This is a genomic window from Stenotrophomonas sp. KH_036_B (assembly GCF_057839485.1).
In genome coordinates, this window is record NZ_CM174491.1 from 3715436 (window position 1) to 3771591 (window position 56156).

Annotated in this window: 50 protein-coding genes (2 of these 50 running past the window's edge); 12 read left to right on the forward strand and 38 right to left on the reverse strand. The window is 67.4% G+C overall.

Annotated elements, in window-relative coordinates:
* Both AC3ITN_RS16480 and AC3ITN_RS16485 read left to right on the forward strand, forming a co-directional pair.
* Positions 1 to 1062, forward strand: the 3' end of a protein-coding gene (locus AC3ITN_RS16480; protein WP_313347651.1) for a TonB-dependent receptor. The gene continues 1602 nt to the left of window position 1, outside the view; only the last 1062 of its 2664 coding nucleotides appear in the window; the start codon falls outside the window, past its left edge; it ends in the stop codon at positions 1060 to 1062.
* Between the two features lie 140 nt (positions 1063 to 1202).
* Entirely contained in the window at positions 1203 to 3539 is a 2337-nt protein-coding gene (locus AC3ITN_RS16485) for a family 20 glycosylhydrolase (protein ID WP_489391212.1), read from the forward strand.
* Between the two features lie 43 nt (positions 3540 to 3582).
* On the opposite strand, the gene AC3ITN_RS16490 is transcribed toward AC3ITN_RS16485, so the two are convergent.
* Both AC3ITN_RS16490 and AC3ITN_RS16495 read right to left on the reverse strand, forming a co-directional pair.
* On the reverse strand, positions 3583 to 3972 hold the full coding sequence (locus tag AC3ITN_RS16490) for a VanZ family protein (RefSeq protein ID WP_313347653.1): 390 nt from the start codon (positions 3970 to 3972) through the stop codon (positions 3583 to 3585).
* A gap of 1 nt (position 3973) precedes the next feature.
* Positions 3974 to 5158 (reverse strand): class I SAM-dependent methyltransferase, encoded by a 1185-nt coding sequence (locus AC3ITN_RS16495; RefSeq protein WP_489391213.1) that lies wholly within the window; start codon positions 5156 to 5158, stop codon positions 3974 to 3976.
* Between the two features lie 55 nt (positions 5159 to 5213).
* Between AC3ITN_RS16495 and AC3ITN_RS16500 the strand changes: the two genes are divergently transcribed.
* Complete coding sequence (locus AC3ITN_RS16500; RefSeq protein WP_489391214.1) at positions 5214 to 5951, forward strand: pteridine reductase; 738 nt, start codon at positions 5214 to 5216, stop codon at positions 5949 to 5951.
* A gap of 277 nt (positions 5952 to 6228) precedes the next feature.
* On the opposite strand, the gene folK is transcribed toward AC3ITN_RS16500, so the two are convergent.
* Positions 6229 to 6711, reverse strand: coding sequence for a 2-amino-4-hydroxy-6-hydroxymethyldihydropteridine diphosphokinase (gene folK / locus AC3ITN_RS16505; RefSeq protein ID WP_313347656.1), 483 nt, complete (start codon positions 6709 to 6711; stop codon positions 6229 to 6231).
* Positions 6712 to 6795: 84 nt separating this feature from the next.
* Here folK and AC3ITN_RS16510 point away from each other — a divergent pair, with 84 nt between their 5' ends.
* Positions 6796 to 7542: a proteasome-type protease gene (locus AC3ITN_RS16510; protein WP_489391215.1), complete on the forward strand. Its 747-nt coding sequence runs from the start codon at positions 6796 to 6798 to the stop codon at positions 7540 to 7542.
* 33 nt (positions 7543 to 7575) lie between these two features.
* Here AC3ITN_RS16510 and AC3ITN_RS16515 read toward each other — a convergent pair whose 3' ends face one another.
* The 4 genes from AC3ITN_RS16515 to AC3ITN_RS16530 form a co-directional block, all read right to left on the reverse strand.
* Positions 7576 to 9090: an ATP-binding response regulator gene (locus AC3ITN_RS16515; RefSeq protein WP_313347658.1), complete on the reverse strand. Its 1515-nt coding sequence runs from the start codon at positions 9088 to 9090 to the stop codon at positions 7576 to 7578.
* A 4-nt stretch (positions 9091 to 9094) separates the two neighbouring features.
* Positions 9095 to 9535, reverse strand: a complete 441-nt coding sequence (locus tag AC3ITN_RS16520; protein WP_313347659.1) for a response regulator — start codon at positions 9533 to 9535, stop codon at positions 9095 to 9097.
* Positions 9532 to 11349, reverse strand: coding sequence for a sensor histidine kinase (locus tag AC3ITN_RS16525; protein WP_489391216.1), 1818 nt, complete (start codon positions 11347 to 11349; stop codon positions 9532 to 9534). The genes AC3ITN_RS16520 and AC3ITN_RS16525 overlap by 4 nt, the downstream gene beginning before the upstream one ends.
* 191 nt (positions 11350 to 11540) lie before the next feature.
* Positions 11541 to 11918, reverse strand: a complete 378-nt coding sequence (locus AC3ITN_RS16530) for a BON domain-containing protein (RefSeq protein ID WP_313347661.1) — start codon at positions 11916 to 11918, stop codon at positions 11541 to 11543.
* A 172-nt stretch (positions 11919 to 12090) separates the two neighbouring features.
* On the opposite strand from AC3ITN_RS16530, the gene AC3ITN_RS16535 reads away from it, so the two are divergent.
* Positions 12091 to 13134, forward strand: a complete 1044-nt coding sequence (locus AC3ITN_RS16535) for an oxidoreductase (protein ID WP_489391217.1) — start codon at positions 12091 to 12093, stop codon at positions 13132 to 13134.
* A gap of 101 nt (positions 13135 to 13235) precedes the next feature.
* On the opposite strand, the gene gnd is transcribed toward AC3ITN_RS16535, so the two are convergent.
* From gnd to AC3ITN_RS16570, 7 genes are all read right to left on the reverse strand, one after another.
* On the reverse strand, positions 13236 to 14141 hold the full coding sequence (gene gnd / locus AC3ITN_RS16540; protein ID WP_313347663.1) for a phosphogluconate dehydrogenase (NAD(+)-dependent, decarboxylating): 906 nt from the start codon (positions 14139 to 14141) through the stop codon (positions 13236 to 13238).
* Between the two features lie 3 nt (positions 14142 to 14144).
* Entirely contained in the window at positions 14145 to 15338 is a 1194-nt protein-coding gene (locus AC3ITN_RS16545) for a hypothetical protein (RefSeq protein ID WP_489392956.1), read from the reverse strand.
* A gap of 106 nt (positions 15339 to 15444) precedes the next feature.
* Positions 15445 to 16062 (reverse strand): DUF2242 domain-containing protein, encoded by a 618-nt coding sequence (locus tag AC3ITN_RS16550; protein WP_489391218.1) that lies wholly within the window; start codon positions 16060 to 16062, stop codon positions 15445 to 15447.
* A gap of 126 nt (positions 16063 to 16188) precedes the next feature.
* A complete protein-coding gene (locus tag AC3ITN_RS16555) occupies positions 16189 to 18366 on the reverse strand; it encodes a carboxy terminal-processing peptidase (RefSeq protein ID WP_489391219.1) in 2178 nt (725 codons plus the stop codon).
* A gap of 634 nt (positions 18367 to 19000) precedes the next feature.
* Positions 19001 to 20011, reverse strand: a complete 1011-nt coding sequence (gene lipA, locus AC3ITN_RS16560; protein ID WP_489391220.1) for a lipoyl synthase — start codon at positions 20009 to 20011, stop codon at positions 19001 to 19003.
* A 17-nt stretch (positions 20012 to 20028) separates the two neighbouring features.
* Positions 20029 to 20736, reverse strand: coding sequence for a lipoyl(octanoyl) transferase LipB (lipB, locus tag AC3ITN_RS16565; RefSeq protein WP_313348643.1), 708 nt, complete (start codon positions 20734 to 20736; stop codon positions 20029 to 20031).
* Positions 20724 to 21002: a DUF493 family protein gene (locus AC3ITN_RS16570; protein ID WP_313348641.1), complete on the reverse strand. Its 279-nt coding sequence runs from the start codon at positions 21000 to 21002 to the stop codon at positions 20724 to 20726. Before AC3ITN_RS16570 ends, lipB begins: the two co-directional genes overlap by 13 nt.
* 192 nt (positions 21003 to 21194) lie before the next feature.
* On the opposite strand from AC3ITN_RS16570, the gene AC3ITN_RS16575 reads away from it, so the two are divergent.
* Positions 21195 to 22256 carry a lipid A deacylase LpxR family protein gene (locus AC3ITN_RS16575; RefSeq protein WP_489391221.1) on the forward strand — a complete coding sequence of 354 codons (1062 nt, stop codon included), beginning with the start codon at positions 21195 to 21197 and terminating at the stop codon, positions 22254 to 22256.
* A gap of 251 nt (positions 22257 to 22507) precedes the next feature.
* Here the strand turns inward: AC3ITN_RS16575 and AC3ITN_RS16580 are convergent, their stop codons facing one another.
* The 8 genes from AC3ITN_RS16580 to AC3ITN_RS16615 all read right to left on the reverse strand — a co-directional run bounded on the left by AC3ITN_RS16580 (position 22508) and on the right by AC3ITN_RS16615 (position 32935).
* Entirely contained in the window at positions 22508 to 23725 is a 1218-nt protein-coding gene (locus tag AC3ITN_RS16580; protein WP_313348639.1) for a D-alanyl-D-alanine carboxypeptidase family protein, read from the reverse strand.
* A gap of 99 nt (positions 23726 to 23824) precedes the next feature.
* Positions 23825 to 25054, reverse strand: coding sequence for a septal ring lytic transglycosylase RlpA family protein (locus AC3ITN_RS16585; RefSeq protein WP_489391222.1), 1230 nt, complete (start codon positions 25052 to 25054; stop codon positions 23825 to 23827).
* A complete protein-coding gene (mltB, locus tag AC3ITN_RS16590) occupies positions 25051 to 26196 on the reverse strand; it encodes a lytic murein transglycosylase B (protein ID WP_489391223.1) in 1146 nt (381 codons plus the stop codon). The genes AC3ITN_RS16585 and mltB overlap by 4 nt, the downstream gene beginning before the upstream one ends.
* Before the next feature lie 725 nt (positions 26197 to 26921).
* Positions 26922 to 28034 (reverse strand): rod shape-determining protein RodA, encoded by a 1113-nt coding sequence (gene rodA, locus AC3ITN_RS16595; RefSeq protein ID WP_313348632.1) that lies wholly within the window; start codon positions 28032 to 28034, stop codon positions 26922 to 26924.
* A complete protein-coding gene (gene mrdA / locus AC3ITN_RS16600; protein WP_489391224.1) occupies positions 28031 to 30097 on the reverse strand; it encodes a penicillin-binding protein 2 in 2067 nt (688 codons plus the stop codon). Before mrdA ends, rodA begins: the two co-directional genes overlap by 4 nt.
* A gap of 1 nt (position 30098) precedes the next feature.
* Positions 30099 to 30584, reverse strand: a complete 486-nt coding sequence (gene mreD / locus AC3ITN_RS16605) for a rod shape-determining protein MreD (RefSeq protein WP_313348630.1) — start codon at positions 30582 to 30584, stop codon at positions 30099 to 30101.
* Entirely contained in the window at positions 30581 to 31741 is a 1161-nt protein-coding gene (gene mreC / locus AC3ITN_RS16610; protein WP_489391225.1) for a rod shape-determining protein MreC, read from the reverse strand. The genes mreD and mreC overlap by 4 nt, the downstream gene beginning before the upstream one ends.
* Before the next feature lie 147 nt (positions 31742 to 31888).
* Positions 31889 to 32935, reverse strand: coding sequence for a rod shape-determining protein (locus AC3ITN_RS16615; RefSeq protein ID WP_038686189.1), 1047 nt, complete (start codon positions 32933 to 32935; stop codon positions 31889 to 31891).
* A 275-nt stretch (positions 32936 to 33210) separates the two neighbouring features.
* Here AC3ITN_RS16615 and AC3ITN_RS16620 point away from each other — a divergent pair, with 275 nt between their 5' ends.
* On the forward strand, positions 33211 to 34149 hold the full coding sequence (locus AC3ITN_RS16620; protein ID WP_313348627.1) for a carbohydrate kinase family protein: 939 nt from the start codon (positions 33211 to 33213) through the stop codon (positions 34147 to 34149).
* Positions 34150 to 34351: 202 nt separating this feature from the next.
* On the opposite strand, the gene AC3ITN_RS16625 is transcribed toward AC3ITN_RS16620, so the two are convergent.
* The 5 genes from AC3ITN_RS16625 to ubiE all read right to left on the reverse strand — a co-directional run bounded on the left by AC3ITN_RS16625 (position 34352) and on the right by ubiE (position 40150).
* Positions 34352 to 35083 carry a hypothetical protein gene (locus AC3ITN_RS16625; protein WP_489391226.1) on the reverse strand — a complete coding sequence of 244 codons (732 nt, stop codon included), beginning with the start codon at positions 35081 to 35083 and terminating at the stop codon, positions 34352 to 34354.
* 377 nt (positions 35084 to 35460) lie between these two features.
* Entirely contained in the window at positions 35461 to 35979 is a 519-nt protein-coding gene (locus AC3ITN_RS16630; RefSeq protein WP_489391227.1) for a hypothetical protein, read from the reverse strand.
* Between the two features lie 458 nt (positions 35980 to 36437).
* The gene (locus AC3ITN_RS16635; protein ID WP_489391228.1) at positions 36438 to 38372 is read right to left on the reverse strand and encodes a M1 family metallopeptidase; all 1935 of its coding nucleotides are present in this window, start codon (positions 38370 to 38372) and stop codon (positions 36438 to 36440) included.
* An 81-nt stretch (positions 38373 to 38453) separates the two neighbouring features.
* A complete protein-coding gene (locus AC3ITN_RS16640) occupies positions 38454 to 39320 on the reverse strand; it encodes a GGDEF domain-containing protein (protein WP_489391229.1) in 867 nt (288 codons plus the stop codon).
* 68 nt (positions 39321 to 39388) lie between these two features.
* Positions 39389 to 40150, reverse strand: a complete 762-nt coding sequence (ubiE, locus tag AC3ITN_RS16645; RefSeq protein WP_313348616.1) for a bifunctional demethylmenaquinone methyltransferase/2-methoxy-6-polyprenyl-1,4-benzoquinol methylase UbiE — start codon at positions 40148 to 40150, stop codon at positions 39389 to 39391.
* Positions 40151 to 40283: 133 nt separating this feature from the next.
* On the opposite strand from ubiE, the gene AC3ITN_RS16650 reads away from it, so the two are divergent.
* The 4 genes from AC3ITN_RS16650 to AC3ITN_RS16665 all read left to right on the forward strand — a co-directional run bounded on the left by AC3ITN_RS16650 (position 40284) and on the right by AC3ITN_RS16665 (position 42097).
* On the forward strand, positions 40284 to 40736 hold the full coding sequence (locus tag AC3ITN_RS16650; protein WP_313348614.1) for a nucleoside deaminase: 453 nt from the start codon (positions 40284 to 40286) through the stop codon (positions 40734 to 40736).
* 223 nt (positions 40737 to 40959) lie between these two features.
* Positions 40960 to 41193, forward strand: coding sequence for a hypothetical protein (locus AC3ITN_RS16655; protein WP_489391230.1), 234 nt, complete (start codon positions 40960 to 40962; stop codon positions 41191 to 41193).
* A 103-nt stretch (positions 41194 to 41296) separates the two neighbouring features.
* A complete protein-coding gene (locus AC3ITN_RS16660) occupies positions 41297 to 41629 on the forward strand; it encodes a hypothetical protein (protein ID WP_313348613.1) in 333 nt (110 codons plus the stop codon).
* Between the two features lie 72 nt (positions 41630 to 41701).
* On the forward strand, positions 41702 to 42097 hold the full coding sequence (locus AC3ITN_RS16665; protein WP_489391231.1) for a low affinity iron permease family protein: 396 nt from the start codon (positions 41702 to 41704) through the stop codon (positions 42095 to 42097).
* A gap of 93 nt (positions 42098 to 42190) precedes the next feature.
* On the opposite strand, the gene AC3ITN_RS16670 is transcribed toward AC3ITN_RS16665, so the two are convergent.
* The 3 genes from AC3ITN_RS16670 to smeD form a co-directional block, all read right to left on the reverse strand.
* Positions 42191 to 43591 (reverse strand): efflux transporter outer membrane subunit, encoded by a 1401-nt coding sequence (locus AC3ITN_RS16670; RefSeq protein WP_489391232.1) that lies wholly within the window; start codon positions 43589 to 43591, stop codon positions 42191 to 42193.
* 179 nt (positions 43592 to 43770) lie between these two features.
* Complete coding sequence (gene smeE / locus AC3ITN_RS16675; RefSeq protein ID WP_313348609.1) at positions 43771 to 46893, reverse strand: multidrug efflux RND transporter permease subunit SmeE; 3123 nt, start codon at positions 46891 to 46893, stop codon at positions 43771 to 43773.
* A gap of 12 nt (positions 46894 to 46905) precedes the next feature.
* The gene (gene smeD, locus AC3ITN_RS16680) at positions 46906 to 48090 is read right to left on the reverse strand and encodes a multidrug efflux RND transporter periplasmic adaptor subunit SmeD (RefSeq protein ID WP_489391233.1); all 1185 of its coding nucleotides are present in this window, start codon (positions 48088 to 48090) and stop codon (positions 46906 to 46908) included.
* A gap of 231 nt (positions 48091 to 48321) precedes the next feature.
* On the opposite strand from smeD, the gene AC3ITN_RS16685 reads away from it, so the two are divergent.
* A complete protein-coding gene (locus AC3ITN_RS16685) occupies positions 48322 to 48990 on the forward strand; it encodes a TetR family transcriptional regulator (protein WP_313348606.1) in 669 nt (222 codons plus the stop codon).
* 590 nt (positions 48991 to 49580) lie between these two features.
* Here the strand turns inward: AC3ITN_RS16685 and hslU are convergent.
* From hslU to AC3ITN_RS16725, 8 genes are all read right to left on the reverse strand, one after another.
* A complete protein-coding gene (gene hslU / locus AC3ITN_RS16690) occupies positions 49581 to 50954 on the reverse strand; it encodes an ATP-dependent protease ATPase subunit HslU (RefSeq protein WP_489391234.1) in 1374 nt (457 codons plus the stop codon).
* A 191-nt stretch (positions 50955 to 51145) separates the two neighbouring features.
* Entirely contained in the window at positions 51146 to 51697 is a 552-nt protein-coding gene (gene hslV, locus AC3ITN_RS16695; RefSeq protein ID WP_017356659.1) for an ATP-dependent protease subunit HslV, read from the reverse strand.
* A 91-nt stretch (positions 51698 to 51788) separates the two neighbouring features.
* Positions 51789 to 52679 carry a tyrosine recombinase XerC gene (xerC, locus tag AC3ITN_RS16700; protein WP_489391235.1) on the reverse strand — a complete coding sequence of 297 codons (891 nt, stop codon included), beginning with the start codon at positions 52677 to 52679 and terminating at the stop codon, positions 51789 to 51791.
* Positions 52680 to 52701: 22 nt separating this feature from the next.
* The gene (locus AC3ITN_RS16705; RefSeq protein WP_313349041.1) at positions 52702 to 53379 is read right to left on the reverse strand and encodes a DUF484 family protein; all 678 of its coding nucleotides are present in this window, start codon (positions 53377 to 53379) and stop codon (positions 52702 to 52704) included.
* Entirely contained in the window at positions 53376 to 54227 is an 852-nt protein-coding gene (gene dapF / locus AC3ITN_RS16710) for a diaminopimelate epimerase (protein WP_313349040.1), read from the reverse strand. Before dapF ends, AC3ITN_RS16705 begins: the two co-directional genes overlap by 4 nt.
* Positions 54220 to 54465 (reverse strand): LPS translocon maturation chaperone LptM, encoded by a 246-nt coding sequence (gene lptM / locus AC3ITN_RS16715; RefSeq protein ID WP_313349038.1) that lies wholly within the window; start codon positions 54463 to 54465, stop codon positions 54220 to 54222. Before lptM ends, dapF begins: the two co-directional genes overlap by 8 nt.
* A 111-nt stretch (positions 54466 to 54576) precedes the next feature.
* Entirely contained in the window at positions 54577 to 54999 is a 423-nt protein-coding gene (locus AC3ITN_RS16720) for a YbaN family protein (RefSeq protein WP_489391236.1), read from the reverse strand.
* 57 nt (positions 55000 to 55056) lie between these two features.
* Positions 55057 to 56156, reverse strand: the 3' portion of a protein-coding gene (locus tag AC3ITN_RS16725) for a S9 family peptidase (RefSeq protein ID WP_489391237.1). The gene runs 1018 nt beyond the window's last position; the window shows 1100 of its 2118 coding nt (coding positions 1019-2118); its start codon lies beyond the right edge, outside the window; the stop codon is at positions 55057 to 55059.

Consider the following 56156-nt stretch of genomic DNA (forward strand, 5'->3'; position numbering starts at 1 on the left):
GCGATCCTCAACAACTCCACCTGGCTGTCCAACAACGACGGCCCCACCGGGCGCCACAACTACGGCGCCGAGTGGAAGGTGAAAGAGAAGAACTTCGCCGCGTACGTGCAGGCCAACTTCACCGGTGACTGGTGGAGCGGCAACATCGGCCTGCGTTACGTGGACATCAAGCAGGACATCGACACCTACCTGGCGGTGAGTGACGCGTCCCGCGCCGATGTGAGCAGCCTGTTCGGCATGTGGCAGCGCCAGGCCTTCCAGAACAAGTACGACCGCGTGCTGCCCAGCGCCAACATCAAGTTCGACCTGGACGACAACCTGGTGCTGCGCGTGGCTGCGTCGCAGACCCAGACCCTGCCGGACTACTCGGCACTGGGTGCGTCTGCATGGGGTTCGGACCTGAACAAGACCGGCGGTGGCGGCAACCCGGAACTGAAGCCGACCATCGGCAGCAACCTGGACGCCAACCTGGAGTGGTACTTCATGCCACGCGGCCTGCTGTCGGTCGGTGCGTACCATATCGACCTGAAGGACTACGTCGCCTTCGACGTGATCAACAAGCAGCTCTTCAGCGAACTGACCAACCAGCTTGAAACCTATGCCGTGTCCACCCCGATCAATGCCGACGGCAAGGTCACCGGCGTGGAAGTGGCGTACGAGCAGCCGATCGGCGAGAACTTCGGTTTCAACGCCAACTACACCTACGCCAACGGCAGCTCGGCGCACACCTGGGCCGACGGCAGTCACAACCTGCTGGGCACCTCGAAGAACACCTACAACGTGGGCGCCTTCTTCGAGAACGACACCTTCGGCGCACGCGTCAGCTACACCCGTCGCTCCTCGTTCCTGATCAGCCTGTCCGGTGCCAACCCGTACTACCAGGATGACTTCGGCACGCTGTCGGCCTCGCTCAGCTACGCGCCCACCAAGTGGATGAGCATCACCCTGGACGGCCTGAACCTCAACAACCCGACCTACAAGTACTACCAGAGCGCGTCCATTCCGACCTCGTTCTACTCCAACGGTCGCCAGTACTACCTGAACTTCCGCTTCAAGTATTAAGGTGGCATCGGTGTGCCGGCCAACGGCCGGCGCATCCCGTGGGCCGAACCGGCCCACTGAAAACGGGCCCGCCATCCGGGCCCGTTTTTCGTCGCCGGGCACGGCCCGGCGCTACAACACCGCACCAAAGGAATGACCCGATGCAGACCCGCACCCGTCGTACCTCGCTGTCGCTGCTGTCCTTCGCACTGGCATTGACCCTGGCCCCGCTGGCGCACGCCGCCGACGCGGCCCCCGCCGAAGGCCCCCGTGCCCTGCCCGGCTCGCTGCCCCTGATTCCCGTGCCGGCCCATCTCGAACGCGTCGATGGCGCCGGCTACACCGTGACCTCCACCACCGCGCTGCGCGCCCAGGGCGACACCGCCCGCCGGGTGGCCGGCCAGTTCGCCCACGTGCTGCGCCGCAGTGGCGGCCCGACGCTGCAGCTGTCCAGCGCGCGCGGTACCGACGGCGTGCGCTTCGTGCTCGACGGCACGCTCAAGACCGGTGCCGAGGGCTACCAGCTGCGCAGCGATGCGCGCGGCGTGACCGTGCAGGCCGCCACCGAGACCGGCCTGTTCTACGGTGCCGCCACGCTCTCGCAGCTGCTCACCGGTGGCAGCAACGGCGCCCTGCCCGCGCTGCGCATCGACGACGCACCGCGTTTCAGCTGGCGCGGCCTGATGCTCGACTCGGCACGCCATTTCCAGAGCCTGGACGAGATCAAGCAGGTGCTCGACGCCATGGCCGAGCAGAAGCTCAACACCTTCCACTGGCACCTCACCGACGACCAGGGCTGGCGCATGGAGATCAAGCGCTACCCGAAACTGACCGGCGTGGGCAGCTGCCGCATTCCGGCCGGCGACGGTGGCCGCGACCCGGCCACCGGTGCGCCGCGCCCGTACTGCGGCTTCTACACGCAGGACCAGATCCGCGAGGTCATCGCCTACGCGGCGGCGCGCCACATCCAGGTCATTCCCGAGATCGACGTACCCGGCCATGCCACGGCCGCGATCGCCGCCTATCCCGAACTGGGCACGATCGATACGCCGCTGCAGCCGCTGAGCGAATGGGGCGTGTTTCCCAACCTGTTCAATACCGAAGAAAGCACGTTCGCGTTCCTGGAAAACGTGCTGGCCGAAGTGGTCGAGCTGTTCCCGGCCAAGTACGTGCATGTGGGTGGCGACGAGGCGGTCAAGGACCAGTGGGAAGCCTCGGCCCGCGTGCAGGCGCGCATGCGCGAGGTGGGTGCCACCCATGAAATGGACATGCAGAGCCACCTGATCAAGCGCCTGGAGAAGTACCTGGAGCAGCACGACCGGCGCCTGATCGGCTGGGATGAGATCCTCGAAGGCGGCCTGCCTCCGGAGGCCACGGTGATGTCCTGGCGCGGTACCGAAGGCGGTCTCAAGGCGGCCAGCGAGGGCCATGATGTGGTGATGTCGCCGGTCACCGACATGTACATGGATTACCTGCAGACGAACTCACCCAACGAACCGCCGGGCCGTCCGCTGAGCACGCCGCTGGGCCGCGTGTATGGCTTCGAGCCGGTGCCCGCGACGCTCGCCCCCGACAAGCAGCAGCACATCCTCGGCCTGCAGGCCAACATGTTCACCGAGCACACGCGCAGCTACGCGCGCCTGCAGCACAACCTGTTCCCGCGCCTGGCGGCGGTGGCCGAAACCGGCTGGTCGCCGCGCGAGCGCCGCGACTTCGCCGACTTCCTGGCCCGCCTGCCGTCGCAGTTGCAGCGCTGGCAGGCGATGGGTATCGCCTACGCGCAGACCCCGTTCGAGGTGGAGGCCGACATCCGTGACGACCGCAAGGCCGGCACCGCCGCCGTGGCGCTGCGCACCCCGCTGGGCTACGACATCCACTACAGCGTGGACGGCAGCGCCGTGACCGCACAGTCGCCGCGTTACACCGTGCCCCTGCAGCAGCCGCTGCCGGTCGGCCTGCAGGCGGCGACGTTCTTCGACGGCCAGGCGCTGGCCAAGGCCGCCAGCCGCTTCGACGTGACGGCGGCGTCGCTGCTGCGCCGTACCGATGAACAGCTGGCCCTGTGCCCGGGTGAAGGCAAGCTGTTGCTGCGCCTGGAAGACGACGGCCCGGCCGATGGCGAGCGTGCGATCTTCAACGTCAACATCTTCAACCCCTGCTGGCGGTGGGAAGGCGCCGATGTGGACGGCATCGCGAAACTGCGCGTGCGCGCGGGACAGATTCCGTACTACTTCCAGCTGGCCCATGACGAACCGCAGCGTCGCTTCGTTGCCGCCCGCAGCAAGCACGGCGAGATGGACATCCTCAACGCGCAGTGCGACGGCGCGCCGTTGGCCAGCGTGCCGTTGCCGGCCACGCCCGGTGCCGATGGTTTCATCACGCTGGAGGCCGCGCTGCCGCGCTCGCTGAAGGGCGCGCAGGATCTGTGCGTGCGCTTCACCGGCGACACGCGCCCGACGATGTGGGTGCTGGACGCGTTGACCCTGGTTCCTCGTTGAACCGGGGTGTCCGGCATCGCTTGGAGCCGGCCAGCGGCCGGCATTACCCTCGCAGGCGAATCAACGTGTCGCGCAACGGCGTGAATGCCAGCGCCATTCCTGCGATCACGCCGATGCTGTTGGCCAACGCATCCATGGGATCGGCCATGCGGTTGTCGGTCAGCGCGCCCTGCAGGAATTCGATGCCGACGCCGAGCCCGACCAGCCCGACACCGGCCCAGATCAGCGCCGCGCGCGTGCGGTAGATCTGCACTGCCGAACCGGCCAGCACGAAGTACGCGAGGAAATGCTCCACCTTGTCGCTGTTCGGCGGCAGGTCCAGCGGCGGCGGCGGAATCAGGCACACGGTGATCGTCACGACGATCGCCAGCCACCACAGCCCCAGCCAGAAACGCGGGTAGCGCAGCGGTTTCAACATCCCTGTCGTGGCCATCTCAGAGCCGCCAGGTCAGGTCGCCGAGCAGGAACGCCGGTTCAACGTCCACGTCACGCTGGAACCCCATCACCTGGAAACGTTCGCCCATCTGGCTGGGCAGGGTGAGCTTCTTGACCTGGTCGCGCAGCCGCAGCTTGCCGACCTCGTCCGTACGCTCTTCGGCCAGCGCGAGCAACGCATCCAGGCCGTTGCCGAGCAGGAAGCTGGACTGGCTGGAATAGCCGGCCAACTCGAATCCGGCATGCGTGCCCGCCTCGGCCAGCGCAGTGAAATCCACCGACGCGGTCAGGTCCTGCAGGCCGGGCCACAGGAAAACGTCGTTGTGCACGTGGTGGCGATAGAAGGCGCGCACGGTGCCGTCGTCGCGGTCGTCCTGGTAGTACTCGTTGCGCGGGTAGCCGTAATCGACGAACAGCATCGCACCGCGCTTCAGGCCGCCGGCCACTGCCTGGATCCAATACGGCAGGTGCGGCAGCAGTTCGGAACGGTAGCCATCGGCGAAAGGCTTTTCACGGTAGCGCTCCAGGTGACGCACCGCCGAGGTGAGCAGCGCATCGGCCGGCTGCGCACCGCGCATGAAGCGGCCGTCGGCATCCAGCTCCACGGTCTCTTCATAGACCATGCCGTCGCGGGCGAGGAAGCGCGGGGTGGGCAGCGCGTCGATCACCTCGTTGGCGAACACCACGCCATCCCAGTCATCGTCGAACGGGCCGTCCAGCCACTCCACCAGCGCGAACAGCGGGGGGATCAACGCCTGCTCCAGCCGCTCGCGCTGGCGTTCGCGCAGGTCGGCGCTGGGCTCCAGGATCGCGTAGCGCTCGGGCAGCGCGTCCAGTTCGAGCATGCGCTTGAGCAGGATCTCGGCGAAGGCACCGCTGCCGCCGCCCAGCTCCAGGAAGCGGGCCCGCGGGCCAAGCTGCTGCATCACCGGTGCGATGGCATTGGCCACGGTGGCGGTGAACAGCGGCCCCATCTCGGGCGCCGTGGTGAAATCGCCACTTTCGCCGAACTTGCTGGCACCGGCGCTGTAGTAGCCCAGGCCGGGGGCGTACAGGCTCAGTTCCATGAACCGTGCGAACGGCATCGCGCCGCCGTTGGCGAGGATTTCCGCGCGCAGGGCGGCGGCCAGTTCGTCGCTGTGGGCCTGGGCGTCGGAATCGGGCGTGGGCAGTGAGGAATGCATGGTGCAGGCGATTGCGGTGACAATGCACAGCATAGCCGAGCAGGAAGGAGCCCCGATGACCGCCACCACACCCGTCGTGCTGATCACCGGCAGCGCGCGCCGGATCGGCGCGGCCATTGCCCGTCAGTTCCACGCCTGCGGCTGGTCGGTGGTGCTGCACGCCCACACCTCCACCGCCGAACTGCAGCAGATGGCCTTCGACCTGGACATGCTGCGCCCGGGCAGCGTACTGGCACTGCAGGCCGACCTGCGCGACGCCGACGCCCTGCCCGACCTGGTCGAACAGACAGTGGCCCAGTTCGGCCGGCTGGACGCGCTGGTCAACAACGCCTCCAACTTCTACCCCACCCTGCTGGGCCAGATCACCGCGGAGCAGTGGGACGACCTGTTCGCGGTCAATGCCCGTGCGCCGCTGCTGCTGGCCCAGGCCGCCGCGCCGCAGCTGCGCCGGCACCAGGGCTGCATCGTCAACCTGACCGATTTCCACGGCACCCAGCCGATGCGCGACCACCCGGTCTATGCGGCGGCCAAGGCGGCGCTGGAGATGATCACCCGTTCGCTGGCCCTGGAGCTGGCGCCGAAGGTGCGGGTCAACGCGGTGGCGCCCGGCGCGATCCTGTGGCCGGAACACGGCAAGGACGACTACGCCCAGCAGGCCCTGCTGGCACGCACGCCATTGGCCCGTACCGGGACGGTCGAGGAAATCGCCGAGGCGGTGTACTGGCTGGTCAGCGACGCCCCGTTCGTGACCGGGCATACGCTGCGGGTGGATGGTGGGCGGATGTTGACGTGATGACAAGGCCCGCATGATGCGCCTGGAAACCGGCAATGCCGGCCGCTGGCCGGCTCCATGCATCGCCTGACATCGGTAGTGCCGGCCCCTGGCCGGCTCTTCATGACATCGCCTGACATCGGTAGTGCCGGCCGCTGGCCGGCTCCATGCATCGCCTGACATCGGCAATGCCGGCCGCTGGCCGGCTCTTCATGACATCGCCTGACATCGGTAGTGCCGGCCGCTGGCCGGCTCTTCATGACATCGAGCAGCGCCTGGAGCCGGCCAGCGGCCGGCACTACAGCACGACAACCTCGAAGAGGTCGTCGTGCTGCCCATGCGCCCGCCACAACGCGGCCAGTGGCAGCCCGCTCACCGGGTCGATGAAGTCCGGCGCGATATCGGCCAGCGGCTTGAGCACGAACGCATGCTTGAGTTCGGGGCGTGGGATACGCAGGTGGCCCGGGCCCTCCACGATCAGGTCGCCATAGAACACCACGTCGATGTCCAGGGTGCGGTCGCTGAAACGCGGGCCGCTGCGGTCGCGCCCGTGCGCGTCTTCCAGCGCATGCAGCCAGGCATCCAGCGTCTCCAGCGGCAGAGCGGTTTCCAGCGCCACCGCATTGTTGAGGAAGGCCGGGCCATCGAAGCCCACGGCGGCCGTACGGTAGGCCGGCGACACCCGGAGCGCACCGAAACGCTCGCGCAGCGCGGCTACCGCGGCGTGAAGATGCTGTTGCGGCTGCAGGTTGCTGCCCAGGCTCAGGAGCACAGTGGTCATGGTATTCAGCGTACGTGGGGCGAATCCACACGGGGCCAACATGGCCAGCGCATAGAATCGGGGTGCACATCATAGGACACCCACATGACCTATTGCGTCGGCATCGAGGTGGATGAGGGCCTGGTCTTCGCCGCCGATACCCGTACCAACGCGTCGCTGGACGACGTACGCGTGCACCGCAAGCTGCACGAATTCGAGTTTCCCGGGCAGGCCGCGTTCGTCATCATGGCCGCCGGCAACCTGGCCACCACCCAGCTGTTGATCTCGCGCCTGCACCGCGACGTGGAAGAGCAGCGGCCCGAGAACCTGCGCAGCTTCCGCCACCTGTTCGAAGTGGCCGAGTACGTGGGCCGGGTGCTGGTGGACAGCCAGGTCAAATCCAGCAGTCCCGAACATGGCCACGACGGCATCAACACCCAGGCCACGCTGATCCTGGGCGGCCAGATCGGCGGCGAGCACCCCGGCATGTACATGATCTACCCGCTCGGCAACGCCATCTCGGCGTCGCCGGAGACGCCGTTCCTGCAGATCGGCGAGTCCAAGTACGGCAAACCGATCCTGGACCGCATCATCCGCCCGCAGACCCATCTGGACGATGCCGCGCGTACCGCCATCGTGTCACTGGATTCCACCATCCGCTCCAACCTGTCCGTCGGCCTGCCGGTGGACCTGGTGCTGCTGCGGGCCGGCGACCTGCGCATCAGCCAGCGCATGCGCCTGGCCGGCGACAGCCCGCTCTACGCCGAGATCCACGGCAACTGGTCGCGCCGATTGGAACAGGCCGTTGCCAGCCTCCCACGGTTCCCGTGGGAGGCTGGCAACGGTCGGTAGATACCGGCCGCTGGCCGGTATTCCTTGCGTGACCTACCCCTGCAACGCCTCGGCCACCGAGCGGAACACCTGCTGCATTTCCAGCGGCTTGCGCAGCACGTGCACGTTGATCGCGGCGGGGAAGCGCGCCAGCGGCACCGTGACGTCGGCATCCTCCAGCACCAGCACCGGGCCGCGATAGCCCAGCGCCGCCATTTCGCCCAGCAGATGGCTGGCCGACAGCAGCTTCGCCCCGGCGTCGGCAATCACCAGCGCCGGCATGGCTTCCTGCTGCATCCAGCGCAGCGCCGCGCCGCCGTCGGAGGCCAGCTGCAGGTGGTAGCCCTGGCTGGACAGCGCGTTGCCCAGCAGCGACAGGCGGGTGGCCTCGCCGTCCACCACCAGGATGGACTGCCCGGTACCGGCCGCCACCGGCTGCTCCAGCGGCGCCACGTCGGTGGGCAGTTCGCGCATCGGCAGCAGCAGGTCGAAGCGCGTCCCCTCGCCCGGCGTGCTGTCCACCTGGATGCTGCCCTGCACGCCTTCGATGATGCGCTTGCACGACATCAGCCCGAGCCCGGTGCCGTTGGGTTTGGTGGTAAAGAACGGATTGAACAGATGCGAGAGCACTTCCGCGTTCATGCCGATGCCCTCGTCGGACACCGAGATGCGCAGCCATTCCTGGCCCTGCGCGTCACGGTCGGCGAGTGCGCGCAGGGTCAGCCGTCCGCCGGACGGCATGGCCTGGATCGCGTTCAACGACAGGTTCAGCAGCACCTGCTGCAGTTCGGTGTAATTGCCCTCCATCGCCAGCATCGGATCGGCTACGTCCAGGTGCAGGCTGACCTTGGGCGGCAGGTTGCTGCGCAACAGCAGCTCCATCGCCTCGAACAGATGCGCGATCTGGATCCGCTCGCTGGGATTGCGCGAGCCGCGCACGAACGACAGCATCGATTCGGCCATGGCATGGCCGCGCCGGCCGCACTCGGCGATCACGTCGGCCAGGTGGTGCAGCTGGGGGTCGTCGGTGCGCGCCTTGAGCAGCTCGGGCATGATCAGCAGCGGCTGCAGGATGTTGCGCAGGTCATGGCTGAGCCCGGCGGCGAGCAGCGAGAGGCTTTCCAGCCGCTGCGCGCGCATCAGCTCGGATTCCACCCGCTGGCGGTCGATCGCGCCGCGCGCTTCGCGCACCGCACGTGCCACCGCCGACGGCAGCCGGGCCGGCTGGTGTTTGATGATGTAGTCGTTGGCGCCCTGGTGCAGGGCGGCCACGGCGTTTTCTTCGCCGATGGTGCCCGACACGAAGATGAAGGGCACGTCCGGGTGCCAGCCGCGCACGATCTCCAGCGCCAGGTTGCCCGAGAAGCCCGGCATGCTCAGGTCCGAAAGCACGATGTCCGGGGCGAAGCGCAGCAGCGCCTCGCGCAGCTCGGCCGACGTCTCCACCCGCTCGAAGCTGGCGTCCAGCCCGGCCTCGAGCATCTGCTCGCACATGAGTTCGGCATCTTCCGGTGAATCTTCCACCAGAAGGATGCGCAGATGTCCCAGCGATGGACCGGTCAGCGGCATGGCGTCACTCGACCTCGGGTGCCTGGTTGATCACCGCCCAGAACTTGCCCAGCGTCTGCACGGCGCCGAAGAACTGGTCCACGTCCACCGGCTTGACCACGTAGGCGTTCACGCCCAGATCCCAGCTGCGGGCCAGGTCGCTTTCCTCGCGCGACGAGGACAGGATCACCACCGGCAAGCGCTTGAGTTCCTCGGTGTTGCGGATCTCGCGCAGTACTTCCAGGCCGTCCATGCGCGGCATCTTGATGTCCAGCAGCAGCACCGCCGGCAGGCCTTCCTCGCGGTTGGCGAACGCCCCCCGGCGCAGCAGGTAGTCCATGGCTTCCACGCCATCTTCCACGTGCACGATCGGGTTGGCCAGGTGTGCCTCCTTCAACGCATCGACGGCCATTTCGGCATCGGCGGGGCTGTCCTCGGCAAGCAGGATGGTTCGAAGTGCGGTCATGCGACAGGGCCTTGGTTGAGTGCGTCGAGTGCGGAAGGAAGCAGGAAGTGGAAGGTGGCGCCCTTGTCCACCTCGGATTCGGCCCAGATGCGGCCGCCGTGGCGGGTCAGGACCCGGCGCACACTGGCCAGGCCGATGCCGGTGCCGGGGTAGTCACTGGCCTTGTGCAGGCGCTGGAACACGCCGAACAGCTTGCCGGCGTAGGCCATGTCGAACCCGGCGCCGTTGTCGCGCACGCTGAACAGATGGCTGCCGTCGGGCTGCCGCTGGTAATCGACCTCGATCCGCGCCGGGGACGCATTGGCCGAATACTTCAGCGCGTTGCCGAGCAGGTTCAACCACAGCTGGCGCATCATGTTGTCGTCGGACACCAGGATCGGCAGCGCCGCGATCTTCCATTCCACCCGCCGCGACACGCCGGTCTGCTCGGCCTCGCTCTGCAGGTTGGCGTCGAGCATCGCGCGGGTATCGGCCACCAGCGACTGCATGTCCACCGCCTGCAGGCGCATCGCCGCGCGACCCAGCCGCGAATACACCAGCAGGTCATCGATCAGCGCGGCCATGCGCCGTGCCGAGTTGGAGATCACGTCCAGGTAGTGCTTCGACTTCTCGTCGGCCTCCTCGCCCAGGTGGCGGCCGAGTTTCTCCGAGAATCCGGCGACATGGCGCAGCGGTGCGCGCAGGTCGTGCGAGACCGAATAGCTGAAGGCCTCCAGCTCGCGGTTGACCTCCGAGACCTGCTCGACCTTGCCTTCCAGCTGCCGGTTCAACTCCTCCACGCGCTGCTGCACGGCGCGCTGCACCGTGACGTCGCTGACCGTCATCAGCACCACTTCGTCATCCTTGTCCGGCAATGGCATGCGCCGGGCATTGATGAGCATGGTGCGGACCTGGTCGTCGTCGGTGCGCTGTTCGTGTTCGTAGTCCCACAGCTCGCGGCCACGCAGCAGCACGTCCATCAACCGCTGGCGCACCGCCGTGTCGCTCCATGCACCGGCGCCGAGCGTATCCAGCGCGCGGCCATCCGCGTCGGCATCGTCCAGCCCATACAGCTCGGCGAAGGCCGGGTTGTGCAGCTGCACCTTCAACTCGCGGTCGAGCAGCACGATCGGCTCACGCACGGTATGCAGCACCGAGGCCGCGCGTGCGGAGGCGCGCAGCGTGGCACGCTCGGCGCTGGCGCGGTGCGCGATCTGCCGGTGCAGCAGCCACAGCACCAGGCCCAGCAGCAACAGCTGCACCACCAGCGCCGTCCATGACACCAGTTCGCCCTGACGCTGCTGCTGCGCGAACACCGTCGAGCGCTGCTGCAGCAGCTGTTCCTCGCTGGCCTGGAGCTCCTCGATCAGGCCACGGATCGGATAGCGGGTGGTGAGATCCTGGACCAGCTCGCGCTGGTCGTCGCCCGGCGCGGCACGCGCCAACTGACGGGCCAGCGCCATGCGGCGCTCAAGCAGCGCCTGGATACGGCCGATCCGCACCAGCTGCGACGGATTGTCCCGGGTCAATTCGGCCAGCCGCTCCAACCGCTGCGGAATGTGCCGTGCCTGCCCCATCCGTTCGCGCAGCCCGGGCGCGTCGATGCCCTTGGACATCGTCAACGCCGCAGACTCGACATCGCGCACGTCGGCCTGCAGCTGGTACACCGCGACGCCGACATCCTGGGTATGGGTTACCCAGCGCATCGCATCGAGATTCTCTTCGGAGAGTTTGCGCAGCGTCAGCCACGGCACCACGATGATCGCCACAGCCGCCAGGCCCAAGGCCGGCAACCGCCAGCGGTCCCAGAGTTCGTCACTGAAAACCAGCGCCATAGACCCTCGTCAGCTCTCGCGTATCCCCCCTCCCTGTCGACGACACGCAGATACGGCGCGGCGCCTGCAGGGGCGAAGCCCTGAATATACTCCACACCAACGTGAATACGCGGCGGGACCGGCCAACACCGGCGCAACGAAAAAGGGCGCGCCTTTCGGCGCGCCCCGGTAATACGTGATGGCAGTGCCGATCAGCGCTTGGCAGCGGCCGCAGCAACCTTCAGGCCACTGGCATCGACGCTCTTGACGCCCTTGATGCCCTTTGCCGTGGTGACCGCCTTGTCATGCTCGGCCTTGGTGGCCACGGTGCCGGACAGCGAAACCACGCCGTTCACCGTTTCCACCTTCACTTCGGTGCCGGGAACGTTCTTGCTGGTCAGCAGGTCGCTCTTCACCTTGGTGGTGATCCAGGTATCGGTGACCGGCTCCGCCGAATCATGCGTGTCGGCATGGGTCATGGCGCTATGGTCGGTCGCCTTCGGCGGATCCTTGGCCATCGCCGAGGAGGTGCCCAGCACCATACCGAGGGCCAGCGAAGCAGCAAGCAGATTACGGGTAGTGTTGGTCATGTGCGGTGTCTCCCTTGTTGGTGGGGCCAGTCTCCACGGAAGGCCGTACACGGCACGTGCGGATGACATCACGCCGCCGTGAACCGGTCAGCTTCCTGCATGACGGTTCATGTTTCCGCACTGCATCATCTGCCGGTACGCTGTGCACCTGGCCCGCAACAGGAGCACCCCCATGACGGCGACTGCGCAGATTGGCCTCATCGGCTACGGACTGGCCGGCAGCGTATTCCATGCGCCACTGATCCAGCACACCCCGGGGTTGGCATTGCACAGCATCGTGAGTTCTCAGCGCGACCTGCTGCTGCGCAGCTTCACCGATGTGCACATCCATGACGAGGTGGCACCGCTGCTGGCCGACCCGGCGGTGGACGCGGTGGTGATCGCCACCCCGAATGAACAGCATGCGCCACTGGCCTTGGCTGCGTTGCACGCGGGCAAGCATGTACTGGTGGACAAGCCGTTTGCGCTGAGCAGCGCCGAGGCCACGGCGGTGATCGCCGCAGCGCGCGAGGCGGAGCGCGTGGTGACGGTGTTCCAGAACCGGCGCTTCGATGCCGATTTCCTCAGCCTGCGCGCGGTGCTGGAGCAAGGCACGTTGGGCCAGGTTGCCGAGTGCCACGCGCATTTCGACCGTTTCCGGCCGCAGGTACGCGACCGCTGGCGCGAGAGCGATGCCCCCGGCAGCGGGCTGTGGATGGACCTGGGCCCACACCTGCTGGACCAGATGCTGCAGCTGTTCGGCTGGCCCGAGGCGATCAGCGCCGACATTGCCGCGCAGCGCGAGCACGCACGCAGCGACGACTATTTCCATGCGGTGCTGCACTACCCGGGCCTGCGCGCGATCGTGCATGCCGGCTCGCTGGTGGCGGCCTCCGCGCCACGCTTCGCGGTGCACGGCCGCCAAGGCAGTTACCTGAAGGAAGGCCGCGACGTGCAGGAAGACCAGTTGCGCCAGGGCATCGCCCCGGGTGCGCCGGGTTGGGGCCTGGACCCGCTGCATGGCCAGGTCGTGCAGGTCGATGCGGAGGGACAGCTGCATCGCCACAGCGTGGACAACGCCGTGGGTGACTACCGGCGCTTCTATGCCGCCTTCCGCGATGCGATGCGCGGCGAAGGCGAACCGCCCGTGACGGCGGAGCAGGCGCTGCAGCTGATGCGTCTGCTCGAGGCCGGGCGCGAGAGCGCCGACAACGGCCGGCGCGTGATGCTGGGGTAGAGCCACGCCCTGCGTGGCTGCGCGGTGCCGGCGTCCGGCGCAGCCACCCATGGGGTGGCTCTACGGGTGGGTTGAACGTGCCGTTCGCGCGGCGGATTGAATCAATCGGTTTTCATCGCGTGCCCACCGAACTGATTGCGCAATGCAGACAGCATGCGGTCGCTGAAGGAATTCTTCTCGCGCGAGCGCAGACGCTCGAGCAGCGACAGGGTGATCACCGGCGCCGACACATCCAGATCGATCGCCTCGGCCACCGTCCAGCGGCCTTCGCCGGAGTCGGACACGTAGGGGGCAATGCCATCCAGCTGCGGATTGCCCTCCAGTGCATCCACGCTGAGGTCCAGCAGCCAGGAACGCACCACGCTGCCGTGCTGCCATGCCTTCGCCACCTGGCCCAGGTCCAGGTTGAAGTCGGTCTTGCGCTGCATCAGCGCGAAGCCCTCGGCATAGGCCTGCATCATGCCGTACTCGATGCCGTTGTGGACCATCTTGCAGAAGTGCCCCGCCCCGCTCGGACCGACGTGCGCCCAGCCACGGTCCTCGGCCGGTGCCAGCGTGCGGAAGATCGCGCCGACCCGTTCGGCCGCCGCCGTATCGCCGCCGATCATCAGGCTGTAGCCTTCCTGCAGGCCCCACACACCGCCGCTGGTGCCGCAGTCGAGGTACGTCACGTCTTCTTCGATCAGCTGCGCGGCGCGGCGCATCGAATCCTTGTAGTACGAGTTGCCGCCGTCGATCACCACGTCGCCCTCGGACAGATGCGGCGACAGCGCGGCCAGGGTCTGGTCCACCACTTCGCCGGCCGGCACCATCAGCCACACCACGCGCGGTACCGACATGGAGGAGAGCGCGTCGGCGGCCGAGGCGCTGACCTCGAAGCCACGCGCGGCGGCGCTTTCGCGTGCGGCGTCACCGGGGTCCACGCCGATGACACGGTGGCCGCCGCGGTGCAGCCGCTCGGCCATGTTGGCGCCCATGCGCCCCAGTCCAATCATTGCAATATCCATGACTCACCTTTGCTCGGGTTGCGAATGTGTTGATGCTGCCGCGCACAGTTGCAGTTGCGTATCGATCCAGCGGCGGTACAGCGTGGTATGCAGGTTGTGCAGGCCCAGCTCGAAGGCGAATGGCGTCCGCGGATTGCGGTCGAGCAGGCGTGCGATGTGATAGCCCACCGGACGTATACCGCGTGGATGCACATAAATCACGAACTGCCGGTAGAACGGATCGTCCAGCAGCGCGTCCAGTTCGGCCAGCATCGGCTGCTGTGCCGCCGGCAACGCCGCGCGCAGCGCCGGGTCGCGCTCGGCCAGCAGGCGCTCGAAGCGCCGCAGTCCCGGGCCCGGCATGCGGCTGGCCAGCGCCCAGATGCGCGCGTTGATGCGGTCATAGTGGGCAAAGCCACCGTGCTCGCGCAACGCCTGGGCCGCCGCATCGCTGACGTCGACAATGACGAAGTTCTCGGCCTGGTTGTTGATGTCGTCCAGGTAGACCGGATCAAAGACGTGCTCGATGAAGCCCGGCGCGCCGACGAAGGCCTGGCGGCCCCGCTGCGAGGTGCGCACGGCCTTGCCGTCGGCGAGGAACGCGCCCGCGTGATGGCCCAGCAGGATGCTGTCGGTGTCGTGCAGGGTGAGGAAGGTGCCGATGGAGAGCTCGCCCGCGGTGAACGCCGCATCGAACGCCGCGTCGCCGTACAGCTCGCGCTGCGTGGCCAGCTGCGCGACCTGGCGCCCCACCCCGCATTCGCTGCGCACCCGGCCGTCATAGAAGGCCTGCAGGGCCGCGCTGTTGGATCCCTGCGGCTGGTAGCCGCGGCCGAAGCTGCGGAAACCCTCCCAGCCCTGCGCACGTGCGCCGCCTGGGCCAAAGCCGATCCAGCCCAGCTGCAGGGCCGAGAAACGGTAGCCCGGGTTGTCCTGCAGTCGGGTCGCCGCGCGCCGGGTGGCCTCGCCCAGCACGAACGCATAGGCGCAGACCGTGGCGGGGTCCTCGACGAGCGTCTGCAGGACACGCTGGCGCTGCGGTGCGGCCCACGCGCGGGGCAGCTGCACGCGCAGGTCGCCGGCCGCCTGCGCCTGGCGCAGGTCGGCGCGCTCGCAGACCGGCCCGCCGTGCACGCGTGGCGCGTCGATGGGGGCGTCCTCGATCTGCCAGCCCAGGCGTTCCAGCAACGCCTGCAGGCAATTGTCCGGGGCCGCCATACCGTCGGCGGCCGGCAGCAGGCCCAGCAACAGCGCCAGCGCGACGCCCGCGGCGGGCGGGGTACGGCTGCAACGGGGACGCGCGCGGGTCACGCTGCGCGCCCGCTCAGGGTGTCGGGCTGGGTGTGTCGGGCGTCGGCGGCGCAGGTTCGGGGGTGGGCGGCGGCGGCGGGACGGGTGCAGGCGGCACCGGCTCCGGCGTGCCCGCCTTGGCGGCCGGCAGGTACTGCTGCAGGCGCGCGAAGAAGCGACGGTAGAAGTCGGCGTCCTGCACGGTGCTGCTGGCCACTTTCACCAGCGAGTCGTCATTGCTGCCGAACGGCAGCGACACCGAGCCCAGCGCACCCACACCGACGCTGGCCGATGTGGGGCTCTTCTTGAGCGCATAACGGTCCTGCACCGCGCTGATGAACACCAGCGCCTCGTCGCCCCGCGCCGCGCAGGAGATACGCAGCACCAGCTGCTCGTGCTCGTCGTCGCGCGGCTGGAAATTCTTGTTGCCTTCCACCGCATCGGCGTCCGCACGCGCGATGGCATAGCCCTGGCTCAGCAGCGTGCGTCGGCCGGCCTCGCAGGCCTGCGCGGGCGTACCGGGTACGGTGCGCGAGTAGGTGTCACCGGAATCGAAGGACTCGCGGAGCAGCGTGCTGTCGGCCGCACGTCCGCCGCAGGCGGTGAGGGCGACGGCCATCAGGCTGGCCGACAGTGCATGGGAAGGCCGCATGGGCGCTCCTGCTGGAAGGGAATCGTCGCAGCATAGGCGCGGCGGCGTATGCGCGGGGTCTAGAAAGCGAAGGGCCGGCGCAATGGCCGGCCCTCCGTTGTTGGATCGTTCACCCGGTCACGCCGATCAATCGGCCCAGCGGCCCACCGCCGTGGACTGCGGCAGCACCTGCGCCGACAGCGGACGATCCACTTCCAGCAGGTTGACCGCGTCGGCCAGGATCGCGGCCGACTCACGCAGCAGCGGGTCCGGGCGCTTCTCGGCGGCCTTCTCGCGTGCGGCGTCCTTGACGATGTCGCGCTCGTTGCCGGTCAGGCCGTCGTCATTGCTGTCGTCGGCCAGCGGGTCAAGGTCCAGGCCGAGTTCCTTGCGGGTGGCCTGGCGCTGCTTGCGCTGGGTTTCCTGGCGCTCACGCTCGGCGCGGCGCTCGCCCTCGTTGAGCGAAATGTACTTCTTGGCCGCTTCGGTACGGAACTGCTCCACGTCCTCGTTCCACCACTGGAATTCCTTGTCCGCGGCGATGCGCGAGGCATGCCGGGTCTCCAGCTTGGGCAGCAGCGGGCCAAAATTGCCGTACTGGGTGTGCGGCACGGCGGCGATGCGGGTCCACGGCAGGGCGTTGTCGTAGGTGCTTTCGCCGTACTCGCTGGCGTCCACGCTGGCCGGGAAGGCCAGGTCGGGCACCACGCCCTTGTGCTGGGTGCTGCTGCCGCTGACGCGGAAGAACTGCGCGATGGTCAGCTTGACCTGGCCGAAACGCTGGGTCTCGCCGCTCGGCCAGCGGTCCAGGTCGACGATGTTCTGCACCGTGCCCTTGCCGAAGGTGGTCTCACCGATCACCAGCCCGCGACCGTAGTCCTGGATGGCGCCGGCAAAAATTTCCGAGGCCGAGGCCGAGCCGCGGTTGATCAGCACGGCCAGCGGACCGTCCCAGGCCACCGCTTCGCTGCGATCATTGTTGACCGTGACGCGGCCGCCGGATTCGCGCACCTGTACCACCGGACCCTGTTCAATGAACAGACCGGTGAGCTCAATGGCCTCATCCAGCGAACCACCGCCGTTGTTGCGCAGGTCCAGCACCACGCCGTCCAGTTTGTCGGTCTTGAAGCCGGCCAGCAGCTTGGCCACGTCGCGGGTGGCCGAGGCGTAGTCGGTCGCGTTGCGGCGGCGGCCTTCGAAGTCCTGGTAGAAGGTCGGCAGTTTGATCACGCCCACCCGGCGTTCCGGCTCACCGTCCTTGGCCGGGATGGTCAGCGTTTCGCCCTTGGCGGCCTGTTCGGCCAGGCGTACCTTCTGGCGGGTCAGCACCAGCATGTGCGGCTTGCCGTCCACGCCTTCCTCGGCCGGGATGAATTCCAGCCGCACCTGGGTATCCTTCTTGCCGCGGATCTTGGCCACTACGTCGTCGATGCGCCAGCCGATGACATCCTCGACCGGACCCGACTTGCCCTGGCCGACGCCGACGATGCGGTCACCCGGCTTGAGCGTGCCATTGACTGCGGCCGGACCACCGGCGATGACTTCGCGGATCACCACCATGTCGTCCTGGCGCTGCAGCTGGGCGCCAATGCCTTCCAGCGACAGCGACATGGCCTGGTTGAAATTCTCCGCCGTGCGCGGCGTGAAATAATCGGTGTGCGGGTCCACGGCGCTGGTGTAGGCGTTGAGGAAGAACTGGAACACGTCCTCGCCCTTCAGCTCGTTGACCGACTTCTCCAGCTGCGCATAGCGCTTGTCCAGCGTCTTGCGGATATCGGCCGGCGGCTTGCCGGCCAGCTTCAGGCGCAGCCAGTCATTCTTCACCGACTTGCGCCACAGGTCGTCCAGTTCCGCGCTGCTCGCGGCCCACGGCACGTCCTTGCGGTCGTATTCGAAGCGCTCGTCGCTGCTGAAATCGAAGTCCTGCTTGAGCAGCTTGCGGGCATACCCCACCCGTTCGCCGACCCGCTGCTTGTACACCGCAAACACCTGGAACGCGGGCTCGAGCTCACCGCCGCGGATCGCCGAGGAGATATTGGCCTCGAACGGTGCGAACCTGGTGATGTCGGCCTGGGTGAAGAACTGCTTGCTGCCGTCGAGCGACTCCAGGTACCGCTTGAACACGTCCTTGGAGGTCGCCGCATCCAGCGCGCGCGGCCGGTAGGCGTAGCGGCTGTCGGACAGCAGTCCGTAGACCAGCTTGGAGGTCGTGACCTGGTCGGCGGTCGCCGCCGACGGCAGCGCCGGCGAATCGGCGTAGGCAGCCAGCGCCAGCGGCGCGGTCAGCGCCAGGGCCATCAGGAATGCGGGGACTTTGAATTTCATCGACTTGCTCATGGCACCTTGCCAACGGGGAGACTGCGTGCGGATCAGACCACACGACAGTGCCGAAAGTTGCGGGGTTTGTCATCCACCGCGTCAGAACGCGGATTTCCAGCCTAAACGCGGGGCTGTATCAAATTGTGAATGACGCGGAATTACCGCGGGGAATGGGGTTTACGGGCGAAACCGCGCGGCGGCCTGAACCATCCGGCGGTCGGAAGGCATTCAGGCCGGGAGGGTGGCCCGTAGAAGCCTGACGGTCTTCGATCGGGTTCGTCGCGAGCGTTGAGGGCCCCGCCGCGGCCGGCAGGCCCCTATGCAAATGTCCCCCGGCGTCGGCATGCGCCGCCGCCTCCTCCTTTACTTTGCCAGGGACCTACCGGCCGCGACGGGGCTCGGCTTGCGGTTCGCAGGGAAAAGCCGGAGCACGACGCAACGCCGGTGGGGCGAGCGCGGGGCCGCCATGCCCTTGCGGCGAAGTAAAGGAGGAGGGGGCGGCCGCAGGCCGACGCCGGGGGACATTCGCAGGCAAGGGTATGGCGGCCCCGCGCTCGCCCCACCGGCAGCCGCTGTTGAGGGACATTCGCCGGAAAAGGCAAGGCGGCCCGGCGCTCGCCCCACCGGCAGCCGGTCTGATTCAGCCTACGCCAGCGCCCTTCGCCTGCACGTCGGCGTGGTACGACGAGCGCACCATCGGGCCAGAGGCCACGTGGCTGAAGCCCAGCTCGTAGCCGTAGACCTCCAGTTCCTTGTATTCCTCGGGCGTCCAGTAACGCAGCACCGGGTGGTGGTGCGCGGTCGGCTGCAGGTACTGGCCGATGGTGATCATGTCCACGTCGTGCGCGCGCAGGTCACGCATCGTCGCCCGCACCTGGTCCATGTCCTCGCCCAGGCCCAGCATGATCCCGGACTTGGTGGCGATGGCGGGGTGCTGCGCCTTGAAGTTCTTCAGCAGCGTCAGCGACCACTGGTAATCCGCACCCGGCCGCACGTTGCGGTACAGGTCCGGCACCGTTTCGATGTTGTGGTTGAACACATCCGGCGGGTTCGTCGCCAGGATGTCCAGCGCCCGCTCCATGCGGCCCTTGCCGCGGAAGTCCGGCGTCAGCACCTCGATCCGCGTGTTCGGCGACGTGGCGCGGATCGCCCCGATGCAGTCGGCGAAGTGCTGGGCACCGCCGTCGCGCAGGTCGTCGCGGTCCACGCTGGTCACCACCACGTACTTCAGACCCATGTCTGCCACGGTCTGCGCCAGGCTGGCCGGCTCACCTGCATCCGGCGGCTTCGGTCGGCCATGGGCCACATCGCAGAACGAGCAGCGGCGGGTGCAGACTTCGCCGAGGATCATGAACGTCGCGGTGCCGTGGCTGAAGCACTCGTGGATGTTCGGGCAGCTGGCCTCTTCGCAGACCGTCACCAGGCGGTTCTCGCGCAGCTTGGCCTTCAGCGTCTGCACGGCGTTGCCCGACGGAATCCGGACCCGGATCCACGACGGCTTGCGCAGCACCGGCGCGTCGGCGAACTGCACCGGCGAGCGGCCGATCTTGTCACCGCCCAGCTGTTTGACTCCCGCCTGCAACGGCGCGGCGGACGGCGTGTCGCCCTGCACGACCTGCAGGGGAATGATGCGAGCGGTGGTTTCAGTCATGGCCTTGGTCGGCGGCACTAGGCCGCGTCAGTCAGATCGGGCAGGTCAGCGGCAGGCTGGAGGTCCAGGCCGAACTGGCGGGCCAGATGGCCCAGCAGCACCGGCTTGACGGCCGCCATGCCGGACGGTCCCCCCAAGTCTACCATCGAGGTCACCTGCAGCCCTTGGTAGCCGCAGGGATTGATGCGGTGGAACGGCTCCAGGTCCATGGCCACATTGAAGGCCAACCCGTGGAAGGTGCAGCCGCGGCGGACCCGGATGCCCAGTGCGGCCACCTTGGCCCCGCCCACGTACACCCCCGGCGCCCCGTCCAGGCGTTCAGCGCCGATATTCCATTCGTCGAGCGTGTCGATGATCGCCTGCTCGATCCGGCACACGTAATCGCGCACCCCGATCCCCAGCCGGCGCAGTTGCAGGAGCGGGTAGACCACGATCTGGCCCGGCCCGTGGTAGGTCACCTGGCCGCCGCGGTCCACGTGCAGCACCGGAATGTCGCCCGGCGCCAGCACGTGCTCGTCCTTGCCGGCCTGCCCCAGCGTGAACACCGGGTCGTGCTCGACCACCCACAGCTCGTCGGCGGTGGCGTCGGTGCGGGCATCGGTGAAACGCTGCATTGCATGCCAGACCGGCGCGTAGGGCTGGCGGCCCAGGTCGCGCACGATCGCCGGTTGCGCCGGGCGCTCGCCCGGGGCGGGCGTCAGGACATCGCTGGCTACAGCGTCCACTTCACTTCCGGGTGGTCGCGCAGTGCCGCATGTGCGGCGTCGAGCTGCGCGCGGTCCTCCGCCATGAAGACCAGTTTCACGGACACATACTTGCCGTTGGACGAGGTCTTCCAGTTGATGCGCTCTTTGAGCACCTGGATGCCGGCCGCCTGCAGCAGCAGCGGGAGTTCGTGCTCCAGACCGATGTTGGCCGAGCCCATGGCGCTCAGCTCGAACTGACCGGGGAACTGGAAGCCGTGTTCGGGATTGTCAGACTTGATTTCCATGAGGGCGATTATGGGGACGGTCGCGACCGAACCCAAGCACCGCGTGAACATGGCCACAGTTGCACCCAACGCCACGTGAAAATCCGGCTTCACCAGCGATACGCACCGATGTATGCGCGGACCTGTTCAAGACATCACGCTGTGAATACGCTCACCCAGCTTAAAAAAGACCAAATCCTGAGCGGGACTCCCATGCGTTTGAAGACTTGTGTGTTGCCGGCCGCGCTGGCCGGTGTACTTGCGATGGTCGCCCCTGCCGTGCAGGCCGCCGACCAATGTGGACCTGACGCGATGAGCGAGCACCCGCCCCAGGTCAATTTCCGCGTCGACAACGATCTGTTCGGCGGCGCGGACCAGGACCAGGGCTATACCAACGGTGCGCAGATCACCCTGGTCTCGCCGAACCTGGTCGACTACACCAATGACCCTTGCCTTCCCCGGCTGGCGCGCTGGGTCAACCGCCACCTCGAGCGCCTGGCCCCGGGCGAGTTCGAGCAGCAGAACATGCTGTTCAGCTTCGCCCAGCAGATCTACACGCCAAAGGACTTCACCCGCCGCGACGTGATCGAGGACGACCGTCCTTATGCGGGCGTGCTGGTGGGCAGCTTCGGCTACAACGCCCGGCGCGGTGATCGACTGCAGACGACCCAGCTGACGCTGGGTGTGGTCGGGCCGTGGGCATTGGGCAAGGAAGTGCAGGACGTCGTGCACGACGCGCTGGGCGACGAGAAATTCCAGGGCTGGGACAACCAGCTGCACAACGAACCGGTGGTGATGCTGACCCACGAGCGCATGCGTCGCTGGGGTAATGCCGAGGACAACCTGGGCGGATGGGGGTGGGATGCGATCAGTCACTACGGTGGCGCGGTAGGCAACCTGGCCACCCACCTCAACGCAGGTGGCGAAGTCCGCGTTGGCTGGAAGCTGCCGGACGATTTCGGCAGCACCCCGCTGCGCCCGGCCGGCGAAAACACCGCGCCCACCCGCGGCGGCAAGCCCACGGGGTGGTCGTTCCACCTCTTCGCCACCTCCGATGCGGCCTGGGTGATCCGGGACATCACGCTGGACGGCAACACCTTCCGCAACAGCCACAGCGTGGACAAGCGCAACTGGGTCGCCCAGGGCGGTTACGGCCTGGCGGTGATGTACAACCGCTGGAAGTTCGCCCTCGCCCGCTACCACAGCACCCGCGAGTTCGACCTGCAGGAGCAGTCGCCGATCTATGGCAGCTTCACGATCAGCAGGTCGCTATAGCGACCTGCTGTAGAGCCGACTGGGTAGAGCCGACTGTTAGTCGGCTTAAGCCCAGCGCGCGGCACAAGCATCCGGAGCCAAGTAGCACAACGTTGCAGGGTTGAGGCCGGGTTGAACAATCAAACGAAACCGCGCGTCAGGTGTTCATGACGTTGGAACGGAGGGCAGCCGACTAACAGTCGGCTCTACCCAGTCGGCTCTACCCCGCCGGGTTCGCCCAAAAAAAGGCCCGCGTTACGCGGGCCTCTCTTTTATTCCGATTCCCACCACATCCAGAAGCTGTCCCACAGCCGCTTGAAGAAGCCGGCTTCTTCCACGGCGGTCACGGCCACCAGCGGGGCCTGGGCCACCACCTTGCCGTCCAGCGTGACCTTCAGCGTGCCGACCTGCTGGCCCGCGGTGAACGGCGCTTCCAGGGTCTTGGGCACGTCGATGCTCGGCTTCAGGTCGTTGTAGCGACCGCGCGGCACGCTGACCAGCAGCGGCTGGGCCACGCCCAGCTGCAGCGTGGCGGCCGTGCCCTTCCACACCTTGTGCTCGGCCACGGCCTTGCCCGGCTCGTACATGCGGTGCGTTTCGAAGAAGCGGAAACCCCAGTTGAGCAGCGCCAGGCTGTCGTCGGCACGCTGCTTTTCCGAGCTGCCACCCAGCACCACCGCGACCAGACGCTGGTCACCGCGCTGGGCCGAGCTCATCAGGCAGTAACCCGCCTCGGAGGTGTGACCGGTCTTGATGCCGTCCACGCTCTGGTCGCGCCACAGCAGCAGGTTGCGGTTGGGCTGGGTGATGCTGCCCACGGTGAATTCCTTCACCTTGTTGTAAGCGTAGGTTTCCGGGTAGTCACGCACGAACGCACGGCCCAGCAGTGCCAGGTCGTAGGCGGTGGTGTGGTGGCCCGGCGCACTCAGGCCATGGGCGTTGACGAAGTGCGAATCCTTCATCCCGATCTTGGCCGCATAGCTGTTCATGAGCGATGCGAACGCTTCTTCGCTGCCGGCCACGTGTTCGGCCAGCGCGATCGCCGCGTCGTTGCCCGACTGGATCGCCATGCCCTTTTCCATGTCTTCCAGACGCGCGGTCTGGTTGACCGGGAAGCCGCTGTAGCTGCCGTCGGTGCCGGCGCCACCTTCGCGCCAGGCGCGCTCGCTCATCATCACCTGGTCGTCGGTACGGACCTTGCCGTTCTTGACCTCGGCGGCGACCACATAGGAGGTCATCACCTTGGTGATGCTGGCCGGGGCCAGCTGTTCATTGATGTTCTCGCCGGCCAGCACCTGGCCGGTGGCGTAATCCATCAGGATCCAGGCCTTGGACACGCTGGGCTTCGGCGCCGGGGGAGTGGCGATGGCGGCCGGGGCGGCAGCGGCAGGAGCGGGTGCCGGCGCCGGCGTCGGCAAGGGGGTCTGGGCGGAGACCATGCCCACGAACAGGGTCGTGGCCATGGCAGCAGCGGCAAAGCGGAATTTCATCGGACAGCAAGCTCCAGGAGGGCGCCAAGGGGATTACAGGGGACGGCCATTGTAGGCCCATGGGGTGGCCGGACGCAGGCGCGCCCGGGGGAACGGCGTTCAGTCTTTGACGATCTGCGGCGACCCGAATCCCAGACCGACAATGCGGCCGGCAAGTTCCGAGGCACTGGCATGGTCGGCTGCCGGCACGCGCAGCCGCCACAGGGTGCGGCCGCCACTGACGATGTCGCTGATGCTGGCGCCGACGATGCCGGCCGAGGACAGCTGGCCCAACGCACGGGTAGCGTTGTCGCGGCTGGCGAAGCTGGCCACCTGCAGCAGCACATTGCCCACCTGCTGCTGCAGCGTGGGGCTGGGTGCCGGCGTCGGGGCGGTGGCCGGGCGCGGTGCGGCCGCCACCGGCGTGGCGCTGGGCAGGGCGCTGACCGTGACCGCCGGGTTTTCGATGGCCGCCGCCTGGGTGGCCGCCGGTCGGGTGCCCGCCGGTACCGCCGGGCCCGGGGCGGCCGGCAGCTTGCCGACCAGCCGGTCCATGTCGCTGTCCCGGCGCACTGGCGCGGTGGCCACAACCACGGGCGCTGCGGCGGCGGCGCGGCGTTCACGCCACGACGGTTTATCGGCCAGCAGGTTGCCGTCGCCCGGGGCCAGCGCGCGCACCTCCACGTTGCCGGTGCCGCGCTGGGTGATGCCCAGGCGCACGGCGGCGGCGTAGCTGAGGTCGATCACGCGCCCGTCGTGGAAGGGCCCACGGTCGTTGACGCGCACGATCACCGATTCGCCGTTGTCCAGGTTGGTGACCCGCGCGAAGCTGGGCAGCGGCAGGGTCTTGTGGGCGGCGGTGAAGGCGTACATGTCGTACACCTCGCGGTTGGAGGTCAACCGGCCGTGGAACTTGGCGCCGTAGTAGGACGCGGTGCCCTTCTCGGCATAGCCGCTGGTCCTGTCCATCACCTCGTACTGCTTGCCCAGCACCACGTAGGGCGACTTGTTGCCGACCGGCGAACGCGGCAGGTCCACCACGTCCGGCTCGGGAATGCACGCCACGTTGGGAATGTAGGTGGGCGTGCTGTCATTGACGCCGGGCTTGTACAGCCCACCAGCGCGGTAATTGCCGCGCGTATTGGGGTCCTCGGACGCGGCCTGGTACGGCGAGCCGTCCGGGCAGTGCGCAGGACGCCCGCCCTTGCTGCCCTGCCCCTGCACCAGCGTGCCGCCGGGCTTGGCCCCGCTGGCGGCGGCAGCCGGTTTCTTCGGGGCGCTGCTGCAGGCGGCCAGCGCCAGCATCAGCAGCCCGGGAACCCACCATCGGCAGCGTGCGCGTGCGTTCATGCCGGCGGCAGCTCCTGTCCCGCGATGGCCTGGGACAACTGGTACACCGCCATCGCGTACATCTTGGACAGGTTGTAACGGGTGATCGCGTAGTAGTTCTGGAAGCCCAGCCAGTACTGCTTGCCCGTGCTCGCTTCCAGCGTGATCGGGGTGGCGGTCAGCCCCGCCGGAACCGGGACGCTGGGCTGGTAGCCGCGCTGGGCCAGGTCGGACAGCGTCCAGGTCGGGGTCCAGTCGGTGGGATCGAAGGGCGCGCGGCCAGCGGCCAGCGTGGCCGGTACCGCCACCGGACCGCCGCGTACCCAGCCGCCCTTCTTGACGAAGTAATTGGCGATCGACGAGAACACGTCGTCATGACTGGTGAACAGGTCGCGGCGACCATCGCCGTTGCCGTCCACCGCGAAGTCCTGGTAGCTGGAGGGCATGAACTGCCCCATGCCCATCGCTCCAGCGTAGCTGCCCTTGATGGCGAGGATGTCCAGCTTCTCGTCGCGGGTCAGCGCGAACAGGCGCGCCAGTTCGTCGCGGAAATACAGCTCGCGGCGCACTTCGCGCTCGAGCTTGGCCGGGTCGCCGCTGCGCGGGTAGTTGAAGGCCAGCGTGTACAGCGCGTCCAGCACGCGATAGCTGCCGGTGTTGCCGCCATAGCTGGTTTCCACGCCGATGATCGCCACGATCACCTCGGCCGGCACGCCGGTGCGCTGCTGCACGCGCATCAGTTCATCGCGATGCGTGGCAAGGAATTTCTTTCCGCCCTCGATGCGCGCCTGGCTGATGAACATCGGCCGGTATTCGTTCCACGGTTTGACCCGCTCGGCGGGCCGGGACATGGCCGCGATGATCGGCGCGCGCACCTGCGCCTGGGCCAGGGTGGCGTCAATCTGGGCAGCGGGAATGCCGTAACGGGCCGCGGTATCACGCACGAAGTTCGCGCGTGCCACCTCGAACGGAACCGGGGTCAGATCCACCGGCGGTGCGGTGGCAGCGGCGGCTTCCGGCGCGGCTTCCGCCGGCCCCCGGTGAACGCCACCGGGCTTGTTGGGCGCACCCGACGCCTGCGGCGGCGGAGACGGGGAATGCGGCTGGGTCGCGCAGGCAACCAAACCGAGCGTAAGCATGCAGGCCAAAGTGCGTCGGATCATCGCCGCAGGTTAGCAGGTCAAAGATGAAATAAAACCCCTAACACCATGAATCCCAACGGATTGCTTCTTCGAGAGGGCGGTTCGTTAACCCAGCGTGTAATCGCGCTGACCTAAAGCCCCATTCACAGTGCTGATGGAGTAAAAGCTCCCTTCTTGTTGAAGGGGCGCGCCGACAGGCGCGGGTTAAGGAGATATGCGTGGGCCTGCCGCGTCTTGGGTGCGGCAGGCGCGCGCCGATGGCGCGGGGGATAGGTGGAATGCGCGGACCTTATTCGCCTCTGGCGAATAAGGTCTGCCGGTTGCGTCCCCATCCCCATGGACGCAACCGGCCTACCGACCCAGTCGGTACCGGCACGACGCGCAACTCCCCAGCGCGCGGCCTGCCCCCTGTACCCGTCGGGTCAACTACTTCCCGCCAGCGCCTGGTGCATCGCTTGGCTCGACGCCCGGCTGCTCGCGGGCCGCCATTGTGCAGGCGCTTTACGACATGTCCATTGATCCGGATCAAGCACATTCATATCTGTGCGCTACATCCCACTTTTACGTCGTTTTGTTGACGCGACTTCCACTTTAGGCGACGGTTTTGTCGTCTTTGGCACGTTCCAAGCGCGCTTTTTGCGCAAAAGACCGCCCGAGCCAGTCGATCTTTTGACTAGACATATCTATAAGGTGTAGCTGCGACGGAATGTCGCCGCGACCGGGGACGCACACCGCGCGCGATCGGCTCAGCCGTACCCGCCGTGCACCGGGTTGTGGCTCCGCGCGGCCATGACCAGCCCGAACCCGGCCAGCAGCGAGACCGCCGAGGTACCGCCGTAGCTGATCAGGGGCATCGGCACGCCCACCACCGGCAGCACGCCGGAGATCATGCCGCCGTTGACCAGCACATAGACGAAGAACGCCAGGCCGGTGGCCCCGGCCAGCAGGCGGGAATAGGAGTCACGCGACTGCGAGGCGATCCACAGGCAGCGCCCGATCACCAGCAGATACAGCGCCAGCACCACGGCCACGCCGATCCAGCCGAATTCCTCACTGAGCACCGAGAATGCGAAGTCGGTGGTCTGCTCGGGAATGAAGTTCAGGTGCGACTGCGAACCCTGCCCCCAGCCCTTGCCGTCGAAGCCACCGGAGCCGATCGCGATCTTGGACTGGATGATGTTCCAGCCCGCGCCCAGCGCATCGCTCTCGGGGTCGAGGAACATCATGATGCGGTCCTTCTGGTACGGCCGCAGCAGCCAGATCCAGGCCACCGGGGCCGCCGCGGCGACGCCGCCGACCGCTACGCCCACCCACCACCACGGCAGGCCGGCCAGCAGCAGCACGAAGGCCCCGCTGGCCGCGATCAGCACGCCGGTGCCGAAGTCGGGCTGCAGCATCACCAGCCCGGTCGGCACGCCGATGATCACCGCGCTGACCAGCACGGTGGAGAAGCGCGGCGGCAGCGGCATGCGGTGCAGGTACCAGGCCACCATCATCGGCAGGCTGACCTTGAGCAGCTCGGCCGGCTGCAGGTAGAACAGTTTCAGGTCCAGCCACTGGCGCCCGTACTTGCCGGTACCGAGCACGAACACCGCCATCAGCGGAATCATCGAGATGGCGTAGATCAGCGGCGTTGCCGAGCGGATGCGCAGGATGGACATCCGCGAGATGCACCACATCGCGGCCAGGCCCACCGCGAAGCGCGCGCCCTGCGCGAACACCAGACCATCGCCCCCGGCGCTCTTGAGCACCGCCAGGCCGATCAGCATCAGCGCGCCCAGCGCCAGGCACAGCACCCAGTCCAGGGTGCTGCTGAAGCGGACGGCCATGTCGGTCGCCCAGCGCAGGAAGACCTTCATCGGGCGAGCTCCGGCGACGTGGGGGGAAGCGCGGCAGCCGGCACCGGCGCACCCGGCAGCGGCGACGGCACGGGGGCCGGAGCGGGCACACCCACCACGACCGGCAGCAACTCCAGCGCGGCGGCCGCGGCATCGCCGGCCTCGCGCGCGGCATCGCCACCGCCGTCGAAAGCGGTGATGCCGATGGCCGTGGTGCCGCGAACGCTGTCCAGCGGCTCCATGCCGTCGGGCATCTTGCCCAGCAGCCACGCGTCGAACAGCTTGCGCGCGATCGGGGCCGCGGCCGATCCGCCGTAGCCACCGCCTTCCACGGCGATCGCCACCGCGATCACCGGGTTCTCGGCCGGGGCGAAACCGACGAACAGCGAGCGGTGGCGCAGGTGCATCGGCAGGCTCTTGGGATTCACCGCCGCGGTGCCACGGCGGCTGATCACCTGCGCGGTGCCGGTCTTGCCGGCGATGGTATAGGGCGCGCCCGCCGCCGCGCGCGCGCCGCTGCCGCCGGGGCGCATGGTGCCCATCATGCCTTCGCGTACCGCCTGCAGGTTGCCCGGGCTGGGACTGACCGGCTTGCTGTCGCCAGCCGGCATGGTCGCCCAGTCCGCATCGAAGCCGGCGCGCTGCTGCATCACCAGGTGCGGGGTGCGCAGCTGGCCATCGCCAATGCCGGACACGCCGTGCACCAGCTGCAGCGGGGTGACCTTCCAGTCACCCTGGCCGATGCTGACGTTGACGGTGTCGCCGGGGTACCAGCGTTCCTTGCGCGATTTGTACTTGTTCTGCGGCGAAGGCAGGATGCCGCCGATCTCGCCGGTGAGGTCGATACCGGTGGGCGCGCCGAAGCCGTAGTAGCCCATGTAGTGGTCAAAGCGGTCGATGCCCATGTCCAGGGCCAGCTTGTAGTAGTACGTGTTGACCGACTGGGTGATCGACTTGCGCAGGTCGGTCCAGCCATGTCCGCCACGGTTGGCATCGCCCCAGCCACGCGAGGTGCCCGGCAGGTAGAACATGCCGGTGGAGAGGATCTTGTCCTCGGGCTTGCGCACGCCGCTGTCCAGGCCGGCCAGGCCGATCAGCGGCTTGATGGTGGAACCGGGCGCCACGCCGCCCAGCACCAGGCGGTTGAACTGCGGCCGCGAGGGATTGTCGTTGAGCGCCTTGAAGTCGGTGTGCGAGATGCCGTTGACGAACAGGTTGGGGTCGTAGGACGGCAGGCTGACCATGGCCAGGATTTCGCCAGTGCGCGGGTCCATTGCCACGGCGGCGCCGTCGAAGTCGCCGAACGCGGCCACCATGGCCCGCTGCAGGTCGGCGTCGATGGACAGGCGCAGGTCGTTGCCGGACTGCGCGGCCACTCGCCCGATGGTGCGGATGGCCCGCCCCTGCACGTTGGTCTCGACCTGCTCGTAGCCGACCTTGCCGCGCAGCTGCTGCTCGTAATAGCGCTCCAGCCCGGACTTGCCGATATGGGTCAGCGCGGCATTGCCCTCGCCCAGCGTCTCCAGATCCTTGTCATCGACCCGGCCGACGTAGCCGATGATGTGCGCGAACAGGTCGCCGTACGGGTACCGGCGGGTCAGGTAGGGTTCGAGCTCCACGCCGGGGTAGCGCCAGCGGTCCACGGCGAAGCGCGCCATTTCCTCATCGGTGACGCGCAGCTTGAGCGTCACCGGCAGGAAGCTGCGGCGCGCCTTGCGCGACTTGTTGAAGGTCTCGATGTCTTCCGGGCTCAGGGCCAGGATCTTCGCCAGCCCGGCCAGGGTGGCGTCCATGTCCTTGACCTTGTCCGGGGTGATGTCGAGCCGGAACGCGGGCACGTTCTCGGCCAGCAGGCGCCCGTTGCGGTCATAGATCATGCCGCGCCCGGGCACCACCGGACGCGGCTTGATGCGGTTGGCTTCCGAGCGCGTGGCATAGACGTCGTGGTCCAGCACCTGCAGCTTGAAGTACCAGCCGCCCAGCCCGACCAGGCAGACCAGCACGCCGAGGAAGCCGAGCGCGGCGCGACGCCGGAACTGTTCGGCTTCCGCATGGGGGTTCTTGGCCTGGCGGCGCACGTACATGTCAGCGTCCGCGACGTCCGAAGCGGACCGCATCCAGCAGCACGAACACCAGCGGCCACAGGCCCATGCCCAGCAACGGCGCCCACCAGTACGACCACGGCAGGGTCGGTTCGCCCACGGCGATGTGGACCACGGCACTGACGATGCGGTCGTTGAACAGCAGGCCGCCGATCGCCAGCACCTGCTGGGACATCGGGAAGAAGCGGATGCGCGCGCGGAAGCGCTGCAGGATGAAGGTCAGCATGACCAGCCGCAGCGCCTGTTCGCCCAGCACGCCGCCATACAGCAGATCGGCGACCACACCACACACAAAGGCCACGCCCAGCCCGACCCGGTCCGGCGCCTCGATGACCCAGTAGGCCAGCACCAGCGCCAGCCAGTACGGCCGCAGCGGCTGCAGCAGCGCCGGCAGCGGCAGCAGCCCCAGCAGCAGCGCCAGCACGATGCTGACCGGCAGCACCCAGGGTTTGTCGCGCAGGCGGCTCATCGTTGTGCCTCCTGCGGAGGCGCGGTGCCCGGTGTCCGGCCAACGGCCGGCGCTACCGGTGCCGCCGGCGAGGAGCCCCCTTCTTGTTGAAGGGGGCGCGCCGAAGGCGCGGGGTTAAGGGGGGATGCGCGGGCCGGTTGCGCCGCAGGCGCAGTCGGCTGAAGGGGGCGCGCCGAAGGCGCGGGGTTAAGGGGGGATGCCCCCCCGGCAGCCGGATTCGTCGAAGACGAATTTGGCTGAGGCGGTTCATGCGCCGCAGGCGCAGGAGCCGCCGGGCCGCCGGCTGCTTCGGAAAGCTGCAGGTTTGGTGGTACCCGGATGGCTGCGCCTGGCCTTAGCAGCAGCACATCGCGGCCGCGGTCGAGCTGGGCGGCGGGCTTGAGCTCGCCGACCAGGAAGGCGTGGGTGTCGTCGGGGCGCAGCGCGGTGATCCTGCCGACCGGGAAGCCGGCCGGGAAGCGACCGCCGAGGCCGGAGGTGACGATCTCATCGCCCACCTCCACGCCTGCGCTGAGCGGAATGTCGCGCAGTTCCAGGGTATCGCCACGGCCGTACACGATCAGGCGCACGCCATTGCGGGCGACGGTGACGGGCACCGCATGATCCGGGTCGGTGAGCAGCAGCACGGTGGCATTGCCGCCGGTGGTGGCGATCACCTGCCCCATCAGGCCACCCGAGTCGATCACGGCCTGGCCCACGTGCACGCCATCGCGGCTGCCGGCGGCCAGCACCAGGCGCTGACGCACCGGGTCCAGGTCGATATCCAGGATCGGCGCCAGCTGCACGTCCAGCCCGCTGCGCTCGGCAACGTTGAGCAGTTCGCGCAGCTGCGCGTTGTCCAGCGCCGCGGTCTGCAGGCGGGTCAGGCGCGCATTGGCGATCAGCAGCTGGTTGCGCAGCACGCGGTTCTCGTCGACCAGCTGGCCGTGGCTGGCCGCGTTGTCCTTGACCTGCGTGCCCAGCCGACCCGGCAGACCGGCCAGGGCCCACACCGGTTGCACGAGGACGTTGGCCTGGGCGCGCAGGCGCGCCAGCCAGCCAGCCTGGTCGTCGAGCACGATCAGGGTGATGGCCAGGGCCAGGTAGGCGAGCAGCCGCAGGGGGCTGCTGGCATCACCCTGGCGGGAGGCTACGGGAGGACCGGCGTAGGGCGGCACGACTGGCTTCGACTGGACAAGAGGGGAAGGAAGCGCGCGGGCGCCACCGGGATGCGACAACGCCCCGGCGCTGCGATGCCCGGCGTGGCAGGCACGCAGCGGGCATCACGCCGCAGGGGCGCGTCTACGGCACAGGAACGGTACGACTTACTCCGGCGCAAAGAACTCGTTGCCGTGCATGTCCACCAGCTCCAGCGCACGACCGCCACCGCGGGCCACGCAGGTCAGCGGATCGTCGGCGACCTGCACGTGCAGGCCGGTTTCCTCGGAGATCAGGCGGTCCAGGTCACGCAGCAGGGCGCCACCACCGGTGAGCACGATGCCGCGCTCGGCGACGTCGGCGCACAGTTCCGGCGGGGTCTGTTCCAGCGCCAGCTTGACCGCGCTGACGATGCCCGACAGCGGTTCGTGCAGGGCTTCCAGCACCTCGTTGGAGTTGATCTTGATCATCTTCGGCACGCCCTCGGCGAGGTTGCGGCCCGAGATCTCCATTTCGATGACTTCGGCCTGCGGGTACGCGCAGCCGAGCTCGACCTTGATCCGCTCGGCGGTCGCTTCACCGATCAGCATGCCGTGGTTGCGGCGCACGTAATTGGTGATCGACTCGTCGAAGCGGTCGCCACCGATGCGCACCGAGGCGGAATAGACGATGCCGTTCAGCGAGATCACCGCCACCTCGGTGGTGCCGCCGCCGATGTCGATGACCATCGAACCGCGCGCCTCGGTCACCGGCATGCCGGCGCCGATGGCGGCCGCCATGGGCTCCTCGATCAGGAACACGTCGCGGGCACCGGCCTCTTCGGCCGATTCCTTGATGGCGCGGCGCTCGACCTGGGTCGAACCGGCCGGCACGCAGACCAGCACGCGCGGGCTCGGGCGCAGGAACCGCGACTTGTGGACCTTCTTGATGAAGTGCTTGAGCATCGCCTCGGTGTAGGTGAAGTCGGCGATGACGCCGTCCTTCATCGGGCGGATGGTGGTGATGTGGCCCGGGGTACGGCCCAGCATCTGCTTGGCCTCGGCGCCGACGGCGGCCACGGAGCGGGTGCCACCGATGGCGCGGTCCTGGCGCACGGCCACGACCGACGGCTCGTTCAGCACGATTCCCTGCCCGCGCACGTAGATGAGGGTATTGGCCGTGCCCAGGTCAATGGACAGGTCATTGGAGAACATGCCACGCAGTTTCTTGAACATCTGGGAGTTGATCCTGAGGGGTGTCGCGCCCAACGCGGGATGGCGAAAAATTGGGCAGAATTCGAGACCGACAAGCCTAGCAATCCCCCTGTGCGCGAGCAAGGACAAATCTGGCCCAACGCCAGCCTTGGCGGCCATTCAGGCGGATCCGGACAGCCGGGGTTCTGGCCCTGCGGCGTCTCACCCGTTAACCTTTGCGCTATTGGGCGCCTCAGGGCGCCGTTTCGTTGCCCGCCCGGCGGGCCTCAAGCTACCTTCCACATAGGCCTTAATCGATGTCCGCTTTGATCTGTGGTTCTCTTGCCTTCGACACCATCATGGTGTTCCCGGACCAGTTCAAGAATCACATCCTGCCGGACAAGGTGCACATCCTGAACGTCTCGTTCCTGGTGCCGCGCATGCGCCGGGAGTTCGGTGGCTGCGCCGGCAACATCGCCTACAACCTGCACCTGCTGGGCGGCGACCCGATCCCGATGGGTACCGTGGGCTCGGACTTCGGCCCGTACCGCGAGTATTTCCAGGGGCTGGGCATCGACCTGACCCGGGTGAAGGTGATCGATGAGCTGTTCACGCCCCAGGCGTTCATCACCACCGACCACGACAACAACCAGATCACCGCCTTCCACCCGGGCGCGATGATGCGGTCCTACGAAAACCACGTGAAGGACGTGCCGGGCGTGACCCTGGGCCTGGTCGGCCCGGACGGCCGCGAAGGCATGATCCAGAACGCCGAGGAGTTCTCCGCGGCCGGCGTGCCGTTCATCTTCGACCCGGGCCAGGCCATGCCGCTCTTCAACGGCCCGGAACTGCGCACGTTCATCGAGCAGGCCGACTACGTGGTGGTCAACGATTACGAGTCCAACCTGCTGCAGGAACGCACCGGCTGGGACGAAACGGCGATCGTGAGCCGGGTCAAGGCCTACATCACCACCCGTGGCCCGAAGGGCGCGGTCATCCACACCCCGGAAAAGACCTACGACATTCCGCCGGCGCACGAGCGCCGCGTGGTTGACCCGACCGGCTGCGGCGACGCCTTCCGCGCCGGCCTGATCTACGGCATCGAAAAGGGCTACGACTGGCTGACCATCGGCCGCATGGGCAACCTGATGGGCGCGCTGAAGGTCGAGCACCCGGGCACCCAGAACCAGCGGTTCACGTTTGACGAGTTCAACGAGCAATTCAAACAGCAGTTCGGTTACGCGCTGGGCGCGTAACCGCACTGCTGGTTGAATTGCTCGCCCACTATTCGCCTTGGCGAATAGTGGGCCCCCGGGCATTCCACCTATCCCCGCGCCTGTCGGCGCGCCCCCTTAACAGAAGGGGGCTGTTTCTCCAGAGGGGATACGGGCGCCTGTAGTGCCGACTGTAGTGCCGACTGTTAGTCGGCAATGCGCTCTACGCGTTCGCTCCGGCCGCTCAATTCCACCCGTTCGGCATCTTGCTGGCGTCCACGCCGCCAGTCTCGAAGACGGCGGTGCGGGTGCCGCCAGCCTTGACCGGGAATTCGATGCTGAGGGTCTTGCCCTTGCGGGCCAGCTTCCACAGCGCCTTCTGATCAGTGATGAACATGGCGATCGCCTCGTCGGTCTTCGGGCGCCAGGCGGCCATGCTGATCGGCTTGCCGTCGTCCACGGTGACCTTGACGGTGCATTGCGGGCAGCGGAAATCACCGGCCTGCAGCACTAGGTACGCGTGCCGCTTCCACTCGGGGTGGTCGCGGAAGATCAGCTGCACCGGCTTGGGGCCGGTGCCGTCCACGTCCACGCGTTCCTTGCTGTAGATCGACGCCGAGACCTGGTTGCCCTTGCTGCCCACCGGCACCTGGTTGTACTGCCACAGGCCCTGCATGCGGCGCAGCTCGCGCGCGGTCTCGGCCTTGGCCTTGACCTCGGCATAGCCCGGCTCGATGCGTGCGGCCACGTCGGTGTCCTTGTACTGGTCCAGCAGCGAGCCGCCGTGGATGCGCGCGCGTTCCCAGTCCTGGGCGGCCACCGCCATGTCGTACTGCTTGGCCACGCCTTCGGCCTTCTCTTCCTGCTGGGCTTTGGCGGCGGAGGCGGCCGCCTCCTGCGCCCTGCGTTCTTCTTCCGGGTTGCTGCAGGCGGCCAGCGCGAACGCGCAGGCGGCGAGGAGGATCAATCGTTGCATTGCAAGCTCCAGGGATCGACGACGCCCACACGCGCCACTTGCCTACTGTAACGGGACGCCGGCAGGGTCGCATCCCGATCGACTGCACGCGAGCCGCACTGCGACCGGTGTCGGGCAATCTGGTGGATCGGCGTGCGTGGCAGTCGGACACAAACCCCGAACATGACAACGGCGGGTTTCCCCGCCGTTGTCATGTACCACCTTGCGCGCTGCTGACGGCGGAAAGACGGGTTGTCTGGCCGAGCCTTTCCTGCACCAACACGGTGGTGATCGGGCGGTAGCGTCGCGTGGCCAGGAATGGCTGCGGCCTCAGCAGCCGCGCCGAGTCTCTTCATGCGCATGTGCGGGAGCGATCATCTCATCGCGCGCGGGAAGGCTCAGTTCGTCCCATCGTATGTGGGAAGGATCTCCTCATCGATCGAGGAACGGGGCGTCCAATCGCGTGTGGGAAGGATCTCCTCATCGATCGAGGAACGGGGCGTCCAATCGCGTGTGGGAAGGATCTCCTCATCGATCGAGGAACGGGGCGTCCAATCGCGTGCGGGAAGGATCTCCTCATCGATCGAGGAACGGGGCGTCCAATCGCGTGCGGGAAGGATCCCCTCATCGATCGAGGAACGGGGCGTCCAATCGCGTGCGGGAAGGATCCCCTCATCGATCGAGGAACGGGGCGTCCAATCGCGTGTGGGAAGGATCTCCTCACCGATCGAGGAACGGGGCTTCCAATCGCGTGTGGGAAGGATCTCCTCATCGATCGAGGAACGGGGCGTCCAATCGCGTGCGGGAAGGATCCCCTCATCGATCGAGGAACGGGGCGTCCAATCGCGCGCGGGAAGGATCATCTCTTCGGCAGGCTTCACGTCGCTGCCGTACAGGCCCTTGCAGAATTCAAGCATCGCCAGATGATTTTTTTCCCGAGGACTTCCCACCTCCATCATGCTGTCACTACGGACGGCTGGATGGCCGCCAGTTGGCATCGTGTCGTTGGTGATGTCGTGAAGCGTTGTCGCAATCGGTGCATGCTCGACATTGGTCGAGTTCTGGCCAAGGGGTGCTGTCGATGGAGCTCTTGTAGGCAGGACGGGCGTGGGCGTAGCTGAGACGTTGATTGACACGGGGACCTTCCGATGCAGGGGAGGCCCGGACTATATGCATCACCTATTCGAATCGCTTTCAGCATTCCATCACTCTATTGCAAGGTGAGGCCACGCCGGCGACCGCTGCGGCCCACGCCCCTGGCCATGCAACCGCAGTAAGACCGATGTACCACAGAGGGGCAGGACCCGGCATCAAACATTCCAGAAACGACAACGGCGGGTTTCCCCGCCGTTGTCGTTGAACACCGTGCGCGCGGTTACGGCGCGGCCGGGGTGGCCTTGTCCAGCATGTCCTGCACCGATGCGGTAGTGATCGGGTGGTAGCTCGGCTTGGCTTTTTCGAAGGCTGCCTTGGCGAAGGCCAGCCCTTCCGGGGTCTTCACCAGTTCGGCGTAGATCGGCAGGATCAGCTTGCGGCGGCCGACGCGTTCGATGAAGGCACCGGCCGCTTCATTGGCCTCCACATAGCCGCTGCGGATCGCCAGCGGGTACCAGCGCATCGCGATTTCGCCGTTGGCGGTGCCGGTGAACTTGTACGCGCGGTCCAGCGCGGCCAGCTTGTCGACCGGCAGGGTCTTGCCCAGGCCATCGATGAAGTGCACCCATTCCTGGGTGCCCCACTCGCTGGTGACCTGCGCGCTGGGGAGCGTGCCACTGCCCAGCCATGCGATACGGCCGGTATCGACGATGGTGAAGTTGCGCGAACGCGCCTTCGTCGCGAAGGCCGGGATACCCGGCTCTTCCAGCCAGGCCTTCAGCTCGGCGTCGGTCACCGCACCCGGCTTCTTGGACAGCAGGTTCTTCTTCAGGTAGTCGACGAACTGGTCGGTGTTGGCGCTCTGGAAGGCGTGGTCGTCGAACCAGCCCCGCAGGAACGGATCGAACACCTCGCGGCCGAAGCGCTGTTCCAGGAACTGCAGGAACCACGACCCCTTGACGTAGGCTACGTTGCTCAGCGCCTCGTCCGGATCGCGCTCGGTCAGCGGCGGCAGGGCCAGGGCCTGGTCGCCCGGGCTCATGTCCTTGACCTCGGCCAGCAGGTCGTTCTGGTCGATCTCACGCTCCATCTCGGCCATTTCCTGGCCATACAGCGCCTCGGTGATGCGGCCCTGTACGTAGGTGGTGAAGCCTTCGTTGAGCCAGATGTCCTTCCAGCTGGAGTTGGTCACCAGGTTGCCCGACCAGCTGTGCGCCAGTTCATGGGCGACCAGCGAGACCAGCGACTTGTCGCCCACGATCACGGTCGGGGTGGCGAAGGTCAGGCGCGGGTTTTCCATGCCGCCGAACGGGAACGACGGCGGCAGCACCAGCATGTCGTAGCGGCCCCAGCGGTACTCGCCATAGAGCTTCTCGGCCGCACCGATCATCTTCTCGGTGTCTTCGAATTCCTTCGCCGCCTTGCCCACCATGGTCGGCTCGGCCCACACGCCGGAACGTCCGGAGATCGGCTCGAACACCAGGTCGCCCGCGGCGATCGCCAGCAGGTAGGACGGAATCGGCTGCGGCATCTTGAAGGTGTAGTCACCATCACGCGCGGCCTTGGGATCGTTGTCGGCGCTCATCAGCACCATCACGTCCGGGCGCGAGGTCACGTGCGCGCTGTAGGTGAAGCGCACGCTCGGCGTGTCCTGCAGCGGCACCCACGAACGGGCGTGGATGGCCTGCGACTGGCTGAACATGAAGGGCAGCTGCTTGCCCTCGGTCATGGACGGCTCGAGCCACTGCAGGCCCGAGGCCGTCGGCGCGGTGTGGTAGGTCACCAGCACCTTGCCCGGCTGTTCCGGGGCCTCGATGGTCAGCTTGCTGCCGAACACCTTGTCGGCCGGCGCCAGCACGAACTGCAGCGGCGCGGTCTTGCCATCGGCGCCCACGGCCTCGACCTTTTCAATGGTCAGCTCGCGGGTGTCCAGCACCAGCTGCCTGGCCGCCTTGTCCTTCCAGTCCAGCGTGTAGGTGGCGGTGCCGCCGATCTGCTTGCTGTCGAAGTCCAGCTTCAGGTCCAGCGCGAGGTCCTTGATGGCGACCTTGTCCGGTTCGGCGTACGAACTTTCATCGTGGCTGCGGTTGTCGGCTTTCACGGTGTTGGCGGCGCTCGGCTGGGCGGCGGGGGCCGCGGTCGGGGCGGCGGGCTCTTTGGAGCAGCCGGCGGCAAGCGCGACGGCGAGGGGAATCAGCAGGAACGGAGATCGCATGAATCGGGACCGATCAGGGTGAAACCACCAGTTTACGCCTGTCCAACGCCCGCGGCAGCCTGACGCCTGCGCCGCGCGCATTCAGTCGTCCTCACACAGCAGTCGGGCGCCGCCAGCGGACTTGGCCCGGTACATGGCCGTATCGGCCCGGCGGTACAGCTCGCGCAGGTCCTCGCCCGGGCGGTAGCCGGCACCGCCGGCACTGGCCTTCAGGGGCGGCTCGGTACCCGCGACCGGCTCGGCCAGCCGGTCCAGCCAGCTGCGCAGGCGGTCGCAGGCCACGTCATGGCGCGCATGCACCGCCAGCAGGAATTCATCGCCGCCCCAGCGGCCGATCCAGTCGCTGGGCTGCAGCCATTGCCGCGCCGAGACCACCAGCCGGACCAGCACCTGGTCGCCGGCCAGGTGCCCATGGGCGTCGTTGATCGGCTTGAGGTTGTCCAGGTCCACCACGAACAAGGTGAGCGGTTGCCGGCGCGATTGCGCCAGCGATGCCGAGTCGGCCAGTGCCTGTTCACAGCCCCGGCGGTTGAGCGCCTGGGTCAGCGGATCCAGCAGCACGCTGCGGCGCAGGTCGCGCAGACCGGCATCCACCCCGTGCAGGCTGCGGTTGATGCCGCGCAGCAGGCGGCCGATCTCGTCGTGGCCCAGGTCGGGCAGGTGCGGCAGGCGCTGCTCGTCGTAGTACGCCTCCAGCGCTTCGGCGGCCTGGCGAAGCGGCGACATCAGCCGGTACAGCGCCATCATCGCCATGCCCGTGCCGACCAGGGTGGCGCCCAGCACCACCCCCACCACGGTCCACATCGTGTCCTGCTGGTAGTGGCCACTGAATGCCATCCACAGCAGCAACACCAGCAGCGGCACGTGCACGCCGATAAACACGACCGTCATCAGCTTGGCGCTGAACGAACGGGGAAACACGCGGGCCAGGCCGCGGTATAGACGCATGGCAGGCGCTCGTTGGCGGTCTGCCCGCAGTGTGGCCCAGCTCCCTCAGCGGGAACTGGACCGGTGTCTCAAACCTTGTAGCCGGAGTGAATCGACACGATGCCGCCGGTAAGGTTCTTGTAATGGCAGCGCGCGAAACCGGCCTCGCCCATCATGGTCTTGAGCTGTTCCTGCGGCGGGTGCTTGCGGATGCTCTCGGCCAGGTACTGGTAGCTGCTGCCGTCACGCGCGAACAGCTGGCCCAGCTTGGGCAGGATCTTGAACGAGTGGAAGTCGTAGATGGGCTTGAACCAGTCCGCGGTGACCTCGGAGAACTCCAGCACGCGCGCCTGGCCGCCGACCTTGAGCACGCGGTACATCTCGCGCAGGCCGGCATCCTTGTCGGTCACGTTGCGCAGGCCGAAGGCGATGGTGACCAGGTCGAAGCTGGCATCGGGGAACGGCAGCGCCTCGGCGTTGCACTGGACGTATTCCAGACCGGAGACCAGGCCGCGGTTGGTCAGCCGGTCGCGGCCCACCGACAGCATGCCGGCGTTGATGTCACCCAGCACCACTTCACCCTCGTCGCCCACGCGCTCCTTGATCAGCGCGGCGATATCGCCGGTGCCGCCGGCCAGGTCCAGCACGCGGTCGCCCGGCTTCACCTGCGCGGTGGCTACGTAGTAGCGCTTCCACGCCCGGTGGATGCCCAGGCTCATCAGGTCGTTCATCAGGTCGTAGCTGCGCGCGACCGAGGTGAACACTTCGCCCACCAGCTTCTGCTTGTCCTTGGCGGCAACATCGCGGAAGCCGAAATGGGTGGTGCCACTCTTGTAGGGGGATTCGCTCATGACCCGGATTATCGCACCGCTGGGCGGTCGGCGGCACCCGGGGGTGCGAAGCCGGTCACGCCCTGCTGCCCGGCCGGGTGCCCGAAGCGCCCCTGCGCCCCTATCATGCCCCCTTCTGTTGAACGGACCGCCCATGATCACCACGCCCGACTACGCCGCCCTGCTTGAGACCGCCATTGCCGAAGCCCGCCAGGGCCTGGCCGAGGGCGGCATTCCGATCGGCGCGGCGCTGTACCACAACGACGGCCGCCTGCTCGGCTGCGGCCACAACCGCCGCGTGCAGGAAGGCGACCCGTCCGTGCATGGCGAGACCGACGCGTTCCGCAAGGCCGGCCGCCAGCGCCGCTACCAGGACACGATCATGGTCACCACGCTGGCCCCGTGCTGGTACTGCAGCGGGCTGGTGCGCCAGTTCAACATCGGCACCGTGGTGGTGGGCGAATCGGTCACCTTCCAGGGCGGCATCGACTGGCTGCGCGAGAACGGCGTGCAGGTGATCGACATGCAGAGCCAGGAATGCATCGAGCTGCTGGGCGGATTCATCTCCGCGCACCCCGAGGTCTGGAACGAAGACATCGGCGAATGATCCGTGTCGTGCTGCGCAGTCGCGGTGTGCGATGCGCAGCACGAGGTACGGCGCCCCGGCACGAACACGGGCCGTTATGAATGCTTCAGCTCGCGGCGAACGGCCGCAAGCACTGCGGCTGTTGCGTCTGCGTCAGTGTCTGCGGCGGTGGCGCGACGCGCGACGTACGCGTTGAACACGCAGCGCTAACAAACCGCTGCAGCGATGCGACTAGGGTGGATCAATGCATTCTCCTGCGCACGACCCGGCGCTGGTACAGGCTTGGAAAGCACTGCAGGCGCAGTACGCGATCCACCGCAACCCGGCGCCGTTCTGGAACGCCTACCAGGCCATCCAGGATGACCTCATCGATTCCCATCCCGCGCAGTGCATCGACCTGTGCAACCCGCTGGCCACGCTTGCAGAACGACTCGGCGTGGTGGATCGCGCCCAGTTGCTTGCCAAGCCGGTCGAGTAACGACGCACAACCGCTACGCCGGCTGCACATCGTCATGACGTTGCATGCACTGCACGGCACGCACTCTAGCTCTGCCCTTCCTTCCCTACGAATCGACGCACCCATGTCCTCCGTCCCGCTTTCCATCCCCGCCGTGATCGACGTCGACGCCGAAGTCAGCCATTGGAGGCAGCGGCATGCCGACGGCCTGCTGGGGACCGGCTCGTTCGGCCACTACGTGCCGTGGATCAAATTCGCCTGCGATTCGCTGATCACCCAGCCGCGTGCCACCGACGAGGAGCGCGATGAGGCCTTCCAGACCCAGTACGCGCTGCAGATCATGCCGCGCCTGACCGAAGACCAGGCCCGCGCCTTCGTCGAGCAGTGCTGGGAGCACGTGTACCTGACCGGCCGCCACGACCAGAACGCGCGCCCGCGCCTGGGTGCGCGCGCCTGACGTCTGCTGCACAGCCCGTACACGGCGCCGCGCCAATGATGTGAGGCTTCCTGGTCAGCCGTACCGAGCCTCATGAAACTCAGACGTGTGTTCAACCTGGTGGCCAAGAAGGCCTCATATGCGGCTGGCACGCCATGGACGTTCCTGGGGGCGGTCAGCATCGTGCTGATCTGGGCCCTGAGCGGTCCCATCTTCACGTTCAACGATACCTGGCAGCTGGTGATCAACACCGGCACCACCATCATCACCTTCCTGATGGTATTCCTGATCCAGCACAGCCAGAACGCCGACACGGCGGCGATCCAGATCAAGCTCGACGAGCTGATCCGGGTCACCGCCGAGGCCAACAACGAGCTGCTGGATCTTGAGGAACTGGACGAGGAACGGCTGGAGGAGATCCGCCGCACCTACGAACAGATGGCGCACCAGGCCAGCAAGGCATTGGAGAAGCGGCGCGGCGGCGATTGATCCGATCGGGCGAGGCGCGGACACGCGTGGCGTGTCCCTACGTCCGGTACGGGCGGCGCATAGCGACACGCCATGCGTGTCCCACGCGGTCCATCAACGCGCGGCCACATCGCCCCGCTCATGCCACCCACCGCCCAGCACCTTGTACAGCGCCACCTGGTTCGACTGCCGCGCCAGCTGCGTGCTGACCAGCGACTGGCGCGCGGTATAGGCCGTGCGGCGTGCATCGAGCAGGGTCACGAAGCTGTCCAGGCCCGCCTCATAGCGCGCCTGTGACAGCGTGCGCGCCTGCTCGGCCGCGGCCACGAGCGCCTGCTGCGAGGCCAGCTGCGCGTCCAGGCTGTCGTTGAGCGCCAGCGCATCGGCGGCCTCGCGGAACCCCGACTGGATCGCCTTCTCATACTGGGCCAGCGCGATGTCGCGATTGGCATTGGCCACGCCGAGCCCGGCGCGCAGCTTGCCTCCCTGGAAGATCGGCAGGTTGAGGGTGGGCATGAAACTCCACACCCGGGTGCCGCTGTCGAACAGGTTGGACAGCTCGGAGGACGCCGAACCGATACTGCCGGTCAGGCTGATCGAGGGGAAGAACGCCGCGCGCGCCGCACCGATATTGGCATTGGCCGACAGCAGGGTGTGCTCGGCCGCCATCACGTCGGGGCGCCGCAACAGCACCTCGCCAGGCACGCCGGCCGGCAATGCGCGCACCGCCGCCACCTCGGTCACCTCGCCGCCCGGCAGCAACGCGTCGTCGACCGGTCCACCGGCCAGCAGCACCAGTGCATTGCGGTCCTGCGCCACCTGCCCACGGAACCGCGCCACGTCGGTGCGCGCCGTCTCCACCAAGGTGCGGGTCTGGCTCAGTTCCAGCGCCGAGGACCCACCCAGCGCGTGGCGGGCCTCGCTCAGCCGCAGCGAGTCTTCATAGGTCGCCAGCGTGGCTTCGGCGATGGTGAGTTGTTCCTGGTCGGCCCCGAGGGTCAGCCATGCGTTGGCGACCTCGGCCACCAGCGACAACTGCGCGCTGCGCCGGTTGGCGGCCTCGGCAAAGTACTGCTGCAACGCCGCCTGGCTCAGGTTGCGCACGCGGCCGAACAGGTCCAGTTCGAATTCGACCACGCCCAGGTTGGCGCTGAACTGCTCGCTCACCGGGGCATCGCCGCCGCTGCGGGTCATCTGGCCCTGCACACCGACGGCGGGCACGCGGTCGGCGCGCTGGATGCGGTACTGCGCCCGTGCCTTTTCGACATTGAGCACGGCCACGCGCAGGTCGCGGTTGTTGTCCAGCGACTGGTCGATCAACGACTGCAGGCGCGGGTCAAGGAAATAGTCGCGCCAGCCGATGGCGTCCACCTCCACCGGCGTGCCGGTCGAGGTCGTTGCCGGCCACTGCGCCGGAATCGCCGGGGCGACTTCCGTGCTGTTCGGCTCAAGCGTGGCGCAGCCGGACAGCAACAGCGCGGCAGCGATGGAAAGGGTCAGACGTGCAATATTCATGGCGTATTCCGTAGTGCCGGCCGCTGGCCGGCTCCATGCAGGAGTTTCATCTAGCGGAGGTTGCCGGCCGCTGGCCGGCTCCAAGCAGGAGTTTCATCTAGCGGAGCGTGGTTGCCGGCCAGCGGCCGGCACTACATCCGTTCAAGGTGTTGCCGGCCAGCGGCCGGCACTACGTCCGTTCAAGCGGCGTTACGCCGGTTGAACAGCCGCTGCACCACCACGAAGAACAGCGGGATGAAGAACAGGCCCAGCACGGTGCCGACGATCATGCCGCCCAGCACGCCGGTGCCGATCGCACGCTGCGCGCCGGAACCGGCGCCGGAGGCGATGGCCAGCGGCAGCACGCCCAGGCCGAACGCCAGCGACGTCATGATGATCGGGCGCAGGCGGTCACGCACCGCGTGCATGGTCGCCTCCAGCAGCCCGGCACCCTTCTCCAGGTTCTCCTTGGCGAACTCCACGATCAGGATCGCGTTCTTGCTGGTCAGGCCCACCGTGGTCAGCATCGCCACCTGGAAATAGATGTCGCGCTCCATGCCGCGCATGCTGTTGGCCAGCACGGCGCCCAGGATGCCCAGCGGCGCCACCAGCAGCACCGAGGTCGGCACGCTCCAGCTCTCGTACAGTGCGGCCAGGCACAGGAACACGATCAGCAGCGACAGCGTGTACAGCAGCGGCGTCTGCGAACCGGCCTGGCGTTCCTGGTAGGACAGCGCGGTCCATTCGATCTCGAAGCCCGGCGGCAGGTCCTTGGCGATGCGCTCGATCTCGGCCATCGCATCGCCCGAGGCCACGCCCGGGGCGGGCTCGCCCTGGATCTCCATCGCCGACACACCGTTGTAGCGCTCCAGGCGCGGCGAACCGTAATCCCAGCGCTTGGACGCGAAGGCACTGAAGGGCACCATCTCGCCGGCGGTGTTCTTCACCGACCACAGGTTGAAGTCGTCGGGGTTCATGCGGAACTGCGCGTCGGACTGCACGTACACGCGCTTGACCCGGCCACGGTCGATGAAGTCATCGATGTAGCTGCTGCCCCATGCGGCCGCCAGGGTGGTGTTGATCGAGCTGATCGACAGGCCCAGCGCGTTCGCCTTCTCCACGTCCACGTCGATGCGCAGCTGCGGGGTGTCTTCCTGGCCGTTCGGGCGCACGTTGGCCAGCAGCTTGCTCTGCCCTGCACCGCCCAGCAGCTGGTTGCGCGCGTTGAGCAGGGCGTCATGGCCCTGGCCGCTGTTGTCCTTCAGGAAGAAGGTGTAGCCCGAACCGATGCCCAGCTCCGGCATGGCCGGCGGCGGGAAGGCGAAGATGAAGGCGTCCTTGATCTGGCCCAGCGCGCCCATCGCACGCCCGGTGATCGGACCCACGCCCTGGTCGGCGTCGCGGTCCTTCCAGTCCTTGAGCTTGATGAAGGACATGCCGGCGTTCTGGCCCATGCCGGCGAAGCTGAAGCCCTGCACCGAGAACACCGATTCCACCGCCTCGGTTTCGTTCTTGAGGAAGTGCTCTTCCAGCTTGTACATCGCCTCCAGGGTACGTTCCTGTGTGGCGCCGACCGGGGTCTGCACCAGCGCCATCAGGATGCCCTGGTCTTCATTGGGCAGGAACGAGCTGGGCAGCCGCGCGAACAGCAGGCCCATCACCACCGCCAATGCGGCGAAGACCGCCATGAACCGCCACGGCCGCGCCAGGATGCCCTTGACGCCGCGCTGGTAGGTTTCGCTGGAGCGGTCGAAGCCGCGGTTGAAGCCGCCGAAGAAACGCCCGGCCAGCCCCTTGTGTGCCACGTGGTGCTCGCCCTTCTTGAGCGGCTTGAGCATGGTCGCGCACAGCGCCGGGGTCAGCACGATCGCGACCAGCACCGACAGCGCCATCGCGGAGACAATCGTGGCCGAGAACTGCCGGTAGATCACACCCGTGGAGCCGCTCATGAAGGCCATGGGCACGAACACGGCCGACAGCACCAGGCCGATGCCGACCAGCGCGCCGGTGATCTGGCCCATCGACTTGCGGGTGGCCTCCAGCGGCGACAGCCCTTCCTCGGACATGATGCGTTCGACGTTCTCCACCACCACGATGGCATCGTCCACCAGCAGGCCGATCGCCAGCACCATCGCGAACATGGTCAGCATGTTGATCGAGAAGCCCAGCGCGGCCAGGATGCCGAACGTGCCGAGCAGCACCACCGGCACCGCGATCGTCGGGATCAGGGTGGCGCGGAAGTTCTGCAGGAACAGGTACATCACCACGAACACCAGCACGATGGCTTCGATCAGGGTCTTGATGACGCCCTTGATCGAGACCTGCACGAACGGCGTGGTGTCATAGGGCACCACCGACTCCAGCCCGGCCGGGAAGTTTTCCTTCAGATCCTCCAGCGCGGCACGCACGCCGTTGGCGGTGTCCAGCGCGTTGGCGCCGGTGGCCAGGGTGATGGCGATACCGGTGGAGGGCTTGCCGTTGTAACGGGTGACGAAGTCGTAGCTCTCCGCGCCCAGCTCGACGCGGGCGACATCGCCCAGCCGCAGTTCGCTGCCGTCGGTGCCGCCGCGGACCAGGATGTTGCGGAACTGTTCGGGCGTCTGCAGGCGGTCCTGCGCGTTGATGGTGGCGTTGAGCTGCTGGCCCTTCACCGACGGCGCGCCGCCGAGCTGGCCGATGGCGACCTGCGCGTTCTGCGCGGTGATGGCCGCGGTCACTTCCTCCACCGACAGCTTGTAGGTGTGCAGCTTGTTGGGGTCCAGCCAGATGCGCATGGCGTACTTGCCACCGAACACCTGGATGTTGCCCACGCCCGGCACGCGGCTGAGCGGATCGACGACATTGGAGCCGACGTAGTCGGAAATGTCGTTGGCATCCATGCTGCCGTCGTTGGAGACGAAGCCGATGACCTGCAGGAAGCCGCTGCTCGACTTGGCCACGTTGATGCCCTGCCGCTGTACTTCCTGCGGCAGCAGCGGCATGGCCAGCTGCAGTTTGTTCTGCACCTGCACCTGGGCGATGTCCGGGTCGGTGCCGCTTTCGAAGGTCAGGGTGATGGTGGCCTGGCCGTTGGCCGAGCTGTTGGAGGAGAAGTAGATCAGGCCATCGATGCCCTTCATGTTCTGCTCGATGATCTGGGTCACCGAGTCCTCCACGACCTTGGCCGAGGCGCCGGGGTAGCTGGCGCTGATCTCGACGGCGGGCGGTGCCACCTCGGGGTACATCGACACGGGCAGCTTCACCACGGCGAGCGCGCCGGCGAGCATGATGATGATCGCAATGACCCACGCGAAGATGGGGCGATCAATGAAATAACGAGCCATGGAATTCTCCGCTTACTGCGTGTCGGCCGGCGCGGCCTGGGCTGCCGGTGCGGCCGGCGTGGCCGGGGCCGCGCCCATCTCGGTGGCCTGCACGGGCATGCCCGGCTGGATCTTCTGCAGCCCTTCGACGATGACCTTGTCACCCGCCTGCAGGCCGTCTTCAACCAGCCAGGTGCTGCCGACCGCGCGGCTGACCTTGACTGGACGCACTTCGACCTTGTTGTCCTTGCCCACCACCATGGCGGTGGTGTCGCCCTTGGCGTCGCGGGCAATGCCCTGCATCGGCACCAGCAGGCCGTTCTCGCGCACGCCGCTGCCGACCCGGGCGCGCACGTACATGCCCGGCATCAGCACCTGGTCGGGATTGGCGACCTTGACCCGCAAGGCGTAGCTGCCGGTGGTGGGATCGACGCTGACTTCGGAGAACTCCAGCGTGCCCTTGTGATCGAACTCGGTGCCATCGTCGAGCAGGATGGTCACGGGCAGGGTCTGGTTGTCCTGCAGCCGGCCACTGGCCAGCTCGCGGCGCATCTGCAGCAGTTCGCTGGCCGATTGAGTCAAATCGACATAGATCGGGTCCAGCTGCTGCACGGTGGCCAGCGCCTCGGCCTGGCCGGCGCTGACCAGCGCGCCCTGGGTGACCGAGGACTTGCCGATGCGGCCGCTGATCGGCGCGGTGATGCGGGCATAGCCGAGGGTGACGTTGGCCGCGTCCAGCGCCGCCTTGGCCGCGCCGACGTCGGCCTCGGCCTGCTTCTGCGTCGCCACGGCATTTTCCAGGTCCTGCTGGCTGACCGCATCGACCTTGGCGAGCGCGGTGATGCGCTTGGCGCTCAGCCGCGCGGCATTGGCCGTGGCTTCGGCGCGGGCCAGCTGAGCGCGGGCGCTGTTGGCGTCGGCGCGGTAGCTGGCGTCGTCCACCTGGTACAGCGGCTGGCCGGCGGTAACCAGCCCGCCCTCGGTGAACAGGCGCTTGGCGACGATGCCGCTCACCTGGGGGCGCACTTCGGCGACGAGGAAGGCGTTGGTCCGCCCGGGCAGTTCGCGGGTCAGCCCCACCTGCCCGGCCTTGAGGGTCGCCACGGTGACCTGGCCCGGCCCACCCTGCGGCCCTGCCTCACCTCCTCCGCCGCAGGCGGACACGGTGAGGGCGATCGCGAGGGACAGCGCGAGAAGACGGTACGGGGATCGGGTCATGGTGGGGGCTCGCAGCAGAACAGAAGGGAAGGACCGACCTGCCTTCGACGCACCGGACCGCCAGGTATCGACAGGTCAGGCCAGAAAGGCGGCAGATCTCCCGACGGGGCCGCTCTTGTGGATACGGGCCGCCCTCACCGGGAACAGTGGGGGCGTAAATATACATACATGCATGTTTGTTTGTAAACCGGTACAATTCAGGCCGGTTTCATCCAGCAGCTGCATAGCGCAATGGCCAGAAAAACCAAAGAAGAGGCGCAGGCGACCCGGGAGGGCATCCTTGACGCGGCCCAGGTCTGTTTCCATGAGTTCGGGGTGGCCAACACCACGCTGGCGATGATCGGTGCGCGCGCCGGTTATACGCGCGGCGCGGTGTACTGGCACTTCAAGAACAAGACCGAGGTGCTCACGGCGATGATCGACCGCGAGCGGATTCCGTTCATCGAGCGCCTGCGGCGGACCACGTCGTCACGGCGCAACACGCCGGTGCTGGACCTGCGCTCGGCGCTGCTGGTCTCCTTCCAGGAGCTGGCCGATGACGAGCGGCTGCGCAACATGATGGAGATCATGCTGCGCAACGATCTTTCGGTGGAAAGCCAGGCGATGCAGGAGCTGCAGCTGGAAGCGTCGCGCGAGGAGCTGGGCATTTTCGCCGCGGCCTTCCAGCGCGCGGAGGCGCTGGGCCAGCTCCGTCCCGGGGTGGACGTGGACACGGTGGCGCGCATCGTCAGCACCAGCCTGACCGGCGTGCTGTACAGCGCGATGCTGGAACCGGAGCTGTTCGAGATCAAACGCGACGGCACCCAGACGCTGGATGCGATCCTCAGTGCCTTCGTCAATCCGGGCGTGTTCACCCCGGGTGCGCCACCGACGGCATTGCCGACGGACGACGAGGCGTGACGCGGCGACGCCAACAACGAGGTTCGTCTCGCGATGATGGGCGCGTGTCAGTTCGACGGCTGTAGGAGCCGGGGCGCGGTCTTCGATCAGGTCCATCGCGAGCGTTGAGGGCCCCGCCGCGGCCGGCAGGCCCCTATGCAAATGTCCCCCGGCGTCGGCATGCGCCGCCGCCTCCTCCTTTACTTTGCCAGGGACCTACCGGCCGCGACGGGGCTCGGCTTGCGGTCCGCAATGGAAAAGCGGAAGTCACGGTGCAAAAACCGGGACGGAGGACGTTAATCGGGGACGGTGAGGGTTAACCTCCTCCGTCCCCTTTTTAGGCATTGCCAGGGACCTACCGGCCGCGACGGGCTCGGCTTGCGGTTCGCAGGGAAAAGCGGATGTCACGGTGCCAACGCCGGTGGGGCGAGTGCGGGGCCGGCATGCCCTTGTGGCGAAGTAAAGGAGGAGGGGGCGGCCGCAGGCCGACGCCGGGGGACATTCGCAGACAAGGGCATGGCGGCCCCGCGCTCGTCCCACCGGCAGCCGCTGTCGTCGGCAAGCACATGCCACCCCCGCCCTCGCTCCGCCGGCACCCGCGTCTCGTCCGGTTACAGAATGTACCGGCTCAGGTCCGGGTCCTTCACCAGCTCACCTAGGTACTTGTCCACGTAGGCCGCGTCGATGGCGAGGGTTTCGCCGTCGCGGTCAGGGGCTTCGTAGCTGAGCGTGTCGAGCAGGCGTTCCAGCACGGTGTGCAGGCGGCGGGCGCCGATGTTTTCCTGGCGCTCGTTCACCTGGAACGCAATCTCCGCCAGACGGTCCACCGCGTCGTCGGTGAAGCTCATCGACACGCCTTCGGTCTTCAGCAATGCCTCGTACTGCTTGGTCAGCGCCGCCTTCGGTTCGGTCAGGATCCGCACGAAATCCTGCTTGCTCAGCGCGCCCAGCTCCACGCGGATCGGGAAGCGACCCTGCAGTTCGGGAATGAGGTCGCTGGGCTTGGCCAGGTGGAACGCACCCGAAGCAATGAACAGGATGTGGTCGGTCTTGATCGTGCCGTACTTGGTGGACACGTTGGAGCCTTCCACCAGCGGCAGCAGGTCGCGCTGCACGCCTTCGCGCGAGACATCACCGCCACCGACGTTGTCGCCCCGCTTGGCCACCTTGTCGATCTCGTCGATGAACACGATGCCATGCTGCTCGCAGGCTTCGATCGCCGCACTGCGGATATCGTCTTCGTTGACCAGCTTGCCGGCCTCTTCTTCGATCAGCAGCGGGCGCGCCGCCTTGATCGCCAGCGTACGCTTCTGCGCCTTGCCGCCGCCCAGGCTGGAGAACATCTGGCGCAGCTGCTGGCCCATTTCCTCCATGCCCGGCGGGGTCATGATGTCCACGCCCACGTTGGCGGTGACCTCCAGCTCGATCTCGCGATCATCCAGCTCGCCGGCGCGCAGCATGCGGCGGAACTTGATGCGGGTTTCAGTGTCCTGCGCCGACGGCTCGTTGCGCGCCGCCTCCGGGTCGAAGCCGATGCCACCGGCACGGCGCGGCAGCAGTGCGTCCAGGATGCGGTCTTCGGCGCGCTCTTCGGCCTGGTTCTTCACCCGCACCTTGGCCTGTTCGCGGTACAGCTTCACCGCGGTATCGGCCAGGTCACGAATGATCTGCTCGACATCCTTGCCGACGTAACCGACTTCGGTGAAACGGGTGGCTTCCACCTTGACGAACGGCGCGTTGGCGAGCGTCGCCAGACGACGCGCGATCTCGGTCTTGCCGACGCCGGTCGGGCCGATCATCAGGATGTTCTTGGGCATGACCTCATTGCGCAGCTCGGCCAGCAGCTGCATGCGCCGCCACCGGTTGCGCAGTGCGATGGCGACCGCGCGCTTGGCGTCGTGCTGGCCAACGATGTGGCGGTCCAGCTCCTGCACGATTTCGCGCGGGGTCATGGTGGCGGAAGAAACTTCGATCTTGTGCGGCATGGGGTGCGCTCACAGGGAATATTGGGGTGGATGGTGGGGCTATCCGGGTAACGGGCAAACACGTAACGGTGCGGTAGAGCCACGCCCTGCGTGGCTGGACCGGTACCGCTGCCACGCCACGCGTGGCTCTTTGCCCTGCGTGGCTGGACGGGTAACGCAGCCACGCAGGGCGTGGCACTACACGCTGCGCGTTACAGCTCCTCAACCACCACATTGCGATTGGTGTAGATGCAGATGTCGCCGGCGATGTTGATCGACTCGGTGGCAATGGTGCGGGCGTCCAGTTCGGTATGCGCCAGCAGCGCGCGGGCGGCCGACAGTGCATAGGACCCCCCGGAGCCGATGGCAATGATGCCGTCTTCGGGCTCGATCACATCGCCGGTGCCGCTGATGATCAGCGAGGTGTCCTTGTCGGCAACGGCCAGTAGCGCCTCGAGCTTGCCCAGGCGGCGCTCGGTGCGCCAGTCCTTGGCCAGCTCCACCGCCGCACGCTGCAGCTGGCCGTGCTTTTCCAGCTTGGCCTCGAACAGCTCGAACAGGGTGAAGGCGTCGGCGGCGGCACCGGCGAAGCCGGCCAGTACCTGGCCCTCACGACCCAGCCGGCGCACTTTGCGCGCATTGCCCTTCATCACCGTGTGGCCGAGCGTGACCTGGCCATCGCCGGCAACCGCGACATGACCGTTGCGACGCACCGAGATGATGGTGGTGGCGTGAAATACGTTGGGATTCTGACTGGGGTCCATGGAGCCTCCGGGGTGACAGAGACTGAGGTGGGGTCGTTGCGGGGGGCTTCAACCCACCCTGCCCTGCGCCCGGGTGACGCAGCGGATCGATTCAGCTTTCGTTGCCGCTTTTGCGCCGCTTGGCACGCGGGTGCGACGCGTCGTAGACCTTGGCCAGGTGCTGGAAATCCAGGTGGGTGTAGATCTGCGTGGTGGCGATATCGGCATGGCCAAGCAGCTCCTGCACACCGCGCAGGTCGCCGGACGATTCCAGGATATGGCTGGCGAAGCTGTGCCGCAGCATGTGCGGGTGCACGTGCTTGAACAGGCCCTGGCGCTGGGCCAGCTGGCGGATGCGGATCTGCACGGCACGCTGGGTGATGGGTCCGCCCTTGCGCCCCGGGAAGACCGGTTGCCCATCGCCGCCGCCGCTCTCCGCACGCCAGCCCAGCAGCGCCTCACGCGCATGCGAGCCGAACGGCACGCGGCGCTGGCGGTTGCCCTTGCCGAGCACGTTGACCAGGCCGGTGGCGAAGTCCAGGTCGCGCCAGATCAGCGCACACAGTTCGCTCAGGCGCAGGCCCGAGGAATAGAACAGTTCCAGCAGCGCGCGGTCGCGCAGGCCCAACGGTGCATCGGTCGGCAGTTCAACCAGGCGCACGGCCTCGTCCGCATCCAGCACCTGCGGCAGCTTGCGCGGTGCCTTGGGCGCCTTCAACCCTGCGGCGGGACTCACGGCGATGCGATGGTGCTTGAGCAGCCATGCGTAGAAACTGCGGCACGCCGACAACCGGCGCTGCAGCGATTTGGGCGCCAGCCCGCGGCGGTGCTCGGCGGCGATGAACTGCCGCAGCTGTTCGCCCTCGATGCCGTCCACATCGGTGGCCTGCTGCGCGGCCCAGCCGGCCAGCGCATCCAGGTCACGTCGATAGGCATCCAGCGTGTGCGCCGACGCGCGGCGCTCCACCTGCAGGTAACCGAGGAAGTCCTGGACGGCGTTCATGCGATCGCGCGTCGACGCGGCCTCAGGCCACGTCGAACCGCTTGAGTGCCACGGCCAGCGACTCGCCCATCATGCGCAGGAACAGCGTGCCCATGCCGGGGTAGAAGCGATTGCCATCATGGCTGCCCACCGCGATCAGGCCCACGCCCGGCAGCGGCAGCAAGGCGCTGGACTGCACTTCGTCCACGCGCTCGGCGTACAGCACCGCGCTCTTCTCCGGCTGCAGGCGGCCGCAGATCGGTTCGCCGTCGGTGAGGCAATCGCGGAACGACGCCAGCGCCGGGCTGTCCGCGGCGATCACCTGCAACCACGGCGCCTGCTCCAGGCCGGGCACCGGCTGCAGCATCACCAGACGCACCAGGTCGCCGGCGAAGTCTTCTTCCAGCGACGCGGCCATGGCGCGCAGCGTATCGGCGGCCGTGGCCTGCTTCATCAGGGCCAGCGTGAGCTGATGGGTACGCACCGCCAGCCGCTCGTTGACCTGCGCGTTGGCGGCCAGGTCGGCCAGCCGACGCGACAGTTCGCGGTTCTTGTCGCGCAGCACTTCCAGCTGGTAGCTGGCCAGCGAGGCGGTAGGACCGTCATCGCGGGGCACCACCAGGGTCAGCGCCAGATCCGGGAACTGCTTCAGGAACGCCGGATGCCGGCGCAACCATGCGGCGACTTCATGCGCCCCGATCTTCTCGACGGTGTCGCTCATGCGTTCCACTCCCCTTCGAAGACGAATGTCGCCGGGCCGGACATCACCACCTGGGCATCGTCGGCCGGCCAGCGCAGGCGAAGATCACCCCCCGGCAGCGACAGCGTGGCATCACGTTCGAGGCGGCCGCGCTGCATCATCACCACCGCCGCAGCGCAGGCACCACTGCCGCAGGCGAGGGTCTCGCCGACACCGCGCTCGTACACGCGCAGGCGGGCATGCTGTGGGTCGAGCACCTGCACGAAGCCGACGTTGACCGACTGCGGGAAGGTGGCGTGCTGCTGCAGCAGCGGGCCCAGCCGCTCGACCGGCGCCGCGTCGACCAGGCCGACTTCGATCACTGCATGCGGATTGCCCATCGACACCGCGCCGAAGCGCACCGTGTCGCCCTGCAGCGGCAGCAGGTATTCATCCCGGGCGCGGGCGAAGCCCAGCAGCGGGACCTGCTGCGGCTCGAAGCGCGGTACGCCCATCGCCACCGAGTACTGATCGCCACCGATGCGTTCGATGGTGTGGGTGGCCAGCGGGCTGTCGATGGCGAAGCGGTCGCCGTTTGCGGCACCGTCACGCACCAGCCAGGCCGCGACGCAGCGCGCGCCGTTGCCGCACTGCTCGGACTGCGAGCCGTCGGCATTCCAGATGCGGTAGGCGGCCACCGAGCCCTCCGCACGCGGCGGCTCGATGGTCAGGATCTGGTCGCACCCCACGCCGGTGTGGCGGTTGGCCAGTTGCGCGGCCAGGGCGGGGGTCGGTTCAGGGGTGCCGTCGCGCAGGTCGAGCACCACGAAGTCATTGCCGGCGCCGTGCATCTTGCTGAAGCGCAGCGCGGTGGATGCAGCCTTACTCATTCCCGTCATCGGACTTGAGCTGGGGGTCGACCGGATCGGGCACGACCGGCGGGTCGTCGGTGGCATCGGTGTCGGCGGGCACGGCCTCGGCATCGGCCGCCGGCTCGACGACCTGCTCTTCCACGGGCACCGGCTTCTGCGGCATGACCAGCGGGCCCTTGTTGCCACACGCCGAAAGGAACAGCAGCGCCAGCGCTGCCAACGGAATCAGGATTCGATTGCGATGGGGGATGCTCATCGGTTGAGTATAGCGGCGGGGCAGGATGACGGGTGTGCCGAAACAATGAACGCGAGCGCAGCGGTCTAACAGACCGCTCTACCGGGCGAAGTCTTGCGGCACCCTGCCGGGTCAGGCCTCCGGCGGCAGCGGTCGTGTCCACAGCCACACCGCCACGGTGGTCATGCAGCCGATGGACAGCCACTTCACCCAGGCGATGGGCACACACCACAGCATGATGGCCGCGCATACGGCCATGGTCAGGGTGGCCATCCACTTGCCCTTGCGGCTGACCGCGCCGTGCGCCTGCCAGTTGCGGATGGCCGGGCCGAACTGCGGGTGCTGCAGCAGCCGGTTGTGCAGCCGCTCCGAGCCGCGCGAGGCGGCCCACGCCGAGATCAGGATGAATACCGTGGTAGGCAGGCCCGGCACGAAGATGCCGACGATGCCGGTGCCCAGGCTGACATAGGCCAGCAGCCACCACGCCCAGCGGAAACGCACCTTCGGCCGCGCGGCCGCGGGGTCGGATGCCTCTGGGCGTTCGGGCAGGTTCATGCCGTCAGGATAGCGAGGCCACGCGCCGACCGCGATGGTCGGCGCAGGCACGCCGCATTACGGGGTCTTGGCGACACCCAGCTGGTCCAGCACGAATGCATAGGACTCGGCCAGTTCCAGGTAACGCTGGAACCGCCCGGACTTGCCGCCGTGGCCGGCCTCCATGTTCGTGCGGAACACGATGGGATGGGTACCGGTGTTGTCATCGCGCAGCTTCGCGACCCACTTGGCCGGCTCCCAGTACTGCACCTGCGAGTCCCACAGGCCGGTGCCGACGAACAGCGCCGGGTACGCCTGCTTCCGGACGTTGTCGTAAGGCGAGTACGTCAGCATGTAGTCGTAGTACTCGCGCTGCTCGGGGTTGCCCCACTCGTCGTATTCGTTGGTGGTGAGCGGAATGCTGGCATCCAGCATGGTGGTGACCACGTCGACGAACGGTACCTGGGCCACCATCACGCGGTAGTCCTGCGGGGCCTGGTTGGCCACCGCGCCCATCAGCAGGCCACCGGCGCTGCCACCGGAGGCGGCCACGCGGTCCTTGGCCGCATAGCCCTGGCGTACCAGTTCGCGGGTGACATCGACGAAGTCGTTGAAGGTGTTCTGCTTGTGCAGCAGCTTGCCGTCGTCGTACCACGCGCGCCCCATTTCCTCACCGCCGCGGATGTGCGCGATGGCATACACCACGCCGCGGTCGAGCAGGCTCACCACGGTCTGGTTGAAGCCCGGGTCCATCGACATGCCGTAGCTGCCGTAGGCGTACTGGTACAGGGCGCCCGTGCCGTCCTTCTTGAAGCCGTTGCGGTAGACCAGCGATACCGGCACCTTCGCCCCGTCACGCGCGGTCACCCAGACCCGCTCGGTGGTGTACTGCGACGGGTCGTAGCCGATCACCGGCTGCTGCTTGAGCTGGCGGCGTTCGCCGGTGGTGGTGTTGAGTTCGTAGGTGGTGGTGGGCGTGGTCAGCGACGTGTACGCATAGCGCAGCCACGGTGTGTCCGCCTCCGGATTGGCGGCCAGGCCCATCGAGTACGCCGGCTCGTCGGCCTTGACGTAGTCCTGGCGGCCATCGGCGAACAGCAGGCGGACCCGCTCCAGCGCGTTGGAGCGCTCGGCGATGGCGGTGAAGCCGTCGAACAGCTCGAAGCCTTCCACCAGCA

What these genes read in the sequence shown, in the direction of transcription:
- AC3ITN_RS16485 (WP_489391212.1), top strand. Translation starts at nt 1,203, where the DNA reads ATGCAGACCCGCACCCGTCGTACCTCGCTGTCGCTGCTGTCCTTCGCA.
- AC3ITN_RS16490 (WP_313347653.1), bottom strand. Translation starts at nt 3,972, where the DNA reads ATGGCCACGACAGGGATGTTGAAACCGCTGCGCTACCCGCGTTTCTGG.
- AC3ITN_RS16495 (WP_489391213.1), bottom strand. Translation starts at nt 5,158, where the DNA reads ATGCATTCCTCACTGCCCACGCCCGATTCCGACGCCCAGGCCCACAGC.
- AC3ITN_RS16500 (WP_489391214.1), top strand. Translation starts at nt 5,214, where the DNA reads ATGACCGCCACCACACCCGTCGTGCTGATCACCGGCAGCGCGCGCCGG.
- folK (WP_313347656.1), bottom strand. Translation starts at nt 6,711, where the DNA reads ATGACCACTGTGCTCCTGAGCCTGGGCAGCAACCTGCAGCCGCAACAG.
- AC3ITN_RS16510 (WP_489391215.1), top strand. Translation starts at nt 6,796, where the DNA reads ATGACCTATTGCGTCGGCATCGAGGTGGATGAGGGCCTGGTCTTCGCC.
- AC3ITN_RS16515 (WP_313347658.1), bottom strand. Translation starts at nt 9,090, where the DNA reads ATGCCGCTGACCGGTCCATCGCTGGGACATCTGCGCATCCTTCTGGTG.
- AC3ITN_RS16520 (WP_313347659.1), bottom strand. Translation starts at nt 9,535, where the DNA reads ATGACCGCACTTCGAACCATCCTGCTTGCCGAGGACAGCCCCGCCGAT.
- AC3ITN_RS16525 (WP_489391216.1), bottom strand. Translation starts at nt 11,349, where the DNA reads ATGGCGCTGGTTTTCAGTGACGAACTCTGGGACCGCTGGCGGTTGCCG.
- AC3ITN_RS16530 (WP_313347661.1), bottom strand. Translation starts at nt 11,918, where the DNA reads ATGACCAACACTACCCGTAATCTGCTTGCTGCTTCGCTGGCCCTCGGT.
- AC3ITN_RS16535 (WP_489391217.1), top strand. Translation starts at nt 12,091, where the DNA reads ATGACGGCGACTGCGCAGATTGGCCTCATCGGCTACGGACTGGCCGGC.
- gnd (WP_313347663.1), bottom strand. Translation starts at nt 14,141, where the DNA reads ATGGATATTGCAATGATTGGACTGGGGCGCATGGGCGCCAACATGGCC.
- AC3ITN_RS16545 (WP_489392956.1), bottom strand. Translation starts at nt 15,338, where the DNA reads ATGGCGGCCCCGGACAATTGCCTGCAGGCGTTGCTGGAACGCCTGGGC.
- AC3ITN_RS16550 (WP_489391218.1), bottom strand. Translation starts at nt 16,062, where the DNA reads ATGCGGCCTTCCCATGCACTGTCGGCCAGCCTGATGGCCGTCGCCCTC.
- AC3ITN_RS16555 (WP_489391219.1), bottom strand. Translation starts at nt 18,366, where the DNA reads ATGAAATTCAAAGTCCCCGCATTCCTGATGGCCCTGGCGCTGACCGCG.
- lipA (WP_489391220.1), bottom strand. Translation starts at nt 20,011, where the DNA reads ATGACTGAAACCACCGCTCGCATCATTCCCCTGCAGGTCGTGCAGGGC.
- AC3ITN_RS16570 (WP_313348641.1), bottom strand. Translation starts at nt 21,002, where the DNA reads ATGGAAATCAAGTCTGACAATCCCGAACACGGCTTCCAGTTCCCCGGT.
- AC3ITN_RS16575 (WP_489391221.1), top strand. Translation starts at nt 21,195, where the DNA reads ATGCGTTTGAAGACTTGTGTGTTGCCGGCCGCGCTGGCCGGTGTACTT.
- AC3ITN_RS16580 (WP_313348639.1), bottom strand. Translation starts at nt 23,725, where the DNA reads ATGAAATTCCGCTTTGCCGCTGCTGCCATGGCCACGACCCTGTTCGTG.
- AC3ITN_RS16585 (WP_489391222.1), bottom strand. Translation starts at nt 25,054, where the DNA reads ATGAACGCACGCGCACGCTGCCGATGGTGGGTTCCCGGGCTGCTGATG.
- mltB (WP_489391223.1), bottom strand. Translation starts at nt 26,196, where the DNA reads ATGATCCGACGCACTTTGGCCTGCATGCTTACGCTCGGTTTGGTTGCC.
- rodA (WP_313348632.1), bottom strand. Translation starts at nt 28,034, where the DNA reads ATGAAGGTCTTCCTGCGCTGGGCGACCGACATGGCCGTCCGCTTCAGC.
- mrdA (WP_489391224.1), bottom strand. Translation starts at nt 30,097, where the DNA reads ATGTACGTGCGCCGCCAGGCCAAGAACCCCCATGCGGAAGCCGAACAG.
- mreD (WP_313348630.1), bottom strand. Translation starts at nt 30,584, where the DNA reads ATGAGCCGCCTGCGCGACAAACCCTGGGTGCTGCCGGTCAGCATCGTG.
- AC3ITN_RS16615 (WP_038686189.1), bottom strand. Translation starts at nt 32,935, where the DNA reads ATGTTCAAGAAACTGCGTGGCATGTTCTCCAATGACCTGTCCATTGAC.
- AC3ITN_RS16620 (WP_313348627.1), top strand. Translation starts at nt 33,211, where the DNA reads ATGTCCGCTTTGATCTGTGGTTCTCTTGCCTTCGACACCATCATGGTG.
- AC3ITN_RS16625 (WP_489391226.1), bottom strand. Translation starts at nt 35,083, where the DNA reads ATGCAACGATTGATCCTCCTCGCCGCCTGCGCGTTCGCGCTGGCCGCC.
- AC3ITN_RS16630 (WP_489391227.1), bottom strand. Translation starts at nt 35,979, where the DNA reads ATGCTTGAATTCTGCAAGGGCCTGTACGGCAGCGACGTGAAGCCTGCC.
- AC3ITN_RS16635 (WP_489391228.1), bottom strand. Translation starts at nt 38,372, where the DNA reads ATGCGATCTCCGTTCCTGCTGATTCCCCTCGCCGTCGCGCTTGCCGCC.
- AC3ITN_RS16640 (WP_489391229.1), bottom strand. Translation starts at nt 39,320, where the DNA reads ATGCGTCTATACCGCGGCCTGGCCCGCGTGTTTCCCCGTTCGTTCAGC.
- ubiE (WP_313348616.1), bottom strand. Translation starts at nt 40,150, where the DNA reads ATGAGCGAATCCCCCTACAAGAGTGGCACCACCCATTTCGGCTTCCGC.
- AC3ITN_RS16650 (WP_313348614.1), top strand. Translation starts at nt 40,284, where the DNA reads ATGATCACCACGCCCGACTACGCCGCCCTGCTTGAGACCGCCATTGCC.
- AC3ITN_RS16655 (WP_489391230.1), top strand. Translation starts at nt 40,960, where the DNA reads ATGCATTCTCCTGCGCACGACCCGGCGCTGGTACAGGCTTGGAAAGCA.
- AC3ITN_RS16660 (WP_313348613.1), top strand. Translation starts at nt 41,297, where the DNA reads ATGTCCTCCGTCCCGCTTTCCATCCCCGCCGTGATCGACGTCGACGCC.
- AC3ITN_RS16665 (WP_489391231.1), top strand. Translation starts at nt 41,702, where the DNA reads ATGAAACTCAGACGTGTGTTCAACCTGGTGGCCAAGAAGGCCTCATAT.
- AC3ITN_RS16670 (WP_489391232.1), bottom strand. Translation starts at nt 43,591, where the DNA reads ATGAATATTGCACGTCTGACCCTTTCCATCGCTGCCGCGCTGTTGCTG.
- smeE (WP_313348609.1), bottom strand. Translation starts at nt 46,893, where the DNA reads ATGGCTCGTTATTTCATTGATCGCCCCATCTTCGCGTGGGTCATTGCG.
- smeD (WP_489391233.1), bottom strand. Translation starts at nt 48,090, where the DNA reads ATGACCCGATCCCCGTACCGTCTTCTCGCGCTGTCCCTCGCGATCGCC.
- AC3ITN_RS16685 (WP_313348606.1), top strand. Translation starts at nt 48,322, where the DNA reads ATGGCCAGAAAAACCAAAGAAGAGGCGCAGGCGACCCGGGAGGGCATC.
- hslU (WP_489391234.1), bottom strand. Translation starts at nt 50,954, where the DNA reads ATGCCGCACAAGATCGAAGTTTCTTCCGCCACCATGACCCCGCGCGAA.
- hslV (WP_017356659.1), bottom strand. Translation starts at nt 51,697, where the DNA reads ATGGACCCCAGTCAGAATCCCAACGTATTTCACGCCACCACCATCATC.
- xerC (WP_489391235.1), bottom strand. Translation starts at nt 52,679, where the DNA reads ATGAACGCCGTCCAGGACTTCCTCGGTTACCTGCAGGTGGAGCGCCGC.
- AC3ITN_RS16705 (WP_313349041.1), bottom strand. Translation starts at nt 53,379, where the DNA reads ATGAGCGACACCGTCGAGAAGATCGGGGCGCATGAAGTCGCCGCATGG.
- dapF (WP_313349040.1), bottom strand. Translation starts at nt 54,227, where the DNA reads ATGAGTAAGGCTGCATCCACCGCGCTGCGCTTCAGCAAGATGCACGGC.
- lptM (WP_313349038.1), bottom strand. Translation starts at nt 54,465, where the DNA reads ATGAGCATCCCCCATCGCAATCGAATCCTGATTCCGTTGGCAGCGCTG.
- AC3ITN_RS16720 (WP_489391236.1), bottom strand. Translation starts at nt 54,999, where the DNA reads ATGAACCTGCCCGAACGCCCAGAGGCATCCGACCCCGCGGCCGCGCGG.